The organism is Dactylosporangium sp. NPDC050588, assembly GCF_040654975.1.
Taxonomy (GTDB): Bacteria; Actinomycetota; Actinomycetes; order Mycobacteriales; family Micromonosporaceae; genus Dactylosporangium; species Dactylosporangium maewongense.
The window spans coordinates 151084-194741 of record NZ_JBFAJA010000003.1; the positions used below are offsets into that span (position 1 = coordinate 151084).

Sequence of the window (43658 nt, forward strand, 5' to 3'; positions counted from 1 at the left end):
GAAGTACACGGTCGAGTACACCCGCCCCGAGATCAGCCCCGACGACCTGCGCAAGGCCGCGCCGATCAAGGAGAACGACCCGGCGGTGCACGGCACCCTGACCGTCCCGGCCAACAACACCGTCAAGGACAAGGTCGCCGAGCTCACCAAGGGCAAGACCACGGAGTACGACAAGGTCAAGGCGATCTACGAGTACTTCTCGCAGGCCAACGGCTTCGTCTACGACACGAGCACCGGCTCGGACACCAGCGGCTCGGCCATCGCCGACTTCCTCAAGAACAAGCGCGGCTACTGCGCCCAGTACGCGGCCGCCTTCGGCTGGCTCCTGCGCGAGGCGAAGATCCCGTCCCGGGTCGCCTTCGGCTTCGCCCGCGGCGGCACCCGCCAGGGCCAGACGATGACGCTCACCAACTTCAACCTGCACGCGTGGACCGAGGTGTACTTCCCGGGCTACGGCTGGCTGCCCTTCGACGCCACGCCCCCGCAGGCGATCGGCGGGTCGGTCTCCACGTCGTACCTGCCCAACGCCGCCAGCGAGCAGATCGACCCGGCCGACGAGAACCTCCGCAACCGCCCCGGCGGCGCCCCGAGCAGCAGCGCCGAGGCCGCCCCCGCCGGCGACAGCGGCAACAACCCCGGCAACGTCGGCGGCGTCGGCCCCGAGACGCAGGACGCCACGCTGGTCTCGGTGCTCGCCGTCGGCGGCGCCTGGCTCCTGGGCAGCCTGCTCGTCGTGGCGCTGCTCCTGTCCCCGGCCCTCGTCCGCAACCGCACCCGCCGCACCCGCCTGACGGCCGCGGCCGCGGCCAAGGACGTGTCGGGCGGCCCACCCCCCGAAGGCGCCCCACCGGGCGTCATGGTCCTGCTCGCCGACGACGGCGAGGCCCGCTCCCAGGCCCACCACGCCTGGGACGAGCTGGTCGACACGATGGTCGACTACAACGTCTCCGTCGACGACGCCGAAACCCCCCGCGCCACGGTCAACCGCCTCGTCACGAAGGAACGCCTCCGCGACAAGGCCGAGCAGGGCGTCCGCCTGCTGAGCACCGTGGAGGAGCACGCCCGTTACGCCCGAACCCCCCTGACCGGCGGCCAGCTCCGCTCAGCCGTCGACGACGTCAGGACCGCGTTCGCCGCCCGCGCCACCCGCAAGACCCGCATCCTGGCAGTCCTCCTGCCCCCGTCGGTCCTGCGCCGCTGGCGCGCCGCCACCACCCAACGCTCCAGCAACGCCACCCTGGCCCTGGGCCGAGCCTGGGACAAACTCATGCGCGCCATCAGCGTCCGCCGCTTCGTAGCCCGCCGCGCCGACCGCTGACCTACCCGTGCCAACCAGGCGCCCCGGACCCTTCCACCCGTCCGGGGCGCCCCTCTTCACCCCCACCCACCCCACCGCAACAGCAACGTGCCGGAACAGCCCCGCCCGGCAACAGCCCCCGGCAACAGGGGGACAGCTAAATCGACGGGGATGGGACAGCCCGACCCGGCAACAGCCACGGCCAGACGACAGCCACAGCTCAGGCAACGGGGACGGCCACGGGGCCGCGACGGCCAGACGACGCCCCAGGCGACAACCCCGGCGACTTGGACAGCCACAGTCCAGGCCACGACCGCAGCCCCGGCGACAGCGACAGCGCCCACTGCGACCATGCCCGTGTGCCGGCACCGCCGCCCCGCCGCCACCACCCCTGATCAACGCCCTGCACCGACACGGACAGCGACGTCATGACCTAGCCCCCGCAGTCACACCGGCAGGACACCCACCGACGCGATGATCCAAGGCCAGATCTGGCCACCCCGACAGCCAGAACCATCCTTCGATCAACCGCCAACGCCACCAGCACCACCCTCACCGCCGCAACGCCCCTCGACACAGCGATCAGGGACACGACCGGCCCCGCCAACACCCGGCACGATCCTCTGATCAACACCCTGCACCGGCACCGGCAGCGACCGTCATGACCCAGTCCCCGCAGCCACACCGGCAGGACACCCACCGACGCCATGATCCAAGGCCAGATCTGGCCACCCCGACAGCCAGAACCATCCTTCGATCAACCCAACAACACCACCCTCACCGCCACCGACACCCGGCACCGTCCTCTGATCAACCCACCACGCGACGATCAGGGCCGCGAGTGCCGTACCCCCGGGCCCAGCGCTCAACGGCTGATCACCCTCAACCCGGCCGCCGACGCGGAGCCACCGTCCGCGGCGCACCGTGCCACCTGCTCCGGCCCAGCGTGCCGGCCAACTGCCCCCACCCGAACGTCACCGACACACCCCACGCCCACCCACCCGGCTCACCGAAAACCGACCCTCGACGGAACCACAAGCCGCCGTCAGAGGAGCCTGCGGTCCGGGACAACGCGCCTGGCCAGACCGCGGCACAGGATCACCCGCGCCGTGCTGGTCCCGTGGACGAGAGTTCCAGGGGATGGTCCGGCGGCGGCGTGGCTCTGGGCGGGCTGCCAGGGGGTGAGCTGTGGGCGAGGGGTGACCTGAAGGGTGAGCCGCGGCGCAGGTGCGACGCAGGCCAGGAGCGAGACAGCCCTCCTCCGAGGTGTGGGGGCGGGCTGGGCAGTCGGTGGAGGAGTACCCCGCGCGCTGGGCAGACGGGTGGGCGCGTCGACGAGGAACCCGTGTCGACGCGCCCTTGCCTGGCCCGGGTGGGGTCAGGCGTCGCCTTCAGGGCGGCGGCGCCAGCGCTCTTCCAGGCGGTCGACCAGGCCGCCCCTGCGCTGCTGCCGGGTACGGCGTGTGGCCGTGCCGCCGACGGCGTGCAGGTCGGTGCTCTGTCCGCGGCGGTACGCCTGGACGCCGAAGACGAGGGCGCCCAGCATGACGACGAAGCCGCCGACGCCGAGGGGTGGGATTGAGATGGCGACGCCATAGACCAGTAGCGCCATGCCGGCGAGTAGGAGCACCGCGGCGGCGATCATCCGACGCTTGGCATGGAACCGCGGGTCGGTGGCTCGCACCGCCGAGGCAAACTTGGGGTCCTCGGCTAGCGACCGCTCGATCTGCTCGAACAGCCGCTGCTCGTGTTCCGAGAGCGGCACGGCACTCCTCCCCGGTCGCGAAGGTCGACCCTGATGGACCGACAGTCCGGCACAGCCCGTCGGGCTGCGTACTGGCAAGTTTACGAGGGGCTCACCGGGTCGGAAAGCGGGACGATGGTCCGGCCGTGCCGATTTTCCGTCGAGTCGTGCTCTATCTGCCCCCATTGTGGCGTGTCGGCGGTCCGGAAGGTGGGTCGGGGGCGGGTGCGGCGCCATTGCCGTCGCCGCGGAGGCCGTCGCCGCGCAGGAGGCTGGCGGGCTTGACGAGGCCCGCGCCGAAGCGGGCGGCGACCGCATCGGCGGCGCGTTCGGCGTCGCGCCAGCCGTGGTCGCGCTCACCGAGCGTCATCTGGCGTGGCGCTCCGTCAGCGGAGGAGAGGCTCTCGACGCGGACGCCGATGAGGCGGATGCGCTCGCCAGGGCGGGCGGAGGTGAACAGGGTCCACGAGATCTCGAAGATCTCCCGGGCGACGTCGGTCGGGATGTCTACGGTGCGTGATCGGCTCAGGGTTTGGAAGTCGGCGAGCCTGATCTTGACCGCGATGGTGCGGCCGGCCTGGCCGGCGTGGCGGAGGCGCTGGGCGACCTTGTTGGACAGGGCGAGCATCGTGCGTCGGATGATTGACAGGTCGCTGACGTCGACGTCGAACGTGGTCTCGGCGCCGATCGACTTCTCCACGTGGTCGGGAATCACCCGTCGGGGGTCACGCGCCCACGACAGCTCGTGCAGATGGTGGGCGGCGGCGTCGCCGACGGCGGCGCGGAGCATGCCGAGCGGGGCGGCGGCGAGGTCGCCGACGGTCTTGAGGCCGAGCCGCTGGAGGGTCTCGGCGGTCCGGTCGCCGACGCCCCACAGGGCGCCGACGGGCAGCGGGTGCAGATACCGCAGGGCCAGGGCGGTCGGGACGACGGCCATGCCGTCGGGCTTGGCGCGGGTCGAGCCGAGCTTCGCCATGAACTTCGTCGAGGCCACCCCCACGGAGCAGGTCAGCCGCTGCTCGGTGGCGACCCGGCGGCGGATCAGGGCGGCGATCTCGGCGGGGCGGCCGAGCAGCTTGCGGGCGCCGGCCACGTCGAGGAACGCCTCGTCGAGCGACAGCGGCTCGACCAGCGGCGTCACGTCGCGGAAGATCGCCATGACCGCGCGGGACGCCTCCGTGTAGGCGGCGAAGTCGGGCGGCAGGAAGATCGCGTGCGGGCAGAGCCGCTGCGCTCTGCTGCCGGGCATGGCGCTGCGCACCCCGAACCGGCGGGCCTCATAGCTGGCGGCGGACACGACGCCACGCGGCCCCGCGCCGCCGACGATGACGGCCTTGCCGCGCAGCTCCGGGCGGCGGCGGATCTCGACCGACGCGTAGAACGCGTCCATGTCGACGTGCAGCACCGTGCAGCCGGTGTCGTCGGCGTCGGGTCCGAACTCCCCCGCGCCCGAACCGTCCCTCGGCACCACCTGACTCCGCCCCATGCCCGCACTCTAGCCAGACCCCCCGACAAAAACGGCAAGAGAAAACGGCAAGCCAGACCCCGGCAGACAATCGGCGGCGTTTGACGGGAAGTTAGGATTGCCTTACCTTCCTTGGATGGCCCTCCTCGCGCTGACGTCGCCGCTGGCGCCCGTCGTCGCGGCCGTGGAAGGCCTCAGGCTGCAGCATCCGGACCTCGTCCGCTGCGTCGCGCGGGGGTTGATGACCAGCGGCGGCGACGGCTGGCGCCCCGGCACGGACCGGTGCGCCCTCGCCGTGCTCCTGGTCGCGGGCTGGACCAGGGCGCGCAGGGTGCCGCTGCCGGCCTGCGGCGAGACGTTCCTCAACCAGGCCGGCCAGCTCGGGATCCGCCGGGCGCGGGTGGCGGTCCTGTGCGACGACCCCGTCGCGGGAGCACCCGGCGTGGTGGTCGCCGCGTCGAGGCACGAGCTGCTCCAGATCGTCCTGGAGCACGCGGTCGACGCGGGGCCGGAGCTGCGGAGCACGCTCCAGAGGTTGAAGGCCTAGCTGCGCACCACCAGCAGCGGGATCTGCATCTCCGCCGCCGTGCTCGACCCGTGGAACGCCACCATCTTCGTATACCGCAGCGGCTCGTGCTCCGTGGCCATGATCGCCCACCGCTCGTGGCAGATGACGACCACGTCGCCGACGCGGGCGAGGTGCTGCTGCGGGATCGGCCCGAACCAGCCTCCCGCGACCGCCTCGTCGCGGCTGAGCACGGTGGCCCGGTCCCCGAGGACCCCCCGCCAGGTGGCGATGACGTCGTCGTGCGCGCCGGGGACGGCGTGCAGATACCGCACCCGGGGCTCCCCCGCGACGACCGCGACGCCGGCCCGCAGCCGGGCGTCCTGGTCGAGGTCGAGGCGCCGGTCGGCGGGGATGTCGACCTGCCCGTGGTCGGCGGTCACGACCAGCGCCGAGTTGGGCAGCAGCCCGTCGACGAGGCGGGTGAGGAGCCGGTCGGCGTCGGCGACGGCCGTCCGCCACTCGCCGGTCCCGATACCGAAGTCGTGGCCGGCGCGGTCGACGTCGGGCAGGTACCCATACACGAGGCGGGAGGACCGCAACGCGAACAGCATCGAGGCCGCGACCTCGTCATAGGCGATCCCGGCGCCGAACCGGGCGCCGCGGTAGGCGGACACGGACAGGCCGGTCCGCTCGAACTTCGGGTTGCTGACGACGGTGGGGGCGAGCCCCGCGTTGCCGGCCCGGGTGAACGCGGTCGGCAGCGGCTGCCACTGCGCGGGGTCGGGCTGGTCCTCCCAGTGCAGGTGGTTGACGAGCTTGTCGGTGCCGGGCTGGTTGAGCACGATGCCGACGATGCCGTGGGCGCCGGGCGGGGCGCCGGTGCCGAGGGTGACGAGGCTGACCGGGGTCGTCGACGGGAAGCCTGCGGTGATCGAGCGGGCGGTGCCGAGCCGGCCACCGAGGAAGTCGGTGATCGTCGGCGCGTGGGGCGCGGCGACGCCGAGCTGGTGCCAGCCGAGCCCGTCGAGGAGCAGCACGGCGACCCGGTCGACGCCGGCGAGGGCGGCGCCGAGGCCGAGGGCGTCCCGCTCATACGGCATCCCGAGGACGCTCAGCACGCTGGGCATGATCTCGGCGAGGCTCGCCTGCCCGTAGCGGGGTGCGACGGGGTCGAGCACGCCCATCAGTGTCTCCTGCAGAGCAGGTGCAGCTGGGTGGCGATGTCCCGGTAGGGCGGGGTGCCGGCGAGGGCCAGCTCGAACGCCTGCAGCGCCTCCGGCTCGCTCTCCGCGACGCTGCCGGGCACCAGGTCGGCGATGATCCGGACGCCGTGGATCTGCTCGACCTCGAACCCGCAGCCGGTCAGCAGGGCCGTGGCGGTGCCGACGTCATAGCGCCGGCTGAGCCGGTCGCGGGTGTCGCCGCGCCCGTCGGGGCTGGCGACGAGCAGCGACGCGGCGGCGAGGTGCCCGCCGATCGCCTTGGCGAGGACGGCGGCGGCCCGGTTGGCGACGACGACGCTGGCGGCGCCGCCGGGGCGCAGGGTCGCGGCGAGCGCGGTGACGACCTTGTGCGGGTCGTCGACCACCTCGAGCATGCTGTGGCACAGCACGAGGTCGACGCTGCCGGGCGGGACGAGGTCGGCGAGGCCGTCGCCGTCGCCCTGCACGGCGGTGATCCGGTCGGCGACGCCGGCCTCGTCGGCCCGCCTGGTGAGCGCGGCGAGGGCGTCGGGGCTGGGGTCGACGACGGTGACGGCGTGCCCGGCGCGGGCCAGCGGCACGGCGAACCCACCGGTGCCGCCGCCGACGTCGAGGGCGGTCAGGGGGTGGTCGGCCGCGGCGATCTCGCGTCGCAGGACCTGCCAGACCACCGCGGTGCGTGGCGACGCCACTGAGGACTCCACCCCCCGACCTTAATACCCACCTACGACACAACCGGCAGGTATACCTGCCCGCCCGACGCGACGAACTCCTCGGACTTCGCCTGCATCTCCAGCGACAACGACTGGCTGATCTTCATGGAGCAGAACTTCGGGCCGCACATCGAGCAGAAGTGCGCCGTCTTCGCCGCCGACGCCGGGAGCGTCTCGTCGTGATACGAGCGCGCCGTGTCGGGGTCCATCGCCAGGTTGAACTGGTCCTCCCAGCGGAACTCGAACCGCGCCTTGGACAGCGCGTCGTCCCACGCCTGCGCGCCGGGGTGGCCCTTGGCGAGGTCGGCGGCGTGCGCCGCGATCTTGTACGCGATGACGCCGGCCTTGACGTCGTCGCGGTTCGGCAGCCCGAGGTGCTCCTTCGGCGTGACGTAGCAGAGCATCGCCGTGCCGTACATGGCGATCATGGCGGCGCCGATGGCGCTGGTGATGTGGTCGTAGGCGGGCGCGACATCGGTGGTGAGCGGTCCGAGCGTGTAGAACGGCGCCTCGTGGCACCACTCCATCTGCAGGTCCACGTTCTCCTTGATCTTGTGCATGGGCACGTGGCCGGGGCCTTCGATCATGACCTGCACGTCGTGCTCCCACGCCACCTTCGTCAGCTCGCCCAGGGTGCGCAGCTCCGCGAGCTGCGCCTCGTCGTTCGCGTCGGCGATCGAGCCGGGGCGGAGCCCGTCACCGAGGGAGAAGGCGACGTCGTACCGGGCGAAGATCTCACACAGCTCGGCGAAGTGCGTGTACAGGAAGTTCTCCTCGTGACGCGCCAGGCACCAGGCGGCCATGATCGAACCGCCCCGGGAGACGATGCCCGTCACCCGGCCGACGGTCATCGGCACGTACCGCAGCAGCACCCCGGCATGGACGGTCATGTAGTCGACGCCCTGCTCGGCCTGCTCGATGACCGTGTCGCGGTACGCCTCCCAGGTCAGCTTGAGCGGGTCGCCGCCGACCTTCTCCAGGGCCTGGTAGATCGGCACGGTCCCGATCGGCACCGGCGAGTTGCGCACGATCGCCTCGCGGGTGGCGTGGATGTGCTTGCCGGTGGACAGGTCCATGACCGTGTCCGCGCCCCACTTCGTCGCCCAGGTGAGCTTCGCGACCTCCTCCTCGACGCCGGAGGAGACCGCGGAGGTGCCGATGTTGGCGTTGACCTTCACCAGGAAGCGGCTGCCGATCACCATCGGCTCGCTCTCGGGGTGGTTGACGTTGTTGGGCAGGATCGCCCGCCCGGCCGCGATCTCGTCGCGCACCAGCGACGGGTCGACACCCTCGCGGATCGCCACGAACTCCATCTCCGGCGTGATGATCCCCTGCCGCGCGTAGTACAGCTGCGTCCGCTCTCCGCCATGATCGCCGCTGCGTGCCGCGATCCACGGCGCGCGCAGCGGCGGGAGGCCGGCGGGCGGGTCGTTCAGCGGGCCGCTGGTGTCGTAGAGGCGCACCGGTGGGTTGCCGCCGCTCAGCTCGACCTCGGCGAACGGCACACGGATGTCGTCGCGGGACCCCTGGACGTGGACCTTGCGCTTCATGGCGCATCCTTTCGTGGGCTGTGGGCACGGCGAAGCGGGCACGCCATGAGGCGCACCTGTTCGCGTTTTCGGCAGATGTACTGAGCGAGCGGGCCGGACCAGAAGATCCGCGGGCCGGACCTGGTGGGTTACGGAAGCGGGCCGGAGAAGGGACCCCACGCGAGCGGACCGTGCCCGGCGCCGAGCCGCCAGCCGGACGAGGCGCTCAAGGCCGACTGCACGTACTGCTTCGCCCCGGCGAGCGCCTCGGCGAGAGGCTCCCCGAGCGCGAGCCGGGCCGCGGTCGCCGCCGCGAACGTGCACCCGGTGCCGTGGTTGTTCGCGGTGTCGACCCACGGCAGCGACAGCAGCTCGACGGTGCCGCCGACGCAGACGACGTCGACGGCGTCGCGGCTGCCGCGCAGGTGGCCGCCCTTCACCACGACACACTTCGGTCCGGTCGCGGCGAGGTCCTGGGCGGCCTTGATCGCGTCGTCGACGTCGGTGACGTCCCGGCCGAGCAGCACCGACGCCTCCCGCAGGTTGGGCGTGACGACGGCGGCGTGCGGAAAGAGCAGGTCGAGGTACGCGCGCTCGGCGTCCCGGGTGAAGAGCCGGTCCCCGGACGACGCGACGAGCACCGGGTCGACGACGAGGCCGGGCAGCCGCGGCGCGTACGACGCGACGAGGGCGACGGTCTCGGGTGTGGCGAGCATGCCGGTCTTGACGGCGGCGACGGGCAGGTCGGCGAGGACCGCGTCGAGCTGCGCCCCGACGAACCCGGGGTCGACGGCGGAGATCCCCCGCACGCCGACGGTGTTCTGCGCGGTGAGGGCGGTGATCACGCTGGTGCCGAAGACCCGGTGCGCGGCGAACGTCTTCAGGTCCGCCTGGATCCCCGCACCCCCACCGGAGTCGGACCCGGCGATGGTCAGCGCAACACTCGGGTTCACGCCGTCACCTCCGCTGCGCTCCGGGCCGCTCACGCGGTCATCAGCTCCTTGACGAACCTCGCGGGGTCGTCGGCGCGCATGACGGCGCCCATGACGGCGACGCCCGCGGCTCCCTCGTCGAGGCAGTCCCGGACCCGCGCGGGCGAGTCGACGCCGCCCAGGGCGTACACCGGCAGCGGGACGACCAGTGCCATCCTGGCGAACGCGGCCAGGCCCAGCGGGGGGCCGTAGCCGGGCTTGGACCGGGTCGGGAAGATCGGCGACAGGGTCGCGAACCCCGCCTTCGCCTCGGCCGCGGCGAAGAGCTCCGCCTGGTCGTGGCACTTGCGGAACGCGGCCGTGTCCTCCGCCAGCACGAGCCGGCCCTTGACGCCGTCGAGCATGCCGCGGAGCCGGTCGGCGAGGTCGGCGCGGGCCCCCTCGGGCAGGTCCTGCTCGCCGAGGACGACCAGCCGCGCGCCGCCGTCGATCGCCCGGTTGACCACCTCGTCGAGCGGCCGGTGCGCCTGCCGGCGGTCGGTGAACAGCACCAGCCTCGTCACCATGGCAGTCCCCCCATCGGGCTCGAGGCGGTCGCGTACAGGCGGCGCGGGATCCTCCCGGCGGTGTGTGCGAGCCGGCCCGCCTCGACGGCGAGCCGCATCGCCGCCGCCATGCGCGCGGGGTGTTCGGCGCGGGTGACCGCGGTCGCGAGCAGCACCCCGTCGCAGCCGAGCTCCATCGCCAGCGCCGCGTCGGAGGCGGTGCCGATCCCGGCGTCGAGGATGACCGGCACGGTCACCTTCTGCCGGATGAGCGCGATGTTGTGCGGGTTGCGGATGCCGAGGCCGGAGCCGATGGGCGCGCCGAGCGGCATGACCGCGGCGCATCCGGCGTCGGCGAGGCGCTGGGCGAGGACCGGGTCGTCGGTGGTGTACGGCAGGACCGTGAACCCGTCCTCGACGAGCCGCTCCGCGGCGGTGACCAGCTCGACCGCGTCGGGCAGCAGCGTCTCCTCGTCGCCGATGACCTCCAGCTTGACCCACGCCGTGTCGAACGCCTCCCTGGCCAGGTGGGCGAGCTTCACCGCCTCGGTCGCCGTGTAGCAACCGGCGGTGTTGGGCAGCACCCGCACGCCGCACCGTTCGACGACGTCGAGCAGCGACGGTGCGCCCGGGTCGAGCCTGCGCAGCGCGACCGTGACGAGCCCGGTGCCGCTGGCCCGGATCGCGGCCTCGAGCGCGGCGTGGCTGGTCGCCCCGCCGGTGCCGAGGATGAGCCGCGACGGCAGGTCCTCCCCGGCGATGCCGAGCTTCGCACCGTCACCGTTGCCGGCGCCGCCGATGGCGCCGTTGCCGAGGTCAGCCACCTTGGACCGCCGTGAGGACGTCGATGGTGTCGCCGTCGACCGGCCTGGTCCCGGCCCAGTCGGCCCTCGGCACGACGGACCCGTTCAACGCGACGGCGACGCCCCGCGGGTCGGCGACCCCGGCGAGGCCACGGACGACGTCGGCGACGGTCGCGGTGTCGTCCACATCGGCGGCGACCGCGTTGACCACGAGCTGCATACGGCTCACTCCTGACTCCCTGCGCCGGCATGATCCGGATCAGGTTCGACGGTCGGGGGCTGACAGCCCCCCTCTCAGCCCGGTCATACCGGACTCCCGTGGGGTACGAGCTGACCATAACCCCGCCGCGGTCCTCAGGTAAAGCGGCCCACCCCGTACGCGCTGATGTCCACATCCGTCGATCCCTTGGTGACCAGGTCGGCGACGGCGTGCGCGGTGACCGGCGCGAGGAGCACCCCGTGCCGGTAGTGCCCGCCCGCGACGTACACGTCGCCGTGCGGGTGCCCTTCGAGCCGGCCGAGGATCGGGGCGTTGTCCGGGGTCCCAGGCCGCAGGCCGGCGAGGGTCTCCGCGAGCGCCAGCTCGGCGACCCCCGGCAGCAGGTCCGCGGCAGGTCGCAGCAGGTCGAGCACCCCACCGGCGGTCACCGTCGTGTCGGCACCGCGCTCCTCCTCCGTCGCCCCGACGACCAGCTCCCCGTCGGCGCGCGGCACCAGGTACACGTGCCGCCCCAGCGCGACGCCCCGCACGACGTGCGTGAGCAGCGGCTCGGCCCCCCGCAACCGGAGCAGCTGTCCCTTCACCGGCCGCACCGGCAGCCCGGTCAACCGCCCGATCCCGATCCCGTTCGCGATGATGATCACATCGTCCCGCAGGCTGGACAGATCCTCGACGTCCCGCTCCACCCACGTGACCGGCAGCCGCTGCGACCGCAGCGCCGCGAGCAGCAGCCGCGGGTCGACCTGATGGTCCCCGGTCGCCTTCGCCCCGCCGCGCACCCGCGGGCTGAGCATCGGCTCCAGCTCCCGCAGCTCCCGCCCCCGCAGCGGCTCGACCGGCAGCCCCGCCCGCAGGTAGTAGTCGACGAGCCGCCGCACCTCGGTGAGGTCGTCCTCGGTGAGCGCGACGAGCAGCGTCCCCTCCCTCCGGTACCCCAGCGGCATCCCGGTCGCCGCGCTCAGCTCCGCCGCGAACCCGGGCCACCGCCGCATCGACTCGAGCATCAGCCCCTGCAGCGCCTCCTCCCCGAAGCTCGCCTCGGCCGCCGGCGCCAGCATCCCCGCCGCGACCCGGCCCGCCCCCCGCCGCGGGTCCCGGTCGTACACGGTGACCCGCTCCCCACGCCGCACCAGCTCCCACGCGACGCTGAGCCCGACGATCCCTCCCCCGACGATCCCGACCTTCACGCCACCCCTCCAGCCGGACCCTGCCCCGACGCCGCATGCCCACCGGCATGGCCCGCGCCCAGCGAGCGCGGCGGACCGCCTTCCCCAGACGGACACGGGCCGTCGCCCTCCCGGGACGGACACGGGCCGTCGCCCTTCCGGGACGGGCGGGGGCCGTCGCCTCCCTCGGATAAGTCCAGGCGCAAGCGCCCGGATTTATCCGATATTTCGCTTTTATCCGGCGGCAAGACGGCGGTTGAAGTGGTCATGGAATCAGCAGCGCGATCGGCCGCCGAACTGGTCGCGGAATCAGTGGCGCGATCGGCCGCCGAACTGCTCGCGGAGTCAGTAGCGCGATCGGCCGCCGAACTGGTCGCGGCCGTTCCGGACGCGGAGACGGCAGCGAACGGAGAAGCGTCGGAAGAGGAGCGGCTGACCGGGGAAGCATCACCCGCCGAGGAGGAGCCGGTAGCGGAAGCAGCGCCGACGGGACCACCCACCGCAGACGCCGCAGACGCCCCAGACGCAGTGACCGGCGAAGCAGCCGACCCGGACTGAGCGGGCGGGGAAGGTCGGGTCGGGAGGGAAGCCGTTGACGGAGGGGCGGCGGCGAGGACGGCGGCGAAGGCGGCGGCCGCCGCGGCCGGGTCGGGGGCGGTGCTCATCGCACCGACGACGGCGACGGCGTGGGCCCCCGCCGCGAACAACGTCGCGGCGCGCGACGGGGTGACGCCACCGATCGCGATGACCGGGACGTCGACCGCCTCGACGACGGCGCGCACGCCGGAAGGGCCGATGGCGGCGGGGAGGCCGGTCTTCGTGGTGGTCGAGTACGCGGGACCCACGCCGAGGTAGGAGGCGCCGTCGGCGACCGCCTGGCGGGCCGAGGCGGGGTTGCGGGCGGTCGCGCCGAGGATCGCGTGCGGGCCCAGGACCCGGCGGGCGGCGGACACGGGCAGGTCGTCGGCGCCGACGTGGGCGCCGTCGGCGCCGGCGGCGAGGGCGATGTGCAGGCGGTCGTTGACGAGGCAGACGGCGCCCGCGGCGCGGCAGAGGGCGACGACGCGCAGGGTCAGCTCGTACGCCTCACGGTCGGTGACGCTGTCCTCGGGGCGGACCTGGACGACGGTGAAGCCGGCGGCGAGCGCGTGCCCGACGACGCCGAGGACGTCGCGGCCGGGCCGGGTATCGGTGATGAGATGAAGTCGTCCTAGCACCGCGATAGTTTTTCAGACATGAAGCAGGTGCGACTTGGCCGGACCGGGCTGAAGGTCTCCGAGATCTGTCTCGGCATGATGAGCTACGGCGATCCCGCGTGGCGTGACTGGGTGCTCGACGAGGAGGCCGCGGACCCGTTCGTGCGGCGTGCCGTCGAGGCCGGGATCACGTTCTTCGACACCGCCGACGTCTACTCCCTCGGCGCCAGCGAGACCGTGACGGGGCGGCTGCTGGCGAAGTACTTCCCGCGCCGCGACGACTACGTGCTGGCCACCAAGGTGTACAGCGTGATGAGCGACCGCCCCAACGACTCGGGGCTGTCGCGCAAGCACATCCTCGCCGGCATCGACAACTCGCTGCGGCGGCTCGGCGTCGACCACGTCGACCTGTACCAGATCCACCGCTTCGACCCGGAGACCCCGGTCGAGGAGACCATGGCGGCGCTGCACGACGTCGTGCGGTCGGGGAAGGCCCGGTACATCGGCGCTTCCAGCATGTACGCGTGGCAGTTCGCGAAGATGCAGCACACGGCCCGGGCCAACGGCTGGACGGAGTTCGTGTCGATGCAGAACCACTACAACCTCGTCTACCGCGAGGAGGAGCGGGAGATGCTGCCGCTCTGCGCCGACCAGGGCATCGGCGTCATCCCGTGGAGCCCCCTCGCCAGGGGCATGCTGGCCGGCAACCGCGGGCGCGGCGACGAGCGGCGCACGACGAGGGCGGCGAGCGACGCGTTCAGCTCCATGTACACCGACGACGACTTCGCCGTCGTGGACGTCAACGCGGAGGTGGCCGGCGAGCGCGGGGTCGCCCCGGCGCAGGTGGCGCTCGCGTGGCTGCTGTCCAGGCCGGTCGTCACGGCGCCGATCGTGGGCGCGACGAAGCTGTCGCACCTGGAGGACGCGATCGCCGCGACCGAGCTGACCCTGGACGAGAAGGAGATCGAGCGCCTCGAGGCGCCGTACGCGCCGCACCCCGTATTGGGTCACTGAAACGGCGAAAGGCCGGCCCGGAAGGGCCGGCCTTTCGCGGTGGAACTTAGTTGGAGGCGACACCGAGCGCGGCGCTGCCGCCGTCGGTTTGCAGCTGGGTGCTCGAGGCGAACGTGCTGTCGAGGCGCTGCTGCAGAGCGTCGAGCTGGTCGTACTCCGACACCGACGACTGCTCCGAACCCTCCGCGGCGAACACGTGGTCCGCGTTGGCCTCGTTGTGGTCGTACGAGGTGAAGTCCGACTCCTCGTACTGCGCACCCGACGGGTCCGTGAACGACACGTGGTGACCCTGGTCGAACGACGTCGACTCGGCCGACGCGGAGTCCTGCTCGTACACGCCGAAGTTCGAGTCGTAGTTGTTGTCAGCCGCGTGCACCTGGTGCAGCTGGTCCAGCGACTCGTGGTCCGCACCGGCCTCCACGTGACCGTAGTCGGTGCCGCCGTCGTACCCGTGGTCGCCGCTGTCGCCGCTGTCCCACTCGCTCATTGCATTTCTCCCCGGTGTCCGGTGTGTTTTCCCGTTGCTGTCGAAGACAACGTTAGTCAATCTTGCGGACCGTCGAATCCCCGAAACGTGCCACGGGGATCACACCAGCAGGACGCGGCCGGTGACGCCGGAGGCGGGCACGGGGCCGTAGTGGCGGGAGTCGCGGGCGACCTCGCGGTTGTCGCCGAGGACGTAGAGCATGCCGTCGGGGACCGTCACCGGCGTGCAGCCGGTGGCCGCGCCGTGGACGTAGGGCTCGTCCAGCGGCGTGCCGTCGCGGCGCACCCTGCCGCCGGCGCAGTCGATGGTGTCGCCGGCGAGGCCGATGACCCTGTCGACGGTGGTGAACGAGCCGCCGGCGCCCGACGGGGCGCGCAGCACGACGACGTCGCCGCGGTCGATGCCCGTCAGCCGGAACGAGAGCCGGTCGACGACCGCGTGGTCACCGATCGACAAGGTCGGCGCCATCGCGCCCGACGGGATCGAGCGGAGCTGAAACGCGGCCAGCGCGGCGGTCGCGACCAGGGCCGCGACGACGGCACGGCGGACCCGGCGCCGCTCCCGCACCGCGACCCACAGGCCGCCGGCGGTCCAGCGCAGCACCGGCCAGGTGCCCTTGACCTCGTCGAGCTCGGCGATGACGGCGGCGCCCCACGGGCTGCGGCTGCCGGCGAACGCCACCGTCAGGACGCCGCGGGCGAGCCGGTGGACGGCGCTCACGACGCGGTCCGCGGGTGCAGGCGCGGCGCCGGAGCGGTAGCCTGCGCCGCGCGCCGGGCCAGGCGCGAGCGGGCCAGCGACGCGCCGTCCTGAGTCAGCCGGTACAGGTGGCGCGGGGGACGCCCGGGCTGCTCCGCCGGCTCCCAGCGGGTCTCCAGCAGCGCCCCCTCCGCGAGGCGCATCAGGATCGGGTAGAGCGAACCGGACGCCAGCCCGGTCTCGCGGCTCAGGTCATACCCGTACCGCCACGCGTCGGGCGCGGCGAGCAGGGCCTCGAAGACGTGCAGCGTCTGTGGCGACGAGTGCGGCAACCTCGGCATACCTGAAACTCTACATATGAAGACTATCGCTGGAAAGGGGTGGCTCGCCCCCGGGCGAGGGCGTCGACCCGGCGCAGCGCGTCCGGCAGGCGGAACGCCCCGGCCATCGCCGCGACCATCGCGGCCGCGTCGGGGAGCGGTACCCCCGCCGCGGTGACGAACAGGGGCCGGTCGGCGCCGCCACGGCGCACGGCGACCGCGTGGGTGGCGCTGCGGAACGCGGTCTTCGCCACGCCGACCACGGGGATGCCGAGCGCGTCGCGGACGTGCGCGCCGAGGCCCGGGCGGCCGTCCGGGTCCAGGTCGACGTAACCGTCGACGATGAGCAGGTCGAGCGGTGGCAGCGGATCCAGCAGCGCGTGGACCGCCGGTAGCTCGCGCTTGTAGAAGGCGCCCGGCTCATACGGGGCGACGTCGTCGAGCCAGGTGACGCGCTCGTCGAGCAGCGCGCCGAACGTCGGCTCGCCGGCGACCACCAGCGCACCCCGGGCGCCCCCGGTGTCCGGATAGTCGACGTCGATGGCGCCGTACCGCCGCGGGTTCACACCGGCAAGTGAACCAGCCCTGCGTCGCGGGTCGGCGCAGGGCCTCGATCGGGGCGTCGGTCATCAGCTTGCGCGTGATCGCGGAGCGCTCGACGTGTTCACGTCAGCGGCCGCGGTACGTGGAGCGCTCGACGGTCGCCCGGCCAGGGTGACCGGCGGGTGTCAGGGGCGGGTGGCGGCCCGCTCCAGCAGGGAGACGAGGCCGGCGCGGGTCGCCACGACGATCATCGTGTGGCTGCGGTCGAGGGTCCGGCCGCGGTTGCGTTCGGGCCACCAGAAGGTCTGGACGCCCTGGCCGAGGCCGGGGCGGCCGGTCTGGACGGCGACGAGACGGAGCTCGTCGGCGACGCCGACCTCGTGGAACGGGCGGCCCTCCAGCAGCGAGCGGGCGCCGACGCGGACCTCCGCGACGAGCAGGACGCGGCGGCCGACGGGGATCGTGTCGACGACCTCGCTGCCGACCATCGACGCGGCGAAGGCGGGGGCGGCCAGGTAGGAGACGCTGCGGGAGTGGTTGATGCCGAAGGCGACCTTGATCCGCCGGGCGAAGTCCTCCTCGAACAGCCGCAGCACGACCCGCAGGTCGGCGCGCAGCGAACGGGCGAGCAGGGCCGCCTCCAGGTTGGTGACGTCGTCGGTGGTGACCATGACGAGGCAGCGGGCCGTGGCCACCGACGCGGCCTCGAGGGTCTCGGTGTCCTTGGCGTCGCCGAGGATCACCGGGATGCCGAGCGCCCGGGCGACCGCCACGCCGCGGGCGGTCGGGGCGCGGTCCACGGCCACCACGTCGATGCCCTGGTCGTGCAGGCCCTGCACGACGCGCGCGCCGACGTTGCCGAGGCCGATGACGATCACGTGGTCGCCGACGGGCACGGCCAGACCGCCGGCGGCGATCTTCAGGCGGGCCTTGACGAGGGTGTTGACGACGGCGGCGGTGACCGCCGGGATGACCGCGACGCCCGCGAAGACCAGCGCGAGGTCGACGGCCTGGCTGATCCGGCCGGCCTCCAGGTCGGCGTTGGCGCCGCCGAGGGTCGTGAGCACGGTGACGTACAGCGCCCGCCACGGGCTCAGGTCCCGGACGGTGGCGACCACGACGCTGCCGGTCGCGATCAGGGCGAACACGCCGGCGAGGACCCGTCGCAGGCCGCCCTTGAGCACGAGCCGGGTCATCCGCAGCGGGTGTCGGCCGTCGCGCCGCGGCGCCGGCTGGACCTGGCCGTAGACGCTGACGAGGACCAGGTCGGCGGCGTCGTCCGGGGGCAGGGTGACGCCGGCGGCGGTGTCCGCCAGGCCGCACCGGATGTCGGCCGGGTTCGCGAGCGCACGGTCGACGGCGGCGAGCCGCTGGCCGTCGGTGAGCTGGATCGACGTCGGGGTGTTGTCGCCGAGCGCCGCCGCGACGAACGCCGGCGCGGCGATCTCCGACGCGGACAGGACCGCGCAGTTGCGCACCCGCGACGCCACGCCGGCGCCGAGCACGGTGTTGAACATCCGCAGCACGACCCGGACGTCGGGCAGCGCCTCCCGGGCGATCAGCGCCGCGTCGACGTTGGCGACGTCGTCGGCGTCGACGAACGCGATCGCCTCGGCGTCGGCGAGCTCGGGCCGCAGGAACGTGGCCGCCGTCAGGCGACGCTCCTGCACCACCATCGACCACGGGTCGGGCGCGCACAGCTCGGCGATCTCGGGCGCCAGGTTCTGCGTGAGCGACGGGACCACGGCCGTCACCTGCGCGCCGTAGCTGTTGATCAGCTCGCCGACCAGCCGCCGTGCGAGAGCGTTGTCACCCCAGACGACGAACCGGCGCACATCGACGATTGTATAAACGTCAGGTGAGCCTGAGGCGTCAGCAGGTTGGCGGGAACCCTGCCAGGAGATTGACGTCGTACACCAGCACCGCGTAGCGGCCGCTGTCGAAGCGCTGCTTCGGCGACCCCCACATGCGCATCGCCTGCGCCGGCGTGCCGTAGAACGGGCGGTCCTTCTCGAAGACGATGAACCTGGCGTCGTGCGCCGCGTCGTACATGTCGGTCTTCGACTGCCAGCACATCGGGATCACCCGGTCGTGATCGCCGATCACCGGCGCGACGGTCACCTTCCGGTGCGTGGTGACGGTGATGTTGTTGGACACCCAGTAGGCGCCGAGGCCGTAGGTGAGCCCGCGGGCCTGCAGCCAGTCGGCGACCTCCTGCCCCTCGGACGCCTGGGCGCGCGGCGGCGAGTACGCCACCAGGTTCAGCGTGAGCAGCGCCAGCACGCCGGCCAGCACGCCCTGCCGCCAGCGGGCCGTGAACCGCCGGCCGGCGAGCCCGTCGGCGGCCATGAGCCGCGGCCCGACGACGCGACCGGCGATGACCGCGGCCATCGGCAGCACGGGCGAGATCTCCCGCGCCGCCATCAGGTCGACCGGCAGCGTCGACACGATCTCCGCGCCGATGTCGCAGCAGATCGCGATCGCCATGATGGACTCGACCCGGTCGGCGGTGCCGCGCAGCGTCCGCAGCAGCACGATCGCGACGGCGACCAGCGCGACGACGAACCCGATCAGGTGCAGGTACGAGACGCCCTGCTGGACCCACTTGCCCTGCCAGCCGGGCCGGTGGGTGCCGAACAGCACGCCCAGCATCCGCGCCGTCATGTGCGCCCGGCCGAACCACTCGTCCCACGGCGACAGCTCGATCGGCGGCTTCGGCGTGTGGTAGCCGCCGATCGCGTGCAGCGCCCAGGTCGCCAGGTGCGACAGGGCCACCGACATGCCGGCGGCGACCGCCAGCTGGAAGTCCATGCTCGTCAGGCGGCTCCGGAGCGACCCCGGCAGCCGCAGCGCACGGACCAGGCACACCAGGGCGAGCGGGACGGCGCCGACGAACGTGACGAGGGGGTCCCCCCACGCGCCCCAGCCCAGCAACAGTGCCACGACGACCGGCTTCGCCTTCGTGTCGCGCATCCGGTCGATCGCCCCCCACGCCAGCAGCAGCGGCACGGCGGAGCCAGTGTGGTTGGGCGAGGACAGCAGCGTCTGGTAGCCGGTGCCGGGCACCGGGCACAGCAGGATCGCGACGGTCACCCCGACCCGCAGCCACGCCTGGAGCCCGGTCGCGCGGCCCTTCGCGAGGGCCGCGGCGAGCAGCACGATCATCGTGTACGTGATGGCGGCCGCGATGTGGATCTGGTCGACGGTCGGCCCGGTGAAGACCTGGACGATCGCGTACTGGATCAGCTCCGTCGGGTAGAACGCGACGTCGGACAGCGTCCATCCCGACAGCAGCGGGTTGCCGTGGAACATGTCCCAGGCCTGCAGCGCGTTGCTCGCACCGTCGCTGTTGATCGGGAACGCGTACGCCATCCGCAGGTATGCGAAGAACAGCCCCACGGCTGCGACGGCGATCCCCGAACCAATCAACAGCCTGGTTTTCAACACCACGGCAGGGTAGCTACTCGAATTCGTCGGCCAGTTCGCGGTATGCGGCTAGTACCGTTTCGGTCCGTTCTGTCAGTGTTTCCGCGGGCTCCGCGTCGCGGGGCGGCCGGCCGCTGATCGCGCCGAGCAGCGCGTCGGCGGCGTCGATCCGCACGCGGGCCCGCGATTGCGCCGCCCGCTGGTCCAGGAACCCCTGGCACAGCCCGGCGAGGTGCCGCAGTTGCCCGACCCGCCGGCTCACCTCGGCGTCGACCTCGGTCAGCCGCTGCGTGAGCTCCGCCTGCCTGTCGGTGACGGCCGCGAACAGCAGGCCCGCGCCGATCGGCTCGCCCACCGACGCGCGCAGCGCCCGGGCGGCGGTCCGCAGCTCGCCGCGCTCGGCGAGGGCGTGCGCGAGGTCCCACAGCGTGCGTTCCAGGGTGTCGTGGGGATCGGTCGGGTCGCCGAGCCGCTCCAGCGCGGGCCAGGTCAGCACGATCCGGTCGGCGTACGCGGCGGCCTCTTCGAACATGGACCGGTCGCGGGGGTCGGTGAGGTACTGCCGCAGCGACCGCTCCCGGCTCGCCGGCGTCCTCACCAGGTGCAGCCCGGCGAGCAGGAACCCCATGGCGGCGACCGCGGCCAGGATCGCGCGGCCCAGCGGCGGCGCGCCGAGCCAGTGGATGCCCAGCGCGGCGATCGCGGCGCAGGCGAGGGCCGCCGCGTACGCGACGAACACCCAGTTGTCGGCCGGCCAGAACGGGCCGACGCGCGGCTGCCCGGACGCGCCGGCAAGGGCCCGCTGCGCCGCGCCCGCCTGCTGGCGCACGATCGCGGTACGCCGCCCGCGGAGGTACTCAAGCACGCCGGATCAGCGCCGAGGTGGCGCTCGCCAGCAGCAGTCCGGCAAGGACCCCGGGCAGTCCGGCGACGAGCCCGGCGAAGAGGGCCGTCGCCCCGAGCGTCGGCAGCGACAGCGGCCCCATCCAGCTCGGCAGGTGCTGCGCCGGCACGCCCACCAGCGCGATCAGCGACGCGGCGGCCAGGGCGAACAGCGGTGCGAAGGGCTGGCCGGTCATCAGGACCAGCCCGGCGGCGAACGCGATGCCCAGCGCCGGCCCCGGCAGCGGCAGCACCGTGAGCAGGCCGACCCCGACGGCGGCGGCCTGCGGGTGGGTGACGCCGCCGACATTGAGCGCCGGCCAGGCGACGGTGGCCGCGAGCGCCGCCCAGACACAGCGGTGCGTTGCGGCCGTCGCCGGTCCGGTTCCCTCGTCGACGGCCCGGACGAGCATCACAGCAGCCGCAGTTCCCGCGCCCGCTCGACGGCCTCGCGCCGACGGCCGGCGTGCAGCTTGCGGTAGATGTTCTTGACGTGCGTCTTGACGGTGTTGACCGACACGTACAGCGTCGAGGCGATCTCCAGGTTGGACATCGTGCCCTGCAGGTACCGCAGCACCGTCAGCTCCCGCTCGGTGAGCGGCTCGACGAGGCTGCCGTCGGCGCCGCGCCCGCCGCCCGCCAGCGGCGACGAACCGGCGGCCAGCTCGGCCGCGAGGGGGTGGTACACGGGCAGCAGCGGCGCGAAGTTGGCCAGGAGGTCCCGCACGGGGTGCCCGCCGACGAGGAACGGACGGCGGAAGCTCTCCTCCTCCGCGATGTCCAGGGCGACCTCCAGGCCGCGCAGCACCCGGTTGCGGTCGCCGAGCGCCCGGCCGGCGAGGGACGTCAGGATCGCGGCGTGCACGGTCCAGGTCAGCGCCGTGTCCACCGACGGGGTCGCGTACTGCTGGGCGGTCGACGCGGCGGCGGCAGCCTTGCCCTCGACCAGCGCCGCCGACGCGTCGACACAGGCGGCCCATCCCGGGTACACGTCCGGGTCGCCGCCGGTCGCGACGAGTCGCCGGGCCGCGCCCAGGTCCCCGCCGCTGATTCGCAGCTCCGCCTCCGTCAGGGCCAGGGCCCGCTCCACGCTGGGCGTGAGCGGCGCGCCGCCGAGCTCGCGGCGGGCGGTGTGCAGCACCTCCAGGGCGGCGGCGAGCCGGCCCGAGCCGTGGCGGAGCTTCGCCCGCACCGTCGCGATCGCGACGAGCAGGTCGGGGTCGCCGGCGGCCAGGTCGAGGCCCTCGTCGAGGAGCCGGTCGGCCTCCGCGATGCGGTCCCATTCGCCGTACACGCTGGCCAGGGCCATCCGGACCCAGCCGAGGTCGGTCGCGTCGGTGATGCCGAAGCGGTCCGCGGTCACCAGCGCCTGCCGGCCGAGCCGAGCCGCCGCCCGCAGCCTGCCGCGGGCCGCCTCCAGCACCGACAGCTGCGCCGCGGCGCACACCTGCGTCTGCGCCATGCCTGTGCGCTGGGCGAGCACCAGAGCCCCGTGCAGGGGCGACCCGGCGGCGGCGAGCTCACCCAGCCGTAGCCGGGCCGCGCCTTCGTCCAACATGGACAGTGCCCGGACCTCGTCGGTCTGGTCCTCGGGCCGGTTGAGCTCCCCGAGGGCGGCGAGCGTCCTGCGCGGGTCGCCGGACAGCCACGCCTCGGCGGCCATGAACCCGGCCATCATCCGCGCGCTGACCCGGGCCGGCGGCTTGGCCGCGGCGGGCTCCTTCGGTGTGCCACCGGCTGCCGCGACCGGTCCAGCGGCGGGTGTACCGGCGGACGTCCCGCTCGGCGCGGGCGCGGTCATCACGGCCGTCGCACCGCCACCGTTCGCGGCCGGGACGTGCAGCGCGGCCGGCACACTGGATCCGGTCGCCCCGGCCCGGCCGACGGTCGAGCCGACGTTGCCGGTCGGTCCGTTCGCGCCCATCCCGTACGCCGCCCGGTTCATGCCGGCCGGACCGCTCGCGGAGGTCCCTCCCGCGGAGCCGCCGGTGGCGGCCACGTTCGCGGGCCCGGTGCCGGTGCTCTTGCCGCCGTCTCCGCCGGACGCGTTCGTGCCGATCCCGTTCGTGCCGTTCGTGTTCGTGACGAACGCGGTGCCGGTGTTCGTGGCGGTCGCGCTCGCCGGCGCGGTCTCGCCGTTGCCGTTGCCGCCGCTCGTGCCGTTGGTGCTGGGGGCTCCGGCGGGGCTGTTGTCGCCGTCTCTGCCGGGCGAGTTCGTGACGTCCGTGGCTCCGGCGCCGCCACCGCCGGTGGCGGTGGCGGCCGGCCCGGTCGAGGTCGTGCCGGTGGTGCTGGCGGTCGTGGCGGTCGTGGGGCCGTTCGTGCCGGTCGCGGTCGTCCCTGGTGCGGACGTCCCGGTCGCGGTCGTCCCCATTGCGGTCGTCCCCGTTGCGGGCGTCCCGGTCGAGGTCGGGCCGGTCGGGTTCGTGGTGGTCGCAGGCGTCCCAGTCGCGGTCGGGCTGCTCGCGGTCGGGCCGGTCGCGGTCGGGCCGGTCGCGGTCGGGCCGGTCGGGTTCGTGGGGCCGGTGCTGGCGGCGGGCGGGGTGTCGGCGGCGCGGTTGCTGCGGCGCAGGTAGTCGCGGGTGCCCTCCAGGTCGCCGACCCGCAGGCGCTCCGCGGCGAAGGCCAGCGCCAGCCGCGGGTCCGCGTGCTCGTCGCCGGCCGGCGGGTGCGGCGCGGCCTCGTGGGGGCGGTCGTAGCGGACCCCGCCGACGATGTCCGGCCAGTGCCGGTCCAGCGTCTCGACGGCGCCGGTCCAGTCCTCGGCGAGCAGCGCGTGCCGCATCGCCTCGGCCGGGATTCCGTAGGTCGAGTGCCACGCGGCCGCCCGGCGGTGCAGCTCGGCGACGCGCTCGGGGTTGCGGCGCTGCAGCTCGGAGTGCAGGGTGCGGGCGAAGAGCGGGTGGAACCGGTACCAGCCGCCGGGGCCGGCGTTGCGGGTCAGGAAGGCGTTGGAGCCCTTGAGCTCCGCGAGGACCCGCGCGCCGTCGTCGCGGCCGGTGATCGCCTCGACCAGGCCGGCGTTGAGGCGCGTCGCGACCGCCGTGTCGAGCAGCAGCCGGCGGGTGTCGGCGGGCAAGGGCTCGATGACCTCGCCGGTGAGGAAGTCGCCGACGGCGGTGCTGTAGGGGCCGCCGTCGTCGAGGACCCGCTCCGGCTCCGGGTGCCCGCGCATCGCCATCGCGGCCAGCCGCACCCCGGCCGGCCAGCCCTCGGTCATCGAGTGCAGCGCGTACAGGGTGCTGCCCGGCAGCACGACGTCGTGCGCGGCCAGCAGCTGCGCGGTCTCGGCGATGGTGAGCGACAGGTCGGTCGTGCGCACCTCCGTCAGCGAGCCGTTGACCCGCCAGCGGTACAACGGCAACGCCGGATCCCGCCGGCAGGACAGCACCAGGTGCAGGCGGCCCATGCCGTGCCGGACCAGCGCCTCCAGCTCCGCGAGCGCGGCCTGGTCGCTGATCTCGCGTACGTCGTCGACGACCACGACGTGGGGGCGGTCGAGCGCGTCGACGGCGCGCGGCAGGTCGTCGGCGTACATGTCGGGCTTCAGGTCCCCGGCGGGCGCCGCGTGATCACCCGCGGAGAGGGCGCCGCAGAGCCGGCCGGGCACGTCGGCGCCGTCCGGCGAGTGTGCGGTCACCCAGCGCACGACGGGCACCTCGTCACCGATCCGCACGGTGCGGGCCCACGCGACCAGGGCGGCGGTCTTGCCCCAGCCGGCGGGCGCGGTCACCAGCGTCAGCGGCGCGCGCACAGCTGTGTCAAGCTGCGCGACGACCCGGTCGCGCAGCACGTATCCGGGTGGGAGGTCCGGCACCGCCAACGTCGACGGGGCCGTTCCACGGCGATCCTGCTGTACCAACGCTTGCGACACTCGGTGCCCCCCGATTTCATACCTCGCCAAACGTGACGAGCAAAGCACCGCTCCAACCTGCGGGGCCTCACCCTGCCTGGGTGGTCTTCCCTCGGCCGATGTGGCTGTTTGCCTTGCGTAGCAACGGTTCCATCGACATCGCTGCACCGGCGCGCCGCGTGCAGGAGGCTCACCCGGATCGGATGACGCGCGGTCACCACACTGGTCGGCAGCGTTCCCGCTATCGCCCGTCGCGTCGACGGGCGGGGAGGGATGAGCCCAGGATGAGCGCGCTTGTCGGTGAGATCGAGCTCCGCGGCGAGAACGGGTTCGAGCTTGCCCTGAGGGGTTACCACCGCGGCCAGGTGGATCGCTACATCGCCACCCTGCAGATGCGGCTGACCACCGTGGAGACGGAGCTTGCCTCGGCGCGCTACCGGGAGCAGCAGCTCGCGGGCAAGGTCGAACGGCTCAACACACAGGTCCGCCAGTGCACGTGCGGCGACGAGACCTCGAAGGCCGTCGGCGGCCGGATCCAGCAGATGATCGAGCTGGCCGAGCAGGAGGCCGACGACCTGCGCAAGCGGGCCGCCGAGGAGCTCGACGGCGCCCGTACCGCGGGGGAGGCGCTGCTCGCCGACGCCCGCAAGCACGCCGAGGACGCGATCCGCGACTTCCAGACCGCGCTCGCGCAACGTCGCTCGGAGGAGGCCCGCGCCGAGCAGGCCCGCCGCGTGCAGTGGGACACCCGCCGCCAGCGGCAACGCGAGGCGGCCGAGAACCTCCTGGCGTCGACCCGATCCATCGGCGCCGAGAGCCTGCAGACCACCAAGAAGCTGCTGGACGCCCTGTCCGAGCAGCACGCCAAGTTGACCGCGGAGGTCGAGTCCGCGGAGAAGGAGATGGCCGACCTGCCGAATGCCTGAAGACGTTCTGCCCCGAGACGCCCGGTGGTCCACAGTGGACCACCGGGCGTCACCGTCCCCGGGGGAGAGAGAAGGAGTAAGGAGTGTGTGGTTCAGACGAAGACCTCGTGCAGGTGCTCCTCCTGCTCCTTGGACAGGTTGGTGTGCAGGAGCTTCGGCCGGTCGCCGGCGAACGCGTCGCGGACCTTGTCGACCACGACGTCGGTGGTCAGCACGAACAGCGCGGACGTCCCCGGCTGGATCTCGTCGCGGGTGCGCTTGATGAAGTCGTCGTCGATGCCGACGTCCCGCAGCGAGCCCGCGATGGCGCCGGCGGCCGCGCCGACGGCCATGCCGAACAGCGGGATGAGGAAGATCAGGCCGAAGAGCATGCCCCAGAACATGCCGCCGAGCGCGCCCCGGCCGGTCAGGTTGTGCATCTGCCGGGTCTTGGGCTTGCTGGCGCCCTCCTCCCAGGAGACGGTCGCGGCGTCCTCGATGTTCACCAGGCCCTCCTTCGCGAGGCCCTGGAGCTTCTCGGCGGCGCGGGACGCCCCCTCGGGGGTGTCGAACTTCCAGACGGTCAGCGTGGCCATGGTGGTGCTCCGTTCCGTGAGTCGGGCATTCCTTGACGAGCGTCGCTGCGCTGGAGGTGCCCGGCCCCACCTGTGCGGAGTGACGATGTGCCCGCTGGCCGATCACCCCGCCGGGGTGAGGACGCATCACTCTGACAGCCAGCAGGATTCCTGCCATGAACGAACTGCGGGCGGCCCTGATGGTGACTGCTGCACCGTCGATGACGGTCCGCCCGTTCCCGCCAGCCGCGGGCGTCACGTCGTCGGTGGTCCCCGGCGTGACGACCCAGCTGGGGCGTCAGGTGAACACCGTTGAGCAGGGGGTACTCAACGGGGCAGGACGAGCGGTGAACACGGCCCGCATCCTGCGCACCGGGCGCTCTTCAGCGAGGGCGGCGGGAGCCGATGGGTGGGCGGCTGATCCGGAGGAGGCCGCCCACCCATCGCAAGTCACACAGCAGGCCCGATAAGACGTCTGAACACTGAAGGACGGCGCGAGAGGCGCCGACGCGCTCCCAGGCCCGCGTCGGCGCCTCAAGCGTTTCCAGACACAGAACTGGGTGGCTGCCACGGGGGCAGCCACCCAGTTCCTTTCTGTGTGCCTTGTCAGATCACGGGTTCAGATCACGCCGTGGTCCGAGGTCGGTGCGGCGTGCCGGGGCGGATCGGACGACCACCGGGCCGTCTCGTCCTGCCGGGAGTGCGCGCCGGCCCCGCCGATGTCGCCGTACCGCGGCGGCTGCGGTGCCTCGCCGGTCGTGGGCATGTCGCCGTGCCGGCCCGGCTGGCTCGGCTGGCTCGCCTCCGCCGCGCTGTGCGCGCCCTCGTTCGGCCGCGCCGCGGGACCCGGCCGCCCCGCCTGATACGGCCCGCTCGGTGGGTAGGGCCCCACATTCGGCCCGTACGCGGCCGATCCGGACGTCTGCGCGGCGGGGTGGTGCGGTGAGGTCGGCGCGTTCATCGGGATGCCGCTGCCGTACCCCTGGTAGTCCGCCGCCTGGTAGTCCCGGTCGGCCGCCCGGTGGCTCGCCGGGGCCGGCGCGACGGAGGGAGGCATGGACTCCGACCAGTGGACGGTGAGCGCGAAGAGGACCACCACGCTGAGTGTGATCATCAACAGCGACCACACCGGGTATGCGCCGAGCCAGCCGACCTGGATCACCATGTGCACCGCCACGATGGCGATCGCCGCCACCCGGGCGACGCTGTTGCGGGACAGCAGCCCGATCCCGGCGGCCAGCATCAGCCCGCCGAAGACCAGCATGAGGATGCCCCAGCCGGTCAGGTTGACCACGACGAGACTGTTGTTGTCGATGAACGCCACCTGGCGCTGCAGCAGCGCGACGAGTCCTTCGAGCACGTTGAGGAGCCCGATCACGACGAGCATGACGGCCGCGAAGGTGACCCAGCCGAACCACACGGCTCTGCTCTTGGTCATGGCCACTGTGTTCCCTTCCTCTGCACGAGCGGGACACCGGCAGGAGGCAGGTCTGGCAGGTCTGACCAATTTGAGCAGGTTCGTCGTCCGGCCGCGGCGGACAAGAGAGGAGGCGCCGCGGCCGGATCCGGCGAAGCTCGTGTGGCGACCTCCCTCCCTTGCGGAAATTGCGAACCGGTGCTTTTGAGCCGATCGTTCGGGGCGACCGGATGACCGGACATCACCCGGCCCGTGTGAGTTGGATCGCCCGTTCATCGATGGACCGTCCGTCACCCGCACCGGGTGAGGACTTCTCACCCGGCGGCGCCAGCACAATGCGGTCGTGGAGATGGCCTGGATACCTGGTGGCACGTTCGCCATGGGTGCGGACGGCTTTTATCCGGAAGAGGCGCCGGTGCGCAAGGTCACCGTTGACGGCTTCTGGATCGACTCGCATCCCGTGACGAACGCCGAGTTTGCCCTGTTCACGACCGAGACCGGCTACGAGACGGTGGCGGAGCGGCAGCCGGAGGACGAAGGTCAGCCCGGCTCGATGGTGTTCGTGCAGCCGCCCGGACCGGTGCCGCTCCGCGACTGGCGGGTGTGGTGGGAGTTCCGCCCCGGTGCGTCCTGGCGGCATCCGTGGGGGCCGGGCTCCGACATCCGGGGCCAGTCGGCGCACCCGGTGGTCCACGTCGCCTACGAGGACGCCGCGGCGTACGCCAGGTGGGCCGGCAAGGACCTGCCGACCGAGGCGGAGTGGGAGTTCGCCGCCCGCGGCGGGCTCGACCAGGCGATCTACCCGTGGGGTGACGATCCCGAGCCGGGCCGGGCCAACATCTGGCACGGCATCTTCCCGTGGCTGGACCGCAGCGACGGCGGCCACGGCACCAGCCCCGTCGGTGCGTTCGCCGCCAACGCGTACGGCCTCTTCGACGTGGTCGGTAACGTGTGGGAGTGGACGTCGGACTACTACCGGTCCGGTAATGCCAGATTTGACGTGGGTGATGATCCTCTCCAGCCCCGGGGTGAGGTCGCCGAAAACCCGCGGGTGGACACCCCGGCAGGGGCGGCCGTCTATGCGAGCCGGGTCGTCAAAGGCGGCTCCTACCTGTGCTCCACCGGCTATGACCACCGGTTCCGCCCCGCGGCGCGACAGCCGGAGGCGGTCGACAACGGCAGCTGTCACGTCGGTTTCCGTTGCGTTCGCCGACTCGGGTGAACACGCACTGTTATTTGTTCACCCCCTACGGGTGAGGCGACCTCACCTTTAATCGCCTCACAATCCCGTGGTCATCCGCCGTGCTGCGGTGGGTGGGAGGGGGCGAAAAACGTTGGGGCAGAAAACGCTCGTTGACACCATCACCCGTCCCGCACTGCACTTCGCAGTGCCTGAGCCGCCCCGCTATCACGTGCCACGACCGCGTCTTCTGGACGCATTGGATCGTGCGGTGGCGGGGCATTTGACATTGATCTCCGCTCCGGCGGGGTGGGGCAAGACCACTCTGTTGGCAGAATGGGTGGCGGCAGGGCGATCTCCCTGGCCGCTGGCGTGGTTGACCGTCGAGGCGCACCACGGCCCACGCTTTTGGGAACACGTGCTGGGTGCGGTCGCGGCGGCCACCGCGGAGCACCAGGTCACCGCGGCGGCGACCGACGGTGGCGAGGCACTCGACGAGCTGGTCGTGCTGCTGCGGCGGCCCGGCCCGCCGGTCGTCGTCATCCTCGACGACCTGCAGGAGCTGTCCGTCCCGCGGGTGTGGGGGGAGCTGGAGACGCTGCTTTCCCAGGCGGGAGACCGCCTGCGTCTCGTCATCGCCTGCCGGACCGACCCGGCGCTCACCCTGTACCGCTTCCGCATCCGCGGCGCGCTCGCCGAGCTGCGGAACGGGACGCTCGGCTTCACCCTCGACGAGACCGCGCAGATGCTCAACGCGCACGGCGTCCGGCTCGCCGAGTCGGCCCTCGTGGAGCTGCACGCGGTGATGCGAGGTTGGGCGGCGGGGCTGCGACTCGCCGCGCTCGCCGTGCAGGGGCACCCGGAGCCTGACAGCCTGGTGCCCCGTTTCGCGCTGCAGGACCGGGCGCTCGGCGAGTACCTCGTCGGCGAGGTCTTCGACACCCTGCCGGAGGACATCCGCGAGGTCGTCCTCTGCACCTCGGTGCTCGACCAGGTCAGCGCCGAGCTCGTGGAGGCGCTGACAGGCCGCGTCGACGGCGCCCGCATCCTGGCACAGCTCGAACACTCCAACCTGTTCGTCGTGCAGGGCAGCGGCAACGCCGGCATGTACCGGTGCCACCCGCTCTTCGGTCTCATGTTGTACGACGAGCTGCGGCACCGCCGGCCCGAGCAGGTCCGGCAGCTGCACCGCCGCGCCGCGGACTGGTTCGCCGCGCACGACTCGCCGGCCGACGCGCTACGGCACGCGCTCGCCGCCCGCAACTGGGGCCAGGCCTCCGACCTGCTCGCCGCGAGCTGGCAGGAGCTGGTGCCGGGGGCGCGGCTGCGGACCATCAAGGAGCTGGTCCCGCCGCCGCCGCAGGAGGTCCGCAACGACCCGCGGCTGGCCCTGGCCTTCGCCGCGGAGCGCCTGGACGCCAGCGACCCGCAGGGCACGGAGACGTTCCTGCACCTGGTCGACCGCTCGCAGCACACGCTGGTCGAGTCGGCCCGCACGGCGTTGCAGCCCATCGTCGACAGCTTCCGGATGGCCGAGGCGCACCAGTCGGGCAAGCCCGAGCTGATCCTCGCCACGGCGCCGCAGCTGCTGCGCGACGACATGGGCCTCGACGACCAGGACACCGCGCGGATGCGGGCGCTCGCGCTCGTCGCCGTCGGCGGCGCGCGCCTGCTGCAGGGCGACCTGGGGGCGGCGGAGCTGGCGCTCACCGAGGCGCTCAACCTGGCCCGCCGCTGCGGCGGGATCCAGTCGCAGCTGGCCGCGCTGCGGCAGCTCGCGCAGCTCAACGCGACCCGCGGGCGGCTGACGGCGGCGATGCGCTACGGCAAGGAGGCCCTGGCCCTCGCCGACCGTGAGGGGCAGACGCAGGGCAGCGACGTGGTCTGGGCGCAGCTCACCGTCGCCGAGGTCTGCTACCTGCAGGCCAGGGTGCGGGCGGCCGAGCACTACCTGGACCGGGCCCTGGACGGCGGCGGTCTGGCCGACCCGGGCCTGGTCGCGGTCGCCACGATGTCCCGGGCACACATCCGGGCCGCCGCCGGCGACGCCAGGGCCGCCTGCACCGAGCTGGCCGCGATCCGGCGGCAGCTCGCGGACTGGCGGTACACGCCCCGGCTCCAGCACTGCGTCACGCTCGCCGAGGCGGAGCTGCGGCTCGCCGCCGGCGACGTGGAGGCGGCGAAGCGGCTGCTCAACCTGGAGCCGGTGGATCTGCTGACGCCGTGGCTGGGTGTCGTCCGGGCGAAGGCCGCCCTCGCCGAGCGCCGCCCCGCGGCGGCCCTCGGTGCGGTGCAGCCGTTCCTGGAGTACACCACCGGCTCGCTGGTGTGGACGGTCGACGCCAACCTCACCTGCGCCCGCGCGCTCCGTGCGCTCGGCGACCGGAGCAAGGCCGGCCGGGCCCTGGAGCAGGCGCTGCGCTGCGCCGAGGACGAGGGCATCCGCTGGCCGTTCGTGGCCGGCGGCCAGCCGGTCCGGGAGCTGCTGGTGACCTACCTGCCGGCGGGCAGCGGCTACCGCGGCGTCGCCGAGGACATCGCCACCGAGCTCAACGGCTTCGGCCGCCCGGCCGCCGCGGCGGGCGAGCTGGCGGAGCCGCTCACCGAACGCGAACTGGCCGTCCTGCGCTACCTGCAGGGCACCCTGTCCGCGGGCGAGATCGCCTCGATGCTCTACGTGTCCGTCAACACGGTGAAGACGCACATGAAGAACATCTACCGCAAGCTGGGGGTCGGCAGGCGGCGAGAGGTGATCGAACGGGCCCGCGAGCTGAACCTGCTCTGACAGCTCGCCGGCCACGGCAAGCGGCCCCCGGGGAATCCCCCGGGGGCTGCTGCTTTGCGCCGTCCGGTCTCCGGGGACAGCCGCTGCTTTGCGCCGTCCGGGTCTCCGGGGACCGCCGCTGCTGTGGCGCTGTCCGGTTCCCGGGAGGGCCGGTTGCGGTCGGGTTGCTTCGCGTCGCGTCGTCCGGCCTCCCCCGAACGGCGCTGCTTCGCGCCGTCCGGTCTGCGGGGCGGGACCACCGGCGGACACCGTACGGGGACACCCGAACGGACACAAAAACAGCGGCGGCGCCCACTCCATTGGGGGCGCCGCCGCCGTCGGCGGTGGGGTGTTCGAGTTACTGGGTGACGTACGGGCGGGCGCCGATGGCGGCCAGCTCCTCCGAGATCTCCTCGTCGTCCTCGACCATCACACCCTCGATGATCGCCGTGTCCGCCTGCGCGGCCATGAGCACCGGCAGCGGGTCCATGAGCGGGTCGAGGGAGGCGCACTGCACGGCGACGAAGTCGTCCATGTCGTGCACCGGCTCGGCGACGATCATCGGGACGGTGGCGTGCCCGACCGCCCGGACCCACACCTGCGGCGAGTCGAGGTCGATGACGTCGACGTCGGTGCCCACCGGAACCCTGCCGACCGCGGGCTCGAGCTCCTCGACGATGTCCACCAGGATCACGTCCTCGTGGCGCACGATCGGCCGGCCGGCCTTGTGGCGGCCCCGGTACCGGTCGTTGCGGCTGTTGCGCCGCAGCGCCAGCTTCGTGACCGACGCGATCGGCGCCTCCTCCGGCTCAACGCCGGCGGCGGCCGCCCTGCCCTTCGGCACGGTCAGGACGAACAGGATGATCACGTCGAGCGTGATCATCAGCAGCGACCACGCCGGGTACGCCCGGAGCATGGCCAGCTGCGAGATCGCGTGCAGCGCCACGATGCTGACCGCGACGGCCCGGGCGCTGGTCTTGCGGGCGCGCAGCGCGAACCCGGTGACGCCGAGGAGCACGCCGAGGGTCACCGTCGCGGCGGCCCAGGTGGTGGCGCTGGTGAACGCCACGTCATTCCTGTTGAACCCAATACCGCCGCTGGCGAACCCCACCAGCAGCCCTTGCGAGACGTTCAACGTGCCGACGAGCGCGAGCATCGTCGTGCCGAACGTGGTCCATTCCTTCACCACACCGCCGCCGCTGTCCATCCGCCGTACTCTCCCTACTGCCTCTGCCGTCTGCAGGATCGGTTTCAAGTGGGAAACAGTCCGGGAATACGTGTGGGCCGTGCCGGCCCCGGTCGAAACCAGGACCGGCACGGCCTATCTCCCCCGTTGTTTCTCTGTTCCCCCCGGAACAGGCCCGGATGGTCGTTCCGGACGCGCCGCCCGCGCGCCCGGAACGTCCACGTCGTGCCTGGGGAAGATGATTCGAGGGAGGCGGGTGATCAGGGATCACCCTCGATGGGTGAGGCGCCGGAGGAACCGCGGAGCCGCTCCGGGTGGGGCGCCGCGGATGGGGGAGCCGCCGAGGGTGGGGCTACCCGGCCACGGGCTCGGCGGCCAGCAGGCAGGCGTCGTCGTCGAGGTTGCCGCGCCAGGCCATGTCCAGCACCCCGTCCAGCGCGCGGTCCAGGTGCTCGGCGGGCGCGGACGCGCGCATCGCGGCCCGGACGTCGTCGGCGAGACCCTGGACACCCTGGTCGATGGCCTGGTCGCGGCGCTCGACGACGCCGTCGGTGTACATGAAGAGCAGCTCGCCGGGCTCGATCCGCACGGCCGCCTGCGGGTACACGGCGCAGGGCTCGACGCCGAGCGCCATCCCGGGCGGCTGGCGCAGCGGCCCGACACCGTCCGTGTTGGCCCGCAGGATCGGCAGGTGGCCCGCGCGGGCCCAGACGAGCATCCGGTCGGCGGGGCGGAACCGGCCGCAGACCGCGGTGGCGAGGACCGTCGCGCGGCGCCGGCACAGCATCCGGTTGAGCGCGGCGAGGATCACGCCCGGTTCGTCGCCGGCCAGGGCCAGCGCCGTCATCGACGCCCGCAGCTGCCGCATGGTGCCGGCCGCGTCCGGGCCGTGGCCCATCACGTCGCCGACGGCCAGCAGCACGTCGCCGCCCGGCAGGGCGGTGCCGAGAAACCAGTCACCGCCGACGCCGGCGATCCTGTCCGCCACCGCGTACCGCACGCCCACCCGCACGCCGTTGACCGCAACATCCGTCGTCACCACGTCACACCCCTGAGGCCTACGTCGGTCGGCGGCGGGAACACCGGCGACCGCCCATATCGTGGCCCTCACGGCCGGGTGGGTGGCTCGCCCGCAGAGGGTGGTTGGCGGGGGTGCCGGTCCCACACCGGCGGGTGAGGCGTCAGATCAGGCTGAGCTCCCGTGCCCGGCGCACCGCGTCGCGCCGCCGGCTGACGCCGAGCTTCCTGTACACGTGCCGCACGTGCGTCTTGACGGTGTTGGTCGACACGCTGAGCACCGCGGCGATCTCCGCGACCGACAGCATGCTGCGCAGGTAGAGCAGGACCTGCGCCTCCTTCTCGGTGAGCGGGTCGGGCATCGGCTCCCCCGCGGGCGCGGACCAGGCCGCGAGACCGTCCTGCGCGGCTGAGGACACAGCAGGGGACGCGGCAGGGGACGCGGCGGGGGACACGGGGGCCGCCGCGAGCGGCTCGGGGTCGGCGGGCTCTGGGTCGCGCTGCCGGGGTGGGGTGAGCACCGGCGGCGACGCGAGGACCTCCGCGATCCAGCCGGCGTGCCCGTCGAACGGCCGGCGGATCCCCTCCGGGCCGGCCATCCGCAGCGCCTGGTCGATCTGCTCCGACGCGCCGGCCAGGTCGCCGAGCTGCCGCAGCGACTGGGCCAGCAGCACCGTCGCGGAGACGGCGGTGACCAGCGACCCGGGCCCTTCGTCGAGGATCCGCTCGGCCACCTGCGCGGTGGCCGCCGGCCGCCCCTCGGCCAGGTGCAGGCGGCCGAGTGCCAGCAGCGGCTCGTCGGAGCCGGGCCAGTGCCGCAGCGCCTCGGCGATGACCGTGTGCGCCTGGTCCATCCGGCCGTCGAGCAGGCACAGGTCCGCGTGCAGCGCCCGCACCGCCACGTCGGCGTAGCGCGGCATCACGCCCACCCTGGTGTCCATCAGCGGCTCGAGCGCCTCCAGCGCGCCGGCGTGGTCGCCGCGGTCGAAGAGCAGCAGCGCCAGGGCGACCGACCCGCTGACCCAGCCGTTGGGGTCGGGGACCGCGTTGGCGTTGACGCTCTCCTCGATGTGGAAGCGGGCCTCGTCGAGCTGGCCGCGTTCCCGGCACACGGTGGCGAGCACCAGCCGGGCGTAGCTGATGTTGCGCGACTCGGCGATCCCCGCGTCGCGGCAGCCGTCGAGGACCCGCCGCGCGCAGGCCGCCGCCGCCGACAACCGGCCGCGGCTGAGGTGCGCGACCGCCCGCAGGCGGTTCGCCTGCACGGTGAGCAGGTTGAAGCCGGACTTGCGGGCCAGGTCGGCGCCGCGCTCCAGCTCGGCCTCGGCCTCGTCGAGCCGGCCGCCCGCTATGGCCGCGCCGGCGAAGGTCAGGTGCGCCACGGCCCGCGCCGCGTCCGCGGAGTCCGCGAAGACGTGCTCGCCCGCGGCGTCCTCGGTGCGCTCCAGCAGGCGCACCGCGGTCTCATGGGCACGGTCGGGGTGCTCGGTGGCGGCGGCCTCCGCGAGCCGCATCGCCGCGAGGACCTCGGCCTGCAGCGCTCCCGGCGCCTCGCCGAGGCCGCGCTCGCCGAGCCGGATGAACGCCGACATGCCGACCATGTCGCCGGTGTCGCGGCACGACAGGGCGAGCGCGAAGGCGAGCATGGGCCGCTCGGCGATGTCGTGCGGTGGCTGCGGCCCGTCCCGGGTGGTCAGCGCCCGCGGGCCCGAGCCGGCCAGCTCCGGCCAGTACTGGAGGAACAGCCGCTCGGTCGAGACCCAGTCGCCGCCCGCGATGGCGTGCGTCAGGGCGTCGCTGGGCAGCCCGTTCGCCGCGTACCAGCCGGCCGCCGCCCGGTGCAGGGCCCGCTCCTCGGCGAAGGACAGGGTGGTGCGCAGCTCGGCGCGCAGCATCGCCCGCAGCAGCCTGCGGTAGCGGTACCAGGAGTGCGAGCCGCCGTAGAAGCCGGCGAGCGAGTTGGCGCGGCTCATCTGGGCGAGCAGCCGGGCGCCGCCGCGGCCGCCCGTGAGCGCCTCGACCAGGCCCGGGCAGACCGTCTCCAGGATCGAGGTCCGCAGCATGACCTCGCGGATCTCCGGGTCGAGGTGCTGCAGGATCTCCCGCCGGACGTACTCGCTGAGCCCGACCTCCTCGTTGAGCCCGGCCTGACCCAGGACGATGTCGGTGACCAGCCGCTCCGGCTCGTGCCGGCCGACCATCGCCGACAGGATCACCGCGACCGCCGCCGGCCAGCCCTCGGTCACGTGCCAGAGCGCGTAGCGGAAGTGCTGGGCGAGGCGCACTCCGTAGCCGTCGGCGAGGCCGGCGACCTCGTCCTGGGTGAGGGCGAGGTGGTCGGTGCGCAGCTCGTTGAGCTGGCCGCGGACCCGCCACCGGTAGAGCGACAGGGGCGGCTCGGTCCGGGCGAGGATGAGGAAGCTGATCCGGTCGCCGAGGCGGGTGATGAGCCGCTCGAGCCGCCGCAGCACGGTGTGGTTGGCGACGTGGTGCAGGTCGTCGAGGACGACGACGGCGCGCTCGTAGTGGTGGGCGTTGCTCCAGGCGTAGGTGGCCGGGTCGACGGCGATGCCGGCGGCGGTGAGCGCGTGCGTCAGCTGCCGCCATGCCCCGGCCCCGCAGTTGGCCTCGAACCGCACGTACGCGGCGCGCCCGGGGGCCCGGCCGGCGGCGATCCACGACGCGACCAGGACGGTCTTGCCCCAGCCGGTCGGCGCGCACAGGAGGGTCACGGGGTGTGACACCGCGGCGTCGAGCTGCTCCATGAGCCGGTCCCGCGCGAGGTGTACGGCCGGCAGCTCGGGCGCGTCGCCGCGCAGCTCGGCGGCGGGCGCCTCGATCGGCCGGCTCGGCCCTGTCCAGCTACGGAACCGCTCGGCGGCGTCGTTGTGCGCCAACTTGTCCAGAGTGCTCTCGCGTGGAACGCCGTGCTGGCTGCTCTGCACCGTCACTCCCGTGGACGCGATTCAGACGTGCTGGGCGACCCTTCACCGAGGGATGGAATTCGTCGGACAACCGACGCCGACCACCATAGATCTTCACGCGTCCGGAGGGGAGACCCCATATTTAGCTGCTTCGATTGTAGGAGTGCAAACATTGACGAACATCTCATGATTGAGCGTTCTATTCATAGATACCCCTCAATTAATAGCGGCGCCCTGGAGTACAGCGGGTGTGCGGGTGCTGGGGTAATACATGGCATTTGTCCAGTTTTGCTGTCCGTGTCAGTTCTGACGGACAGCACTCGGGGCTACACAGCGTGAACTCTGCTTCGGAGGGGTCGCGCGGCGCTGTGCGGGGGTGTGTGGAATGGTCCGGTTCGACCGGAACCGGACCCTTCACGCATGCCTGCTTCGATCGTCCCTGGTACCGCAGCGGCATGTCGACACGGATTTTACTCATGTGGATGCCTGTAGCTACTCATCAGAACGTATAACATCGATGTTTTTTGCGGAGAATTACAACGATGTCATCAACGACACTCCTCATCGCTGCCGGACTTTTCGCTCAAACCCGTGCCATTCTGCAAGTTGCACATCGCAGGAAGCCGCATTGAGGGCATACCGGGCGCGCTGTGTGGCCGTTCCGCGGTTGGGATCATTGCGCCCGGGGCAGGTTGTTGGTTTGGATGGTTCGTCCGTGAATGTGCCAAGACCGGAGGCCCGGTGTACGACCTCAACAGCCTCTCCCTGAGCGAGATCGTGCGCTGCGGGACCGAGGTGCGTGCGGTCGCGGCGAAGGGTGACGACCTTTCCGGCGCCCTGTATGACGTCGCGGAGCTGCTTCACGAACGCATTCGGGACGGTGCCGCCGGCCCGCCCGCCTTCTCCTGGCTCCGCCTCGCCGCGGGGGAGACGATCGTCACGACCGTGCCCGCCGGCGTCCTTCCGGCCGGAGGGTGGGGTGCGACGGGCGACTGGCGGGCGCCCGGTGCGACGCCCATGGGGGTGCAGCTGCGCGAGGTCGACGACGATCCGGTGCGGACCGTGCTCGCCGTCGGCTGCGCCGGCCACCACCTGCTCGCCGGCGTCACCGTCCGGCTCGACCAGCAGACCGCCGACCTGTTCGAGCTGATCGTCCTCAACCTCCGGATCGGCCTGCACCGTCACGCCGACCCGGGGGACGCCGCGGCCCGCGAGGAGGCGTACGGCGATCTGCTCAGCGCCGTGGAGCGGGCCGCCGAGCGGCAGGCGGCCCAGCTGGAGCGGACCGTCGCCGAGCTCGCCGACGCCGCCACGCGGCTGCGCCGCAGCCAGCAGGAGCTGCGCGAGCGGGAAGGCCGGCTGCGGGAGGAGACCAGCCTCGTCGAGGCGCTGCACTCCGTCGGCACCGAACTGTCGTCGGAGCTCGACGTCGACCGGGTCGTGCAGCGCGCCACCGACGTCGCGACCGGCCTCACCGGCGCGGCCTTCGGCTCGTTCTTCTACAACGTCACCGACGAGCTCGGCGAGTCGCACCAGCTGTACTCGCTGTCCGGGGTGTCCAAGGAGGTGTTCGCGAAGTTCCCGCTGCCGCGCAACACCAGCGTGTTCGACCCGACGTTCCGGGGCGTCGGGTACCTGCGCAGCGACGACATCAGGAAGGACCCGCGCTACGGGCACAACCCGCCGTACACCGGCATCCCGGCGGGACACCTGCAGGTCGTGAGCTACCTGGCCGTGCCCGTCGTCTCCTCCACCGGCGAGGTCCTCGGCGGCTTCTTCTTCGGCCACCCGCAGGTCGGCCGGTTCACCGAACGGCACGAGCGCCTCGCCGTCGGCATCGCCGCGCACGCCGCGGTCGCGCTCGACAACGCCCGCATGTACCTGCGCCAGCGCGACGCCGCCGTCGAGCTGCAGCGCAGCCTCCTGCCCAGGATCCCGCGGGTGGACGGGATGGAGGTCGTGTCGCGGTACCTGCCGGCGGCGAAGGGCGTCGAGGTCGGCGGCGACTGGGTCGACCTGGTGCCGCTGTCCGCCGGCCGGGTCGCCCTCGTCGTCGGCGACGTGATGGGCAAGGGCATCCGCGCCGCGGCGGTGATGGGGCAGCTGCGCACGGCGATCCGCTCCTACGCGTCGCTGGACCTCGCCCCCGGCCAGCTCATGCGCCAGCTCAACACGCTGCTCGCGGCAGACGACGACACGCAGATGGCATCGTGCGTCTACGCGGTCTACGACCTGGTGCACGGCACGCTCAGCTACGCCAACGCCGGCCACCCGCCCGCCGTCGGCGTCCTGGCCGGACAGCCGACCCGGCTGCTGACCGGGCCCGTCGGGCCGCCGCTCGGGACGGCCGACTTCCCGTACACCGAACAGGTCGTCGCGGTCCCCCCGGGAGAGGCGCTCCTGCTGTACACCGACGGCCTCATCGAACGGCGCGACCGCAACATCGAGGACCGGCTCGCCGACCTCCAGGCACGGATCGCCCTGCACCCGCGACCGACCCTGGCCGCGATCGACGACCTCATCGCCGGGATGGTCGACCCGGCCCATCACGAGGACGACATCGCGGTCCTCTATGTCCGGCAGCCGCCGGCCGAGGTGCCGCTGACCGCGGTCGCGGCCTACCCGGCGGTGGCCTCCGAGAGCCGCGCCGCCCGCCGCTTCGTCCAGGAGACCCTGCGCGGGTGGGGCGTGCCCGGCGAGCGGACCGATACCGCGGTCGCGGTCGTCGCGGAGCTCTTCGCCAACGCGGCGACCCACGCCCGCACCCGCCACGTCGAGCTGCGCCTGCACCTGCTGCCGGCCCACGTCGCGATCGAGGTGTTCGACCAGGACAACCGGCTGCCGTTCCTGATCGAGCCGACCTTCGACGACGAGCACCACCGCGGCCTGCAGATCGTCCGCGCCAGCTCCGACCGCTGGGGGACCCGCGCCGTCGCCGACGGCAAGATCGTCTGGGCGGAGATCCCCTAGCGCGACCGCGGTCAGCCCTGGAGCCGGGCCAGCTCCTCCTCGACGATCGACTCGTCCAGCTTCTTGAACACCGGCGTCGGCGCCGACAGCGGCGTGCCCGCGACGATCGCCTCCGGCGTCCACGTCGCGCCGTCCGTGTAGTCGCCCGTGAGGATGGGGTACGTGAGGCCGTTGTCCAGGTCCTCCACGTCGACGATCCGCGGCATGGGCGCGTGCACGCCGGTGCCGCCGAGCAGCTCGTGGATCTGCTGGGCGGCGTGCGGCAGGAACGGCGTGAGCAGCGTGTTGCAGTCGCGCACCGCCTGCAGGGCGACGTGCAGGACGGTGCCCATCCGGGCCTTGTCCTCCTTGAGCTTCCACGGCGACTGGTCGGAGAAGTACTTGTTGACCTCGCCGACGATCCGCATCGCCTCGGTGATCGCGGCCTTCTGCCGGTGCTTGGCCAGCAGGTCGCCGACGCTGCCGAACCCGGCGCGGACCGCCTCCAGCAGCGCGGTGTCCTCGGCCGTCAGCTCACCGGCGGCCGGGATCTCCCCGAAGTTCTTCGCGGCCATCGAGATCGAGCGGTTGACCAGGTTGCCCCAGCCGGCGACCAGCTCGTCGTTGTTGCGCCGGCGGAACTCCGACCAGGTGAAGTCCGTGTCCGTCGCCTCCGGGCCGGCGACCGCGATGAAGTAGCGCAGGGCGTCGGCGTCGTACCGCTGCAGGAAGTCGCGGACGTAGATGACGACCCGGCGGGAGGAGGAGAACTTCTTGCCCTCCATCGTCAGGTACTCCGACGACACGACCTCGGTCGGCAGGTTGAGCGCGCCGAGCGAGCCCGGCTTCGGCGCCGAGTAGCCCAGCAGGATCGACGGCCAGATCACCGAGTGGAAGACGATGTTGTCCTTGCCCATGAAGTAGAACGCCTCGGCGTCCGGGTCCTGCCACCACTTCCGCCACGCCTCGGGGTCGCCGCTGCGGCGGGCCCACTCGACCGACGCCGACAGGTAGCCGATGACCGCGTCGAACCAGACGTAGATGCGCTTGTCGTCGCGGTCGCGCCAGCCGTCGAGCGGGATCGGCACGCCCCACTCCAGGTCCCGGGTGATCGCGCGCGGCTGCAGGTCGGCGATGAGGTTGCGGGAGAACTTCAGCACGTTGGGCCGCCAGCCTTCGCGCGTGTCGAGCCAGGCGTTGAGCTGGTCCGCGAACGCGGGCAGGTCCAGGAAGAAGTGCTCGGTCTCCACGAACTCCGGCGTCTCGCCGTTGATCTTCGACCGCGGGTTGATGAGCTGGTCGGGGTCGAGCTGGTTGCCGCAGTTGTCGCACTGGTCGCCGCGGGCGCTGTCGTAGCCGCAGATCGGGCACGTGCCTTCGATGTACCGGTCGGGCAGCGTCCGGCCCGTCGACGGCGACCGCGCGCCGAGCGTCGTCTTGGCGATGATGTACCCGTTGTCGTGCAGGCCCTGGAAGAGCTCCTGCACCACCTGGTAGTGGTTGCCGGTCGTGGTGCGGGTGAACAGGTCGTAGGTCAGGCCGAGCCCGTGCAGGTCCTCGACGATCACGCGGTTGTACCGGTCGACGAGCTCGCGCGGGGTCACCCCTTCCGCGTCGGCCTGGACCTGGATCGGGGTGCCGTGCTCGTCGGTGCCGGAGACCATCAGCACGTCGTGGCCGGCCATCCGCATGTAGCGGCTGAACACGTCGGAGGGCACTCCGAAGCCGGACACGTGACCGATGTGGCGCGGCCCGTTGGCATAAGGCCAGGCGACCGCGGCGAGAACACGACTCATGACCTGAAAGCGTAGTGACCCGTCCTGACCTTCGGCGAACGGATAGTTTCTCCCGACACGCTAGGGGACGTCCGAAATCTCCGGTATGACCCGTTGTCCAATGAAAACGTGAGCGAAGAAGCGTGGTGGCGGGGCCAGGCCGCCGGAATCCCACCGAAACCAGCCGACGGCTTCCCGTTGTGGCCGACCACGTCGACCACCACGGTGCGGGCGCCGGTCCACGACGAGCCGGGCACGGACCTGGTGCCGGCGGCCGCGGGCCTCGCTCCCGATCTCGTCGACCCCGCGGCGCACGACGCGGGGGCGACCGCCGTCATCGAGCACCTCCAGCAGGCCACCGCCCAGCTGGAGGAGACGGCGACGCAGCTGTCCGGCACGCTGTCCGCCGGGCAGCCGTCCGGCACGCTGTCCGGCGAGCCGCCGTCCGGCACGCTGTCCGGCGGGCAGTTGTCCGGCGGGCAGCTGTCCGGCAAGGGCGAGGCTTGGCCGCCGCCCGCGATGCGGGTCATGCGCCAGCCGCGGGACGCCGCCCGCACCTCCCCGCCGCCGGTCCGCCTGCCGCGCAAGCCCAAGCGCCTGCGCAGCCCCGCGGCCGGCCTGCCCGCGATGCTGCTGATCGCGCTGCTGGCCGGCTTCTTCGCCTGGACCAGCGCCGAGCCGTTCTTCCTCGACATGGGCCAGGGCGAGGCCGGCCACGCCCAGGTCACCCGCTGCCGTGGCGACGGCGTCCTGCGCCGCTGCTACGTGACGTTCCAGCCCGACAAGGGTGCCGCGGTCGCCGGTGTACCGCTGGTCGGCGCCGACGAGGATCCCGGCGCGGTCCTCGACGCCCGGATGCGCGAGGGCGGGCGGATCGCGTACGCCGGCAACCCCACGGGGCTGCGCGTCCGCTGGACCGTCGGCCTGGCGCTGATCCTGCTGTGCGGCGCCGCCCTGTGCTGGGCCACCGGCGCCGGCCGCCTGGGCCGCCTCCGCACCCGCCTCGCCGCCTACGCCCTCACCGCCGCCGCCCCGCTGGTCCTGGCCCTCGGCGTCCTCGTGAGCTCCTACTGACACCGCCCCCTCATGATCCGGAAGACTATGTGTCGTCCTGGCAGCATTTTCTCTTCCGGATCATGGCGGTGGGCGCACTCGTACACGGGGCGTCGCGTGATCCGGAAGACCTTGTGCGGTCGCGGCTCCGGGTCGCGGCTCCGGGTCGCGGCTCCGGATCGCGGCTCCGGGTCGCGGCGGAAGTTTCACGCGTGAGCGGCGGCGTAGACCTCGCGGCGGGGGAGGCCGAAGCGGGTCGCCACCTCGGTGATCGCGTCCTTCTTGGACGTGCCGGCGGCGACCAGCGCGGCGACCGAGGCGGACAGCGCGGCGTCGGAGGGGCGTTCCTGCGGCACCGCCGGCGCCCCGCCGACCACCAGGGTGATCTCGCCGCGCGCCGATTCGGCGTCCTCGGCCAGCTCGCCGAGGGTGCCGCGGCGGATCTCCTCGTACGTCTTGGTGAGCTCGCGGCACAGTGCCGCCGGGCGGTCGGCGCCGAAGGCCGCGGCCAGGTCGCGCACGGTGTCGCCGACGCGGTGCGGGGACTCGAAGAAGACCAGGGTGCGCGGCTCGGCGGCCAGGGAGGCGAAGTACGTGCGCCGCTCGCCCTGCTTGCGCGGCGGGAACCCCTCGAAGCAGAACCTGTCGCAGGGCAGCCCCGACACCGCCAGGGCGGTCGTGACGGCGCTCGGGCCCGGGGCGGCGCTCACCGGTACACCCAACGCCACCGCGGCCCGGACGAGCCTGAACCCGGGGTCGGAGACGCTGGGCATGCCGCCGTCGGTCACCACGGCGACGGTCGCCCCGGTGGCGAGCAGGTCCGCGAGCTCGGGCGTGCGGCGCTCCTCGTTGCCCTCGAAGTAGGAGACGAGCCGGCCGCCGATCGTCACGCCGAGGTGCTGGGCGAGGCGGCCCAGCCTGCGGGTGTCCTCGGCGGCGACGACGTCGGCGGAGGCCAGGACCGAGCGCAGCCGGGGCGAGGCGTCCTCGGGATTACCCAAAGGAGCTCCGAGCAGAATCAATGGCACATGTGCGATGGTGGCATCCCACCGCCTACGATCGCGCAATGACCTCGGTGCTGACCGACGCAAGCGAGACGCCGCCGCCGGCGGCGGAGCCGTCCTGGGATGGAACCGCCCACCCGGTCGCCGACGCGGTGCGTCGCAGGCTCGCCCGTCCCGGACCCGCCACCCCGGCCTTCTGGCTGGCGGCGATCCTGGTCACCGCGATCGGGCTGCTCCTCCGGATGGTGAACCTCGCACATCCAAAGGAGACGATCTTCGACGAGGTCTACTACGCCAACGAGGCGTGGGACCTGCTCCAGCACGGCGTCGAGTGGAACCCCGAGGACAACACCCCGCAGTACGTG

Annotated in this window: 34 protein-coding genes, 2 pseudogenes and 1 riboswitch (1 of these 37 running past the window's edge); of the genes and pseudogenes, 9 read left to right on the forward strand and 27 right to left on the reverse strand. The window is 72.8% G+C overall.

Annotated elements, in window-relative coordinates:
* On the forward strand, positions 1-1318 hold the 3' portion of the coding sequence (locus AB0I21_RS03105) for a DUF3488 and transglutaminase-like domain-containing protein (protein WP_360558619.1). 1166 nt of this gene lie to the left of the window's left edge; 1318 of the gene's 2484 nt are visible here — the last part of the coding sequence; its start codon lies beyond the left edge, outside the window; the stop codon is at positions 1316-1318.
* A 1357-nt stretch (positions 1319-2675) separates the two neighbouring features.
* On the opposite strand, the gene AB0I21_RS03110 is transcribed toward AB0I21_RS03105, so the two are convergent.
* Together AB0I21_RS03110 and AB0I21_RS03115 are read right to left on the reverse strand one after the other, a co-directional pair.
* Positions 2676-3062, reverse strand: coding sequence for a DUF3040 domain-containing protein (locus AB0I21_RS03110; protein WP_344503907.1), 387 nt, complete (start codon positions 3060-3062; stop codon positions 2676-2678).
* 151 nt (positions 3063-3213) lie between these two features.
* Positions 3214-4527 carry a DNA polymerase IV gene (locus AB0I21_RS03115; RefSeq protein ID WP_360558621.1) on the reverse strand — a complete coding sequence of 438 codons (1314 nt, stop codon included), beginning with the start codon at positions 4525-4527 and terminating at the stop codon, positions 3214-3216.
* A gap of 115 nt (positions 4528-4642) precedes the next feature.
* Between AB0I21_RS03115 and AB0I21_RS03120 the strand changes: the two genes are divergently transcribed.
* Positions 4643-5053, forward strand: coding sequence for a hypothetical protein (locus tag AB0I21_RS03120; protein WP_360558622.1), 411 nt, complete (start codon positions 4643-4645; stop codon positions 5051-5053).
* Here AB0I21_RS03120 and AB0I21_RS03125 read toward each other — a convergent pair.
* The 9 genes and pseudogenes from AB0I21_RS03125 to thiE form a co-directional block, all read right to left on the reverse strand.
* On the reverse strand, positions 5050-6198 hold the full coding sequence (locus tag AB0I21_RS03125; RefSeq protein ID WP_360558624.1) for a nucleotide pyrophosphatase/phosphodiesterase family protein: 1149 nt from the start codon (positions 6196-6198) through the stop codon (positions 5050-5052). The two genes, AB0I21_RS03120 and AB0I21_RS03125, sit on opposite strands and share 4 nt — an antisense overlap.
* Entirely contained in the window at positions 6198-6920 is a 723-nt protein-coding gene (locus tag AB0I21_RS03130) for a methyltransferase domain-containing protein (protein ID WP_360558626.1), read from the reverse strand. The genes AB0I21_RS03125 and AB0I21_RS03130 overlap by 1 nt, the downstream gene beginning before the upstream one ends.
* 20 nt (positions 6921-6940) lie before the next feature.
* Positions 6941-8479, reverse strand: coding sequence for a phosphomethylpyrimidine synthase ThiC (gene thiC, locus AB0I21_RS03135; RefSeq protein ID WP_360558628.1), 1539 nt, complete (start codon positions 8477-8479; stop codon positions 6941-6943).
* Positions 8480-8607: 128 nt separating this feature from the next.
* Positions 8608-9411, reverse strand: a complete 804-nt coding sequence (gene thiD, locus AB0I21_RS03140; protein WP_344503901.1) for a bifunctional hydroxymethylpyrimidine kinase/phosphomethylpyrimidine kinase — start codon at positions 9409-9411, stop codon at positions 8608-8610.
* A 29-nt stretch (positions 9412-9440) separates the two neighbouring features.
* Positions 9441-9956, reverse strand: a complete 516-nt coding sequence (locus AB0I21_RS03145) for a thiamine phosphate synthase (RefSeq protein ID WP_360558630.1) — start codon at positions 9954-9956, stop codon at positions 9441-9443.
* On the reverse strand, positions 9950-10696 hold the full coding sequence (locus AB0I21_RS03150) for a thiazole synthase (protein ID WP_360558683.1): 747 nt from the start codon (positions 10694-10696) through the stop codon (positions 9950-9952). Before AB0I21_RS03150 ends, AB0I21_RS03145 begins: the two co-directional genes overlap by 7 nt.
* Before the next feature lie 55 nt (positions 10697-10751).
* On the reverse strand, positions 10752-10958 hold the full coding sequence (gene thiS / locus AB0I21_RS03155; protein WP_344504029.1) for a sulfur carrier protein ThiS: 207 nt from the start codon (positions 10956-10958) through the stop codon (positions 10752-10754).
* Positions 10957-11067: riboswitch (TPP riboswitch) on the reverse strand. (Overlaps the previous gene by 2 nt.)
* A gap of 25 nt (positions 11068-11092) precedes the next feature.
* Positions 11093-12145, reverse strand: coding sequence for a glycine oxidase ThiO (gene thiO, locus AB0I21_RS03160; protein WP_360558632.1), 1053 nt, complete (start codon positions 12143-12145; stop codon positions 11093-11095).
* 605 nt (positions 12146-12750) lie between these two features.
* Positions 12751-13347, reverse strand: a pseudogene (gene thiE / locus AB0I21_RS03165) (thiamine phosphate synthase); the annotation flags it as partial.
* A 12-nt stretch (positions 13348-13359) separates the two neighbouring features.
* Between thiE and AB0I21_RS03170 the strand changes: the two are divergent.
* Positions 13360-14334, forward strand: coding sequence for an aldo/keto reductase (locus AB0I21_RS03170; RefSeq protein WP_360558634.1), 975 nt, complete (start codon positions 13360-13362; stop codon positions 14332-14334).
* Positions 14335-14380: 46 nt separating this feature from the next.
* On the opposite strand, the gene AB0I21_RS03175 is transcribed toward AB0I21_RS03170, so the two are convergent.
* The 9 genes from AB0I21_RS03175 to AB0I21_RS03215 form a co-directional block, all read right to left on the reverse strand.
* On the reverse strand, positions 14381-14821 hold the full coding sequence (locus AB0I21_RS03175; protein ID WP_360558636.1) for a hypothetical protein: 441 nt from the start codon (positions 14819-14821) through the stop codon (positions 14381-14383).
* 99 nt (positions 14822-14920) lie between these two features.
* Positions 14921-15541 (reverse strand): signal peptidase I, encoded by a 621-nt coding sequence (gene lepB, locus AB0I21_RS03180; protein ID WP_360558638.1) that lies wholly within the window; start codon positions 15539-15541, stop codon positions 14921-14923.
* The gene (locus AB0I21_RS03185; RefSeq protein ID WP_344503895.1) at positions 15538-15861 is read right to left on the reverse strand and encodes a PadR family transcriptional regulator; all 324 of its coding nucleotides are present in this window, start codon (positions 15859-15861) and stop codon (positions 15538-15540) included. The genes lepB and AB0I21_RS03185 overlap by 4 nt, the downstream gene beginning before the upstream one ends.
* Positions 15862-15884: 23 nt before the next feature.
* Positions 15885-16406 carry an endonuclease V gene (locus AB0I21_RS03190; protein ID WP_360558640.1) on the reverse strand — a complete coding sequence of 174 codons (522 nt, stop codon included), beginning with the start codon at positions 16404-16406 and terminating at the stop codon, positions 15885-15887.
* A 162-nt stretch (positions 16407-16568) separates the two neighbouring features.
* Entirely contained in the window at positions 16569-18218 is a 1650-nt protein-coding gene (locus AB0I21_RS03195; RefSeq protein WP_360558642.1) for an NAD(P)-binding protein, read from the reverse strand.
* A gap of 37 nt (positions 18219-18255) precedes the next feature.
* On the reverse strand, positions 18256-19830 hold the full coding sequence (locus tag AB0I21_RS03200) for a hypothetical protein (protein ID WP_360558644.1): 1575 nt from the start codon (positions 19828-19830) through the stop codon (positions 18256-18258).
* 13 nt (positions 19831-19843) lie between these two features.
* Positions 19844-20674: a hypothetical protein gene (locus AB0I21_RS03205; protein ID WP_360558646.1), complete on the reverse strand. Its 831-nt coding sequence runs from the start codon at positions 20672-20674 to the stop codon at positions 19844-19846.
* A complete protein-coding gene (locus AB0I21_RS03210) occupies positions 20667-21104 on the reverse strand; it encodes a hypothetical protein (protein WP_360558648.1) in 438 nt (145 codons plus the stop codon). The genes AB0I21_RS03205 and AB0I21_RS03210 overlap by 8 nt, the downstream gene beginning before the upstream one ends.
* Entirely contained in the window at positions 21104-24508 is a 3405-nt protein-coding gene (locus tag AB0I21_RS03215; RefSeq protein ID WP_360558650.1) for a LuxR C-terminal-related transcriptional regulator, read from the reverse strand. The genes AB0I21_RS03210 and AB0I21_RS03215 overlap by 1 nt, the downstream gene beginning before the upstream one ends.
* A 320-nt stretch (positions 24509-24828) precedes the next feature.
* On the opposite strand from AB0I21_RS03215, the gene AB0I21_RS03220 reads away from it, so the two are divergent.
* Positions 24829-25470 carry a hypothetical protein gene (locus AB0I21_RS03220; protein WP_344503888.1) on the forward strand — a complete coding sequence of 214 codons (642 nt, stop codon included), beginning with the start codon at positions 24829-24831 and terminating at the stop codon, positions 25468-25470.
* A 92-nt stretch (positions 25471-25562) separates the two neighbouring features.
* Here AB0I21_RS03220 and AB0I21_RS03225 read toward each other — a convergent pair whose 3' ends face one another.
* Together AB0I21_RS03225 and AB0I21_RS03230 are read right to left on the reverse strand one after the other, a co-directional pair.
* The gene (locus AB0I21_RS03225; protein ID WP_360558651.1) at positions 25563-26045 is read right to left on the reverse strand and encodes a DUF1269 domain-containing protein; all 483 of its coding nucleotides are present in this window, start codon (positions 26043-26045) and stop codon (positions 25563-25565) included.
* Positions 26046-26643: 598 nt separating this feature from the next.
* The gene (locus AB0I21_RS03230) at positions 26644-27462 is read right to left on the reverse strand and encodes a hypothetical protein (RefSeq protein WP_360558652.1); all 819 of its coding nucleotides are present in this window, start codon (positions 27460-27462) and stop codon (positions 26644-26646) included.
* A gap of 328 nt (positions 27463-27790) precedes the next feature.
* On the opposite strand from AB0I21_RS03230, the gene AB0I21_RS03235 reads away from it, so the two are divergent.
* Together AB0I21_RS03235 and AB0I21_RS03240 are read left to right on the forward strand one after the other, a co-directional pair.
* Complete coding sequence (locus tag AB0I21_RS03235) at positions 27791-28663, forward strand: formylglycine-generating enzyme family protein (protein ID WP_360558685.1); 873 nt, start codon at positions 27791-27793, stop codon at positions 28661-28663.
* Positions 28664-28853: 190 nt separating this feature from the next.
* Positions 28854-31406, forward strand: coding sequence for a LuxR C-terminal-related transcriptional regulator (locus AB0I21_RS03240; RefSeq protein ID WP_360558654.1), 2553 nt, complete (start codon positions 28854-28856; stop codon positions 31404-31406).
* A 337-nt stretch (positions 31407-31743) separates the two neighbouring features.
* On the opposite strand, the gene AB0I21_RS03245 is transcribed toward AB0I21_RS03240, so the two are convergent.
* From AB0I21_RS03245 to AB0I21_RS03255, 3 genes are all read right to left on the reverse strand, one after another.
* Positions 31744-32592: a hypothetical protein gene (locus AB0I21_RS03245; RefSeq protein WP_360558656.1), complete on the reverse strand. Its 849-nt coding sequence runs from the start codon at positions 32590-32592 to the stop codon at positions 31744-31746.
* 331 nt (positions 32593-32923) lie between these two features.
* Complete coding sequence (locus tag AB0I21_RS03250; RefSeq protein ID WP_360558657.1) at positions 32924-33610, reverse strand: PP2C family protein-serine/threonine phosphatase; 687 nt, start codon at positions 33608-33610, stop codon at positions 32924-32926.
* A 142-nt stretch (positions 33611-33752) separates the two neighbouring features.
* On the reverse strand, positions 33753-36485 hold the full coding sequence (locus AB0I21_RS03255; protein ID WP_360558659.1) for a LuxR C-terminal-related transcriptional regulator: 2733 nt from the start codon (positions 36483-36485) through the stop codon (positions 33753-33755).
* A gap of 768 nt (positions 36486-37253) precedes the next feature.
* Between AB0I21_RS03255 and AB0I21_RS03260 the strand changes: the two genes are divergently transcribed.
* Entirely contained in the window at positions 37254-39482 is a 2229-nt protein-coding gene (locus AB0I21_RS03260; protein ID WP_360558661.1) for a SpoIIE family protein phosphatase, read from the forward strand.
* 11 nt (positions 39483-39493) lie between these two features.
* Here the strand turns inward: AB0I21_RS03260 and metG are convergent, their stop codons facing one another.
* Positions 39494-41257 (reverse strand): methionine--tRNA ligase, encoded by a 1764-nt coding sequence (metG, locus tag AB0I21_RS03265; protein ID WP_360558663.1) that lies wholly within the window; start codon positions 41255-41257, stop codon positions 39494-39496.
* A gap of 108 nt (positions 41258-41365) precedes the next feature.
* Here metG and AB0I21_RS03270 point away from each other — a divergent pair, with 108 nt between their 5' ends.
* On the forward strand, positions 41366-42310 hold the full coding sequence (locus tag AB0I21_RS03270) for a hypothetical protein (RefSeq protein ID WP_360558664.1): 945 nt from the start codon (positions 41366-41368) through the stop codon (positions 42308-42310).
* 185 nt (positions 42311-42495) lie between these two features.
* Here the strand turns inward: AB0I21_RS03270 and rsmI are convergent, their stop codons facing one another.
* Positions 42496-43326 (reverse strand): 16S rRNA (cytidine(1402)-2'-O)-methyltransferase, encoded by an 831-nt coding sequence (rsmI, locus tag AB0I21_RS03275; RefSeq protein WP_344504027.1) that lies wholly within the window; start codon positions 43324-43326, stop codon positions 42496-42498.
* A gap of 29 nt (positions 43327-43355) precedes the next feature.
* Between rsmI and AB0I21_RS03280 the strand changes: the two are divergent.
* A pseudogene (locus tag AB0I21_RS03280) lies at positions 43356-43658 on the forward strand (phospholipid carrier-dependent glycosyltransferase); the annotation flags it as partial.

What these genes read in the sequence shown, in the direction of transcription:
- AB0I21_RS03115 (WP_360558621.1), bottom strand. Translation starts at nt 4,527, where the DNA reads ATGGGGCGGAGTCAGGTGGTGCCGAGGGACGGTTCGGGCGCGGGGGAG.
- AB0I21_RS03120 (WP_360558622.1), top strand. Translation starts at nt 4,643, where the DNA reads ATGGCCCTCCTCGCGCTGACGTCGCCGCTGGCGCCCGTCGTCGCGGCC.
- AB0I21_RS03125 (WP_360558624.1), bottom strand. Translation starts at nt 6,198, where the DNA reads ATGGGCGTGCTCGACCCCGTCGCACCCCGCTACGGGCAGGCGAGCCTC.
- thiC (WP_360558628.1), bottom strand. Translation starts at nt 8,479, where the DNA reads ATGAAGCGCAAGGTCCACGTCCAGGGGTCCCGCGACGACATCCGTGTG.
- AB0I21_RS03145 (WP_360558630.1), bottom strand. Translation starts at nt 9,956, where the DNA reads ATGGTGACGAGGCTGGTGCTGTTCACCGACCGCCGGCAGGCGCACCGG.
- thiS (WP_344504029.1), bottom strand. Translation starts at nt 10,958, where the DNA reads ATGCAGCTCGTGGTCAACGCGGTCGCCGCCGATGTGGACGACACCGCG.
- AB0I21_RS03170 (WP_360558634.1), top strand. Translation starts at nt 13,360, where the DNA reads ATGAAGCAGGTGCGACTTGGCCGGACCGGGCTGAAGGTCTCCGAGATC.
- AB0I21_RS03175 (WP_360558636.1), bottom strand. Translation starts at nt 14,821, where the DNA reads ATGAGCGAGTGGGACAGCGGCGACAGCGGCGACCACGGGTACGACGGC.
- AB0I21_RS03185 (WP_344503895.1), bottom strand. Translation starts at nt 15,861, where the DNA reads ATGCCGAGGTTGCCGCACTCGTCGCCACAGACGCTGCACGTCTTCGAG.
- AB0I21_RS03210 (WP_360558648.1), bottom strand. Translation starts at nt 21,104, where the DNA reads ATGCTCGTCCGGGCCGTCGACGAGGGAACCGGACCGGCGACGGCCGCA.
- AB0I21_RS03220 (WP_344503888.1), top strand. Translation starts at nt 24,829, where the DNA reads ATGAGCGCGCTTGTCGGTGAGATCGAGCTCCGCGGCGAGAACGGGTTC.
- AB0I21_RS03225 (WP_360558651.1), bottom strand. Translation starts at nt 26,045, where the DNA reads ATGGCCACGCTGACCGTCTGGAAGTTCGACACCCCCGAGGGGGCGTCC.
- AB0I21_RS03230 (WP_360558652.1), bottom strand. Translation starts at nt 27,462, where the DNA reads ATGACCAAGAGCAGAGCCGTGTGGTTCGGCTGGGTCACCTTCGCGGCC.
- AB0I21_RS03235 (WP_360558685.1), top strand. Translation starts at nt 27,791, where the DNA reads ATGGCCTGGATACCTGGTGGCACGTTCGCCATGGGTGCGGACGGCTTT.
- AB0I21_RS03245 (WP_360558656.1), bottom strand. Translation starts at nt 32,592, where the DNA reads ATGGACAGCGGCGGCGGTGTGGTGAAGGAATGGACCACGTTCGGCACG.
- metG (WP_360558663.1), bottom strand. Translation starts at nt 41,257, where the DNA reads ATGAGTCGTGTTCTCGCCGCGGTCGCCTGGCCTTATGCCAACGGGCCG.